44 protein-coding genes (1 of these 44 running past the window's edge) are annotated in these 57671 nt (G+C 58.1%); 22 read left to right on the top strand and 22 right to left on the bottom strand.

Going from position 1 to position 57671, the window contains the following annotated elements; all coding sequences use genetic code 11:
- From IC235_RS02690 to IC235_RS02660, 7 genes are all read left to right on the top strand, one after another.
- Positions 1 to 972 carry the 3' portion of a 5-(carboxyamino)imidazole ribonucleotide synthase gene (locus IC235_RS02690; RefSeq protein ID WP_223847040.1) on the top strand. Its footprint begins 279 nt before the window's first position, so 972 of the gene's 1251 nt are visible here — the last part of the coding sequence; the start codon falls outside the window, past its left edge; it ends in the stop codon at positions 970 to 972.
- Between the two features lie 159 nt (positions 973 to 1131).
- Positions 1132 to 1680 (top strand): CYTH domain-containing protein, encoded by a 549-nt coding sequence (locus IC235_RS02685; protein WP_191003620.1) that lies wholly within the window; start codon positions 1132 to 1134, stop codon positions 1678 to 1680.
- Between the two features lie 222 nt (positions 1681 to 1902).
- Positions 1903 to 2997 (top strand): glutamine-hydrolyzing carbamoyl-phosphate synthase small subunit, encoded by a 1095-nt coding sequence (gene carA, locus IC235_RS02680; protein ID WP_191003619.1) that lies wholly within the window; start codon positions 1903 to 1905, stop codon positions 2995 to 2997.
- A gap of 12 nt (positions 2998 to 3009) precedes the next feature.
- Positions 3010 to 3510: a hypothetical protein gene (locus IC235_RS02675; protein WP_191003618.1), complete on the top strand. Its 501-nt coding sequence runs from the start codon at positions 3010 to 3012 to the stop codon at positions 3508 to 3510.
- Between the two features lie 161 nt (positions 3511 to 3671).
- Positions 3672 to 6902 carry a carbamoyl-phosphate synthase (glutamine-hydrolyzing) large subunit gene (gene carB / locus IC235_RS02670; RefSeq protein WP_191003617.1) on the top strand — a complete coding sequence of 1077 codons (3231 nt, stop codon included), beginning with the start codon at positions 3672 to 3674 and terminating at the stop codon, positions 6900 to 6902.
- Positions 6903 to 7295: 393 nt separating this feature from the next.
- A complete protein-coding gene (locus IC235_RS02665; RefSeq protein WP_191003616.1) occupies positions 7296 to 8255 on the top strand; it encodes an L-threonylcarbamoyladenylate synthase in 960 nt (319 codons plus the stop codon).
- Between the two features lie 26 nt (positions 8256 to 8281).
- Positions 8282 to 9124, top strand: a complete 843-nt coding sequence (locus IC235_RS02660; protein WP_191003615.1) for a DUF6671 family protein — start codon at positions 8282 to 8284, stop codon at positions 9122 to 9124.
- Between the two features lie 341 nt (positions 9125 to 9465).
- Here IC235_RS02660 and IC235_RS02650 read toward each other — a convergent pair whose 3' ends face one another.
- Positions 9466 to 11217 (bottom strand): SBBP repeat-containing protein, encoded by a 1752-nt coding sequence (locus IC235_RS02650; protein WP_191003613.1) that lies wholly within the window; start codon positions 11215 to 11217, stop codon positions 9466 to 9468.
- A 684-nt stretch (positions 11218 to 11901) separates the two neighbouring features.
- Here IC235_RS02650 and IC235_RS02645 point away from each other — a divergent pair.
- The gene (locus IC235_RS02645) at positions 11902 to 12345 is read left to right on the top strand and encodes a carboxypeptidase regulatory-like domain-containing protein (RefSeq protein ID WP_191003612.1); all 444 of its coding nucleotides are present in this window, start codon (positions 11902 to 11904) and stop codon (positions 12343 to 12345) included.
- Positions 12346 to 13234: 889 nt separating this feature from the next.
- Positions 13235 to 14896, top strand: a complete 1662-nt coding sequence (locus IC235_RS02640; protein WP_191003611.1) for a zinc-dependent metalloprotease — start codon at positions 13235 to 13237, stop codon at positions 14894 to 14896.
- Positions 14897 to 15320: 424 nt separating this feature from the next.
- Here the strand turns inward: IC235_RS02640 and IC235_RS02635 are convergent, their stop codons facing one another.
- The 4 genes from IC235_RS02635 to IC235_RS02620 all read right to left on the bottom strand — a co-directional run bounded on the left by IC235_RS02635 (position 15321) and on the right by IC235_RS02620 (position 19075).
- A complete protein-coding gene (locus IC235_RS02635) occupies positions 15321 to 16055 on the bottom strand; it encodes a class I SAM-dependent methyltransferase (protein WP_191003610.1) in 735 nt (244 codons plus the stop codon).
- Entirely contained in the window at positions 16048 to 17139 is a 1092-nt protein-coding gene (locus IC235_RS02630) for an SRPBCC family protein (protein ID WP_191003609.1), read from the bottom strand. Before IC235_RS02630 ends, IC235_RS02635 begins: the two co-directional genes overlap by 8 nt.
- 469 nt (positions 17140 to 17608) lie before the next feature.
- On the bottom strand, positions 17609 to 18145 hold the full coding sequence (locus IC235_RS02625) for a GbsR/MarR family transcriptional regulator (RefSeq protein ID WP_317173518.1): 537 nt from the start codon (positions 18143 to 18145) through the stop codon (positions 17609 to 17611).
- Between the two features lie 12 nt (positions 18146 to 18157).
- On the bottom strand, positions 18158 to 19075 hold the full coding sequence (locus IC235_RS02620) for a TIGR01777 family oxidoreductase (protein ID WP_191003608.1): 918 nt from the start codon (positions 19073 to 19075) through the stop codon (positions 18158 to 18160).
- Between the two features lie 436 nt (positions 19076 to 19511).
- Between IC235_RS02620 and IC235_RS02615 the strand changes: the two genes are divergently transcribed.
- Positions 19512 to 20975 carry a leucine-rich repeat domain-containing protein gene (locus IC235_RS02615; RefSeq protein ID WP_191003607.1) on the top strand — a complete coding sequence of 488 codons (1464 nt, stop codon included), beginning with the start codon at positions 19512 to 19514 and terminating at the stop codon, positions 20973 to 20975.
- A 111-nt stretch (positions 20976 to 21086) separates the two neighbouring features.
- A complete protein-coding gene (locus IC235_RS02610; protein WP_191003606.1) occupies positions 21087 to 22199 on the top strand; it encodes a leucine-rich repeat domain-containing protein in 1113 nt (370 codons plus the stop codon).
- 157 nt (positions 22200 to 22356) lie between these two features.
- On the opposite strand, the gene IC235_RS02605 is transcribed toward IC235_RS02610, so the two are convergent.
- The 6 genes from IC235_RS02605 to IC235_RS02580 form a co-directional block, all read right to left on the bottom strand.
- Positions 22357 to 23439 carry a DNA polymerase beta superfamily protein gene (locus IC235_RS02605; protein ID WP_191003605.1) on the bottom strand — a complete coding sequence of 361 codons (1083 nt, stop codon included), beginning with the start codon at positions 23437 to 23439 and terminating at the stop codon, positions 22357 to 22359.
- Positions 23440 to 23629: 190 nt separating this feature from the next.
- The gene (locus IC235_RS02600; protein ID WP_191003604.1) at positions 23630 to 24409 is read right to left on the bottom strand and encodes a nucleotidyltransferase domain-containing protein; all 780 of its coding nucleotides are present in this window, start codon (positions 24407 to 24409) and stop codon (positions 23630 to 23632) included.
- Between the two features lie 362 nt (positions 24410 to 24771).
- Positions 24772 to 25743 (bottom strand): gluconolaconase, encoded by a 972-nt coding sequence (locus IC235_RS02595; protein WP_191003603.1) that lies wholly within the window; start codon positions 25741 to 25743, stop codon positions 24772 to 24774.
- A gap of 68 nt (positions 25744 to 25811) precedes the next feature.
- Positions 25812 to 26723 carry a type 1 glutamine amidotransferase domain-containing protein gene (locus IC235_RS02590; protein ID WP_191003602.1) on the bottom strand — a complete coding sequence of 304 codons (912 nt, stop codon included), beginning with the start codon at positions 26721 to 26723 and terminating at the stop codon, positions 25812 to 25814.
- A gap of 110 nt (positions 26724 to 26833) precedes the next feature.
- Positions 26834 to 27526 (bottom strand): type 1 glutamine amidotransferase domain-containing protein, encoded by a 693-nt coding sequence (locus IC235_RS02585; protein ID WP_191003601.1) that lies wholly within the window; start codon positions 27524 to 27526, stop codon positions 26834 to 26836.
- Between the two features lie 177 nt (positions 27527 to 27703).
- Complete coding sequence (locus tag IC235_RS02580; RefSeq protein ID WP_191003600.1) at positions 27704 to 28015, bottom strand: putative quinol monooxygenase; 312 nt, start codon at positions 28013 to 28015, stop codon at positions 27704 to 27706.
- 124 nt (positions 28016 to 28139) lie between these two features.
- Here IC235_RS02580 and IC235_RS02575 point away from each other — a divergent pair, with 124 nt between their 5' ends.
- Entirely contained in the window at positions 28140 to 29027 is an 888-nt protein-coding gene (locus tag IC235_RS02575; protein WP_191003599.1) for a LysR family transcriptional regulator, read from the top strand.
- 702 nt (positions 29028 to 29729) lie between these two features.
- Here the strand turns inward: IC235_RS02575 and IC235_RS02570 are convergent.
- Both IC235_RS02570 and IC235_RS02565 read right to left on the bottom strand, forming a co-directional pair.
- Positions 29730 to 32849, bottom strand: coding sequence for a T9SS type A sorting domain-containing protein (locus IC235_RS02570; protein ID WP_191003598.1), 3120 nt, complete (start codon positions 32847 to 32849; stop codon positions 29730 to 29732).
- A 1242-nt stretch (positions 32850 to 34091) separates the two neighbouring features.
- Entirely contained in the window at positions 34092 to 36854 is a 2763-nt protein-coding gene (locus tag IC235_RS02565) for a polynucleotide kinase-phosphatase (RefSeq protein WP_191003597.1), read from the bottom strand.
- Positions 36855 to 36921: 67 nt separating this feature from the next.
- On the opposite strand from IC235_RS02565, the gene IC235_RS02560 reads away from it, so the two are divergent.
- Both IC235_RS02560 and IC235_RS02555 read left to right on the top strand, forming a co-directional pair.
- The gene (locus tag IC235_RS02560; protein WP_191003596.1) at positions 36922 to 37470 is read left to right on the top strand and encodes a hypothetical protein; all 549 of its coding nucleotides are present in this window, start codon (positions 36922 to 36924) and stop codon (positions 37468 to 37470) included.
- A gap of 324 nt (positions 37471 to 37794) precedes the next feature.
- Positions 37795 to 38712: a hypothetical protein gene (locus IC235_RS02555; RefSeq protein ID WP_191003595.1), complete on the top strand. Its 918-nt coding sequence runs from the start codon at positions 37795 to 37797 to the stop codon at positions 38710 to 38712.
- Here IC235_RS02555 and IC235_RS02550 read toward each other — a convergent pair.
- On the bottom strand, positions 38660 to 38956 hold the full coding sequence (locus tag IC235_RS02550; RefSeq protein ID WP_191003594.1) for a hypothetical protein: 297 nt from the start codon (positions 38954 to 38956) through the stop codon (positions 38660 to 38662). The two genes, IC235_RS02555 and IC235_RS02550, sit on opposite strands and share 53 nt — an antisense overlap.
- A gap of 111 nt (positions 38957 to 39067) precedes the next feature.
- On the opposite strand from IC235_RS02550, the gene IC235_RS02545 reads away from it, so the two are divergent.
- Positions 39068 to 39673, top strand: a complete 606-nt coding sequence (locus IC235_RS02545; protein ID WP_191003593.1) for a hypothetical protein — start codon at positions 39068 to 39070, stop codon at positions 39671 to 39673.
- Here IC235_RS02545 and IC235_RS02540 read toward each other — a convergent pair.
- Positions 39651 to 41216 (bottom strand): 3' terminal RNA ribose 2'-O-methyltransferase Hen1, encoded by a 1566-nt coding sequence (locus IC235_RS02540; protein ID WP_191003592.1) that lies wholly within the window; start codon positions 41214 to 41216, stop codon positions 39651 to 39653. The genes IC235_RS02545 and IC235_RS02540 overlap by 23 nt on opposite strands.
- Before the next feature lie 856 nt (positions 41217 to 42072).
- On the opposite strand from IC235_RS02540, the gene IC235_RS02535 reads away from it, so the two are divergent.
- Positions 42073 to 43539, top strand: a complete 1467-nt coding sequence (locus tag IC235_RS02535) for a T9SS type A sorting domain-containing protein (RefSeq protein WP_191003591.1) — start codon at positions 42073 to 42075, stop codon at positions 43537 to 43539.
- A gap of 93 nt (positions 43540 to 43632) precedes the next feature.
- On the opposite strand, the gene IC235_RS02530 is transcribed toward IC235_RS02535, so the two are convergent.
- From IC235_RS02530 to IC235_RS02515, 4 genes are all read right to left on the bottom strand, one after another.
- Positions 43633 to 45075 (bottom strand): GH1 family beta-glucosidase, encoded by a 1443-nt coding sequence (locus tag IC235_RS02530; RefSeq protein ID WP_223847039.1) that lies wholly within the window; start codon positions 45073 to 45075, stop codon positions 43633 to 43635.
- A gap of 332 nt (positions 45076 to 45407) precedes the next feature.
- Positions 45408 to 46433: a glycosyltransferase family protein gene (locus IC235_RS02525; RefSeq protein WP_191003590.1), complete on the bottom strand. Its 1026-nt coding sequence runs from the start codon at positions 46431 to 46433 to the stop codon at positions 45408 to 45410.
- A 107-nt stretch (positions 46434 to 46540) separates the two neighbouring features.
- Positions 46541 to 47470: a UDP-2,3-diacylglucosamine diphosphatase gene (locus IC235_RS02520; RefSeq protein WP_191003589.1), complete on the bottom strand. Its 930-nt coding sequence runs from the start codon at positions 47468 to 47470 to the stop codon at positions 46541 to 46543.
- Positions 47467 to 47703: a hypothetical protein gene (locus IC235_RS02515; RefSeq protein ID WP_191003588.1), complete on the bottom strand. Its 237-nt coding sequence runs from the start codon at positions 47701 to 47703 to the stop codon at positions 47467 to 47469. The genes IC235_RS02520 and IC235_RS02515 overlap by 4 nt, the downstream gene beginning before the upstream one ends.
- A 204-nt stretch (positions 47704 to 47907) precedes the next feature.
- Between IC235_RS02515 and IC235_RS02510 the strand changes: the two genes are divergently transcribed.
- Positions 47908 to 48501 (top strand): hypothetical protein, encoded by a 594-nt coding sequence (locus IC235_RS02510; protein WP_191003587.1) that lies wholly within the window; start codon positions 47908 to 47910, stop codon positions 48499 to 48501.
- Positions 48502 to 49155: 654 nt separating this feature from the next.
- On the top strand, positions 49156 to 50316 hold the full coding sequence (locus IC235_RS02505) for a hypothetical protein (RefSeq protein ID WP_191003586.1): 1161 nt from the start codon (positions 49156 to 49158) through the stop codon (positions 50314 to 50316).
- Positions 50317 to 50391: 75 nt separating this feature from the next.
- Here the strand turns inward: IC235_RS02505 and IC235_RS02500 are convergent, their stop codons facing one another.
- Positions 50392 to 50904, bottom strand: coding sequence for an NUDIX domain-containing protein (locus tag IC235_RS02500; RefSeq protein ID WP_191003585.1), 513 nt, complete (start codon positions 50902 to 50904; stop codon positions 50392 to 50394).
- On the opposite strand from IC235_RS02500, the gene IC235_RS02495 reads away from it, so the two are divergent.
- Positions 50903 to 51172 (top strand): hypothetical protein, encoded by a 270-nt coding sequence (locus IC235_RS02495; protein ID WP_191003584.1) that lies wholly within the window; start codon positions 50903 to 50905, stop codon positions 51170 to 51172. The genes IC235_RS02500 and IC235_RS02495 overlap by 2 nt on opposite strands.
- 357 nt (positions 51173 to 51529) lie before the next feature.
- On the top strand, positions 51530 to 52081 hold the full coding sequence (locus tag IC235_RS02490) for a hypothetical protein (RefSeq protein WP_191003583.1): 552 nt from the start codon (positions 51530 to 51532) through the stop codon (positions 52079 to 52081).
- A gap of 192 nt (positions 52082 to 52273) precedes the next feature.
- Here the strand turns inward: IC235_RS02490 and IC235_RS02485 are convergent, their stop codons facing one another.
- The gene (locus IC235_RS02485; RefSeq protein ID WP_191003582.1) at positions 52274 to 53020 is read right to left on the bottom strand and encodes an HAD family hydrolase; all 747 of its coding nucleotides are present in this window, start codon (positions 53018 to 53020) and stop codon (positions 52274 to 52276) included.
- Positions 53021 to 53588: 568 nt separating this feature from the next.
- On the opposite strand from IC235_RS02485, the gene IC235_RS02480 reads away from it, so the two are divergent.
- Together IC235_RS02480 and IC235_RS02475 are read left to right on the top strand one after the other, a co-directional pair.
- Entirely contained in the window at positions 53589 to 55064 is a 1476-nt protein-coding gene (locus IC235_RS02480; RefSeq protein WP_191003581.1) for a DEAD/DEAH box helicase, read from the top strand.
- A gap of 283 nt (positions 55065 to 55347) precedes the next feature.
- Positions 55348 to 55845 (top strand): hypothetical protein, encoded by a 498-nt coding sequence (locus IC235_RS02475; RefSeq protein WP_191003580.1) that lies wholly within the window; start codon positions 55348 to 55350, stop codon positions 55843 to 55845.
- A gap of 1411 nt (positions 55846 to 57256) precedes the next feature.
- Here the strand turns inward: IC235_RS02475 and IC235_RS22360 are convergent.
- Entirely contained in the window at positions 57257 to 57442 is a 186-nt protein-coding gene (locus tag IC235_RS22360) for a hypothetical protein (RefSeq protein ID WP_240540691.1), read from the bottom strand.
- Between the last annotated feature and the right edge of the window lie 229 nt (positions 57443 to 57671).

Below are 57671 nucleotides of genomic sequence, written 5' to 3'. Positions count from 1 at the left end.
GAAAACGTGCCCGCCCAGGCCCTGCAAACGCTGGCACTGACCCGACCCGTGGCGCCGGGCGCGGCCGTGGTGGGCATTGCCCAAAACCGCATCGAGGAAAAAGCTCTCTTCGCAGCCTGCGCTGACCTATCCGGGGTGAGCTGCGCGCCCTATGCGGTGATTGAAACGCCGGCCCAGCTGCAAGCCGTGCAGAACGACCGGCCTGACTTGCTGCCCGGCATCCTGAAAACCACGCGCCTGGGCTACGACGGCAAGGGCCAAGTCCGCGTCAAGACCGCCATTGAGTTGGCCGCCGCCTGGGCGGAGTTGGGCAGCGCCGCCTGCGTGCTGGAAAAGATGCTGCCGCTAACCGCCGAGTGCTCGGTGCTGGTGGCGCGCGGCTGGGACGGGCAAGTCGTCAGCTTCGCCCCGCAGCGCAACGTGCACGTCGATGGCATTTTGGCCGTGACCCACGCGTACGAAGGAAATATGCCGCCAGACCTGGCAAATAGGGCCCGCGAGGCCGCGGTTTCACTAGCGCAGCATATTGGCTATGTCGGGGTGCTGTGCGTCGAGTTTTTTGTGGTGGACGACGGCAGCGAGCACGGCGGCCTGGTGGTCAACGAGATGGCCCCGCGCCCGCACAACAGCGGCCACTACACCCTGGACGCCTGCGATGTGTCGCAGTTTGACCTGCAGGTCCGCGCCATGGCGGGCTTGCCCTTGCCGCCGCCGCGCCAGCATTCCCCGGCCATCATGCTTAACCTGCTGGGCGAGGTGTGGTTTGACGGCAGCGGGCAGCTGCGTGAGCCGGACTGGCCCAGCGTGCTGAGCCTGCCGGGAACGCACCTGCACCTGTACGGCAAGCTGCACGCCCGCGCCGGCCGCAAGATGGGCCACCTCACCATCACCGGCCCGGATGTCGCCAGGGTCAAAACCGTGGCGCGCCGCGCCGCTGATTTGCTCGGCTTGCCGGGGCTGGACGACATCTAGCTGCCTTTATCTGCTCTTGACCAAGCAGATAGCCGCTGCGCCTGGGCTGGCTGCTTGCTAACCCAAGCTGCGGACTATCAAGCCAGGAGTTAGTTCTAATCTTATTATACTCCGCAACTTAGATCAGGTAAGCGGGGCCTGAATTCATCAAATTGCATCGTGAAATACGGATACATCGAGCGGGAGCGGCGCTTCTTACTGTTGGTCTTGCCCAACGCGGTGAGCACAAGCACTCATTTCCGCTGCATCAATGATTGGTACCTGCCCCACGGTACGCTGCGGCTCCGTGAGGTGCGCGATGCGGCAGGCACAGTGCTGGTACGCAAGCTCACCCAAAAGGTGCGCCCCGCAGCTACGCCCCTCACGCATACTCAAACCACAACGCTCTACCTCTCAGCGGCCGAGTTTGAGTTGATGCGGCTACTCGGTGGAGCTTCCATTTGCAAGCGCCGCTACAATCTGCTCATGGCCGCCGGGGAGTTGGGCATCGACGTTTTTGAAGGCAACCTACGGGGCTTAGTACTGGCCGAAATGGAGTTTGCCGACGATGCTGCCATGCAGGCTTATTCAGGCCCCGACTTTCTGCATCAGGAAGTGACGCACAACCCGGATTTTCAGGGCGGCCGGCTAGCCCAGCTTGATGCCCAAGACCTAAAGGATCTGATGAGCCAGTACACCCAGTCTAGCCACCCCAAGCGAAGCAGTTGACAGAAATTAAAAAAGCGCTATTTCGCACATTCACGCGCCCGACCATTCAGCTGATAGTCCGCAACTTAGGCCAGATACCCCAGCTATCGCCCAGGACTTGACAACACCGGTACCACTTTTAACATTTATCATTCCCAGCCGTGCCGCCGCGGCTCCCCCTCTCCACCATGTCGCGCATCAAGCGAGGGAAGGGGGCCGGGGGGTGAGGCAAACCACCAGAACATGACCCAAGCAGTAAAAACCGTAAAACTCATTCTCGAAGACGGCACCTCCATCGAAGGCGAATCCTTCGGGGCCTTTACCTCTGCTGCGGGCGAGGTGGTGTTCAGCACGGCCATGACGGGCTACCCCGAAAACCTCACCGACCCGTCCTTTGCGGGCCAGATTCTGGTGCTCACCACCCCCATGGTGGGCAACTACGGCGTGCCCGGCGAGGAGCTCTACGAGTCGATTTCGAAGATTTTCGAGTCCGACAAGATTCACATTGCCGGGCTGGTGGTGAACTACTACTCCGAGGAGCACAGCCACTGGAACGCCGCCAAAAGCCTGGGCGACTGGCTGAAGGAATACAACATCCCCGGCATCTGCGGCGTCGACACCCGCATGCTCACCAAGAAGCTGCGCGAGAACGGCGCCCTGCTGGGCAAAATCGTGGCCGAGGACGACGTGCCCTTCCACGACCCCAACCTCGACAACCTGGTGGCCCAGGTGAGCCCGGCCGGCATCCGGCACTACGGTAGCGGCCAGCACAAAATCGTGCTGGTGGACTGCGGCACCAAAACCAACATCATCCGCTGCTTCCTGGAACGCGACGTGGAGCTGATTCGCGTGCCCTGGGACTACGATTTCACGGCCCTCGACTACGACGGCCTGTTCCTGAGCAACGGCCCCGGCGACCCCAAAATGTGCGCGGCTACCATCCGGCACCTGCAAAAGGCCCTGGCCCAGGACAAGCCCATCTTCGGCATCTGCCTGGGCAGCCAGCTCATGGGCCTGGCGGCGGGCGGCGACACCTTCAAGCTGAAATACGGCCACCGCAGCCACAACCAGCCCGTGAAGCTCACCGGCACCCAGCGCTGCTACATCACCAGCCAGAACCACGGCTTCGCGGTGGATACCGCGACGCTCCCCGCCGAGTGGAGCATGCTGTTCGAGAACCTGAACGACGGCACCTGCGAAGGCATCAAGCACCAGACGAAGCCGTTTTTCTCCACCCAGTTTCACCCCGAAGCCGCCGGTGGGCCGGAGGACACGGAGTATCTGTTTGACGACTTTTTGAAAGCGGTGGCGGAGTATAAGGCTACAAAAGTCAAATAGGCTTTACCAACCATGATAACGGATAAAAGCGAGATACTTAAAGTACTGAAAGCTGCGCTTTCCGGCACCTATTATGCAAAGTTCACTTATTACATCACTGCCTTTGAGTGTGAATTATTTAATGACCATCTTGATATCAGCGCCTATCTTATTCTTAGCGAAATTGAATTAGCGGACAAGACTGAATGGAATAAATGGGTGCAGTCAGCCCCGTTCAATATAGAAAACAATAACGGACCGGAAGAGCCCGCCAGAGTCTTTTTGATGGGCTTATTAACTCAGGCCATAGTTCAGGATATAGAAGAAGAGAACGAGGGCACTCTAATAATCACTTTCCAAAATGGGCTAAGAGCGAGGTTGGTAGGCGAAGTTGAAACCGTAGACATTTCTTGGACAATTCAATTTAGAAATTCTGATGGCCAGAAAATTGGCGACTGTACTTCCTCGTTCAATAAGCTGTTCCTGAATATCAGCGAAGAGTTTGCAAATAAGTTGCATTTGACTGACCATTGATTTAGAAACCTGGGAAGCCTGACTCCAACGAAGCGGTAGAGGCGCTTCGACTTCACTGCGCTCCGCTCAGCATGACATTCTAAAATCCACATAAAACACAAACCCACAAATCGTCTGGCTCCCCCTCTCCCGGAGGGGGCCGGGGGGTGGGGTAACACGAAATGAACAAACCCAACAAAGTACTCATCCTTGGTTCCGGCGCCCTCAAAATTGGCGAGGCCGGGGAGTTCGATTATTCCGGCTCGCAGGCCCTCAAGGCGCTGAAGGAGGAAGGCATCCGCACCATCCTCATCAACCCCAATATTGCCACCGTGCAGACCTCCGAAGGCATGGCCGACGACGTGTACTTCCTGCCCGTGACGCCCTACTTCGTGGAGGAGGTCATCAAAAAGGAGCGGCCCGATGGCATCCTGGTGGCGTTTGGCGGCCAAACAGCCCTGAACTGCGCCGTGGCCCTGTACCGCGCCGGCGTGTTCGAGCAGTATAACGTGCAGGTGCTGGGCACGCCCGTGCAGAGCATCATCGACACCGAGGACCGGGATATTTTCAAGGACAAGCTCGACCAGATTGGCGTGCTCACGGCCCGCAGCGTGGCCGTGACGACCATGGAGGGCGCGCTGGCCGCCGGCGAAACCATCGGCTTCCCCATCATCGTGCGGGCCGCCTTTGCCCTGGGCGGACTGGGCAGCGGCTTCGCCAATAACATGGACGAGCTGCGCGCCCTGGCCCGGCAGGCGTTCACGACTTCGGACCAGATTCTGGTGGAAGAATCGCTGAAGGGCTGGAAGGAAGTAGAGTACGAAGTGGTGCGCGACCAGTTTGATAACTGCATCACGGTCTGCAACATGGAAAACTTCGACCCCATCGGCATCCACACCGGCGAGAGCATCGTGGTGGCCCCGTCGCAGACGCTGAGCAACCGCGAGTACCACAAGCTGCGCAGCATCGGCATTAAAACCATCCGGCACCTGGGCATCGTGGGCGAGTGCAACATTCAGTACGCCCTCGACCCCGTTTCCGAAGATTATCGCGTGATTGAGGTGAACGCCCGCCTCTCGCGCTCGTCGGCGCTGGCCTCGAAGGCGACGGGCTACCCGCTGGCCTTCGTGGCCGCCAAGCTGAGCCTGGGCTACTCGCTGGCCGAGCTGAAAAACAGCGTGACGCAGACCACTTCGGCCTTTTTCGAGCCCGCTCTGGACTACGTGGTGGTGAAGCTGCCGCGCTGGGACCTGGGCAAATTCTCGGGCGTGAACCGCCAGATTGGCTCGGCCATGAAGAGCGTGGGCGAGGTGATGGCCATCGGAAAATCGTTCGAAGAAGCCATCCAGAAGGGCCTGCGGATGCTCGACACCGGCAAGCGCGGCTTCGTGGCCAACCGGCCCGAGAACGTGGACCAAGACACGATTGACCAACTGCTAAGCGAGCCCAACGAGGAGCGCATCTTCGCCATCAACAACGCCTTCGAGGCCGGCTACACGCTGGAGCAGGTCCACCAGCTGACGAAAATTGACCACTGGTTTTTGCAACGCCTGTTCACCATTTTCGAGCTGGGCCAGCAGCTGGCCGCCGGCCGCGCCACCGGCCTGGACGCTCTGGAAACCAATCTGCTGCGCGAGGTCAAGAAAGCCGGCTTCTCGGACCAGCAGATTGCCGTGCTGCTGCTGGGCGAGGGCGACGTGAAGGCCGATGAGCTGCTGGTGCGCGCTCGCCGCAAGGCCCTGGGCGTGCGGCCCGTGGTGAAGCAGATTGATACGCTGGCCGCCGAATTTCCGGCCAAAACCAACTACCTCTACACCACCTACCACGGCACGGAAAACGACCTGGCCCGCGAAACGGCCAAGTCCATCGCCGTGCTGGGCTCGGGCGTGTACCGCATCGGCTCGTCGGTCGAGTTCGACTGGTGCGGCGTGCAGGCCGTGCAAACGGCGGCTGAGCAGGGCTACAAAACCATCCTCATCAACTACAACCCCGAAACCGTTTCGACCGATTACGACGTGAGCGACCGGCTCTACTTCGAGGAGCTGAGCTTTGAGCGGGTGATGGACATTCTGGATTTCGAGCAGCCCGGCGGCGTGATTCTGAGCACCGGCGGCCAGATCCCCAACAACTTAGCCACCCGCCTGGAGCAAGCCCACGCGCCCATTCTCGGTACCACCGCGGCCAGCATCGACGAAGCCGAGAACCGCCACAAGTTTTCCCGCATCATGGACGAGCTGGGCATCGCGCAGCCCCGCTGGAAAGAGCTGACTTCGCTCGAGGCCATGATTGCGTTTGTGCAGGAAGTCGGTTTCCCGGTGCTCATCCGGCCCAGCTACGTGCTGTCGGGCGCCGCGATGAACGTGGTCTCTAACAACTTCGAGCTGGAGCAATTCCTGAAAGCCGCCAAGGCCGTGAGCGCCGAATACCCGGTCGTAGTGTCGGAGTTTATCCAGGAAGCCAAGGAAATTGAGTTGGACGCGGTGGCCGATAAGGGCGCGATTGTGAGCTACGCCATTTCCGAGCACGTGGAGTTTGCCGGCGTGCACTCCGGCGACGCCACCATGTACTACCCGCCCCAACGGGTGTACGTGGGCACCATCCGCAAGCTGAAAATCATCGCCGAAAAAATAGCCAAGCGCTACCAGATCAGCGGCCCGTTCAACATCCAGTTTCTGGAAAAGAACGGCGAAATCCGGGTGATCGAGTGCAACCTGCGCGCCTCCCGCAGCTACCCCTTCGTGTCGAAAATATCCGGCAACAACCTCATCAAAAAGGCCACCCAGGTGCTGCTGGGCCAGCAAGTCGCCCGCGACGAAAGCGAGCGGGTCTACGACCTGCCCTTCGTGGGCGTGAAGGCCCCGCAGTTCTCCTTCACCCGCCTGCCCGGCGCCGACCCCGTGATGCGCGTCGACATGGTATCCACCGGCGAAGTAGGCTGCCTGGGCGACACCGCCGAGGAGGCCCTGCTGAAATCCATGCTGAGCGTGGGCTACAAAATCCCGCAGAAATCGGTGCTGATTTCCGGCGGCCCCATCACCTCGAAAGTGGCCTTGCTCGCGGCCTCCCAGCAGTTGGCGAAACGGGGCTACACCCTCTACGCCACCCAGGGTACCCACCGCTTCTTCGCCGAAAACCGCGTGCCCAGCAGCCTGCTCTACTGGCCCGACGAACTACAGGAGCCCAACGTGCTGACGTATTTAAAGGAAAAGAAAATCGACCTGGTAATTAATATCCCGAAGAACCTCTCCAAAGGCGAGTTGGATAATGACTACAAAATCCGTCGTACCGCCGTGGATTCCGGCGTCCCGCTGCTCACCAACGCACGGCTAGCCAAGGCGTTTATTCAAGCCTTCTGCACGCTGGAAATGAAGGACTTGAAAATCAAGAGCTGGAACGAGTACAAGGCAATGTAGCGCGGACTTTGCAGTCCGCGCCTGGCTCGACATTACGCAAAGCCCAGACTTACCAGAGCGTTGGGAACTGAAGCTCCAACCGTACCCGATTGCAACAAAAAGCCCTAAGAGCGTGTAGGGAAAGTCCCCGAACGATCCTGCTGAGCTTGTCGAAGCCAGCTAGAGCAGGTCGTTTAAGAGGCAGCTCTACTACTTCCCCTACACGCTCTAAGAGCCTGCTAGATTTAGAGCTTCTGAATGCTTGCCCTGCTTGAATAGGCCAGAAACGGCTATTCTTCACAGTCAGCTAAGTAAGCCTGCAGCGGCAAAAGGCCCTTTCAAAGCCGCGTAAGGTATTTCAAAACATTAGGGTTCGCTGATTTTTAACAGGCTCTGAATTAGAAAAACAAATTAATGAACATCATCTCCAAAGACATTCAAAAGGCGGTTGAAATTCTAAATAAGGAAGAGCTAGTTGCTATACCGACGGAAACTGTTTACGGCCTGGCGGGCAATATCTACAGTGAAAAAGCTGTTCGCAAGATTTTTGCAATGAAAAATCGCCCCTTATTCAACCCGCTAATCGTTCATATTCACAGCATCCATCAGCTCGACGAATTTGTTAGTCACGTTCCCAGCAAAGCCCGGTTGTTGGCGAATACTTTTTGGCCAGGTTCTTTGACAATGGTGTTAAAGAAAAAACCCCAGGTACCTGATTTAATCACCGCTGGCAAAGACTCGGTGGCGGTAAGAATCCCGAATCATCCCGTAACCTTGGCTTTATTAGAACAATTAAATTTCCCCCTGGCTGCGCCCAGCGCAAATCCTTTTGGCTGCATCAGCCCAACCACGGCAAGGCATGTGGAAGAATATTTTGGCAATAAGCTCCAGATGGTTCTTGATGGAGGGAGTTGCCAGAATGGCATCGAGTCAACCATTATCGGATTTGAACACGATGAACCGGTTGTGTATAGGTTGGGCGCAATTTCGCTTGACGAGATAGAAAAAGTAGTGGGACCTATTGCCATTAAAAACAAGAGTGAGGCTGCTCCTGAGGCACCAGGCATGCTTGCGAGGCATTATGCGCCTACGACCACTACTTATCTGGCAGCGAATGTAGAAGAGGCTATCAAATCGTTTTCAGATAAAAAAATCGGCCTACTGCTTTTTTGCGATAAAGTAGATGCTCCCCAAGTAGTGCATCAGGAAGTATTATCGCAGAATGCTGACTTAAAAGAAGCCGCCGCTAATTTATACGCTGCTTTGCATCTCTTAGACAAACTAAATCTGGATATAATTATTGCTGAGCGCTTGCCCGATGTTGGCTTGGGAAAATCAATAAACGACCGCTTAGAACGGGCAACCAAAAAATGAATCACTGCTAATATCACCAGATACCAATGCATTTTTTCAGCAACCGGAAACTTGTCATCGCCACGAAGCACCGCAAGGAAAAGGTGATTGCGCCGCTGTTAGAAGCAGCATTAGGAGTGAGCTGCTTTGCAGCGGAAGACTTAGACACTGATGTCTTGGGCACTTTTACGGGGGAGATAGCGCGCGCGCTTGACCCGGTGGCAACCGCCAGGCGCAAATGCCTGATGGCAATGGAACTAGCTGATTGCGATTTGGGCGTAGCAAGCGAAGGCTCTTTTGGGCCTCACCCCTCCATGTTTTTCGTAAGTGCCGATGACGAGCTGCTAATTTTCATTGACAAAAAGAATAATTTCGAAATTATAGTGAGGGAATTGAGTACCGAAACGAACTTTAACGGCCGAGAGGTTAAAACGGAAGAAGAGCTTTTGGATTTTGCTCTTTCCGCTCAATTCCCATCTCACGGCCTAATCCTTCGCAGAAAAAAAGATGATAACCACGATGTTATTAAAGGCATTACGGATGTAAAACAATTAAAAAAAGCATTTTATAGCCTGATAAATATCTCTAATTCCGTCTACGCTGAAACGGATATGAGGGCATTGTACAACCCCTCCCGGATGAAGGTAATTGAAGCGGCAACCCATAAATTAATAAGCAAAATAAATTCTACCTGCCCCCAATGCAGCAAGCCGGGCTTCGGACCCACAGATGCTAAAAGAGGATTAGCATGCAGTTTGTGTGGTTTACCGACCAATTCGATCGTAAGCTACATTTACGTTTGCCGGTATTGTCAGTACACAACCGAAGAATTGTATCCGCATAAAAAAACCGTCGAAGACCCGATGTATTGCAACTATTGCAACCCTTGACGGGAACGAAATTTCTCAGCTTAAGATGAGAAGGGAGAAATCATAGCTGCTAATACAGTTTAGCGTATGTGGTGGGTAACCTCAACAACCACATTGACGTGCCGTTGACTTTATTCCGCCTGCGAGCGAACAAGCACGACTTTGCCGTGCTTGAGATGGGCCAACCACCGGGGCGAGATTGCGGAGGATTGCGCCTACACTTAACCGACCCACTTCCTTTGGGGGGAGTGCTACAAACTACAGTGCGGAGAAGTAAGAGCAGGTGTCCACGAACCCAAAAACTGCACTAGTCGCCAAACTCGGCACAATGGCCCGTCCCGACCGACGTTAGCAAATCCAGGCTACTGCTTGGTTACGCGCACCGTGGCGGAGGCACCTTCGCTGTCGATGCGCACCAGGTAAAGTCCCGGCGGCTGAGTAGCTAGGGGCACTTCCGCGCGTTGGCCAGAGCCGTCGGGGATGAGCGAAACGGTACGCAGCGGGCGGCCCAGCGCGTCGAGCAGCGTGGCGGTGGCGGGGCGGCGCGAGGCCAGGCGCAGGTGGAGCCCATCGGTGGTAGGATTGGGCCAGGCACGCAGGTTGGCAGCCAGCTCGGCGCGGCGGGTGCTGGTGATGGTGTTCTGGAGCCGGGCCACGAAAATATCGCGGACGTTGCTGGGCTGCGTGAACAGCGGCAGACTGCCGTCGGCGGTGAAGGGCCCACCGGTGAAGTAGCCCGTCAGTAGCACGTTGCCAGCATTATCGGGCGCCACGCCGTAGCACAGGTCGTCAGCGGGGCCGCCGAGGCGGCGGATCCAACGCAGGGCGCCAGCCGCCGAGTACGAGGCGATGATGGCATCGGAGGAGCCGGCCGAAGTCGCGCTCTGCGCCGGGCCGGTGGGCGTGCCGGCCGGGAAGCTGATGGTTGCCTGGAAGTAGCTAAGCGCGTAGATGTTGTTCTGGTTGTCGGCCGCGATGTTGATGCCCGTGTCAAGGCCCGGCCCACCAGCCGGGCGCGTCCACTGAATGGTGCCCTGGGGCGAATATTTTACTACTACGACGTCGCGGTTGCCGGCCGTAGTTGTCAATTGCACCGAGTCGGTGGGCGTGCTGCGGAGGGTCAACGCGTCGTTGAAGTACGTCATTAGGTAGATGTCCTTGCGCCGGTCGGTGCAGATGCCACGGCCGATTTTTATGCCCGGCCCGTAGCCCACACGGCCCCAGAGCGGCGTGCCCTCGGCATCGTACTTCACCACGAACACGTCGGCCGAGGTGGAGCCGGCCCGCACGATGAGCGGGGGGCGGCCAGCCGCGCCGTCAAACGTGGCCCGGCCCCGAAACGACCCCGTGACCAGGCAGGCTCCGGCGCGGTCCACGGCAATGGCGCGCCCGACGTCCGCCTCCGTCGCGCCGCCGCGTCGGGCCCAGAGCAGCGAGCCGGCCGGGCTATACTTGGCAATGAGCACGTCGGTGTTGCCCGCACTGGTGAGGGTCGCGCTGCCGCCCCCCAGGGTGGGCGTATCCCGAAACTCACCGGTGATGTAGGCGTTACCCACCGAATCGGTGGCCACGGCGTAGCCACTTTCGGCCGAGGTGCTGGCACTACCAATGCTTACGCCCCAAAGCAGGGTGCCCGCCGCATCGTACTTCACCAGAAAAATGTCGTCGGCGCCGGCGCTGGTCAGCACGGGCACGGTACTCGGCCCCGTCGACCCAAAGCTGGCCGCGCCGGAGAAGGAGCCGATGACGTAAGCCCCGCCCTGGGGGTCGAGGGCGACGCCGCCGGCCTCTTCGTTGCCGGGCCCTCCACCGCGGTGCGCCCACAGCAGCGCGCCGGAGGGCGCATACTTAGCCAGGAATACGTCGGCGGTGGGGGCGGTGCCCGAGGCGGGAGCCGTGCTTGTGAGCGTAACCTGCCCCATATCGGTGGGCCCGAACGTGGCCGTGCCCCGGAACAGACCGGCTACGTAAGCATTTCCCGCGCCATCAACGGCCACGCTGCGGCCTTCGTCGGCCGCCGGGCCGCCCGCCGGCTGGTTCCATTGAAACGTCTGGGCCTGGGCTGGCCGTAGCGCCGCGCTGGTGAGGAGACCAGCGAGTAAGCATGTTTTCATGAAGGTAGAAATAGCGTGGAAGATTGCCCTAGCATGGCTGGCTTTTCAGGATACGCGGCCACCCGCAGCTCAGGCTGGTAGCAAATATCAGCATCGCGGGCCGGTATGCGCAGCCGAAAGGGTAAACGGTGGTTGAACGCTCCCCGGTCCAAGTGGCTTTTGCCGGCTACTACCGCAGCCGAGCGCCGGTCTGACCTACGCATTCGGCAGATGGTAGCCGCATCCTGGGGAAAGCCCAAGGCCGAGAACCGATATTCCGCTTGGCATATCAGCCCTCCAGCGGGATTATAGCCTTACTTGGTTCGTCGTTGCTCACGGGGGCAGGGCTGGCAAGGTTAGGGAAATGGTCGAAAGACTAAAACAAACCGCCGAGCTGCTTTTTAAGCAATTTCAATTCGAGGTTGGCCAACCGCCGCGAAGGAAAACAGCAGCGAAAACGGCTAGCTTCGGAAGCTCCAGGATTGGACGCTTCAGCCGGTTATTGGAGTCCTCGCAGCGGCAAAATCAGCCGCTCACCCAGCGCCAAGCCTTGTTCGCAATTGTTAGTAGAATAATTAAGCTAGGGAGTAGAATTTCAGAGATATAGTATGTACATTCGCCCTGTTAAACAAGACAAATCTAATACCGACAATAGTTATGCGTTTCTTCTCCTCCCCCGCTTGTACATTATTTTTGGTTTTCTTATTGTCATTTCTTGCGGGCAAGGTTCCGGCCCAGGCTGCCTATACCAAAGCATTGGCCGATCAATCCGACAAAAGCAGTCGGGGCCCTTCGCCCCGGGGGGAAGGACGCATGGTGTTGTCGGGCAAAATCACCAATCCGTCCGGCCCCTTACCCGGGGCGGTGGTCATCCTGACCAGCACGAAGCAGATGGCGGTGACCAACGCCGCCGGCGAGTTTGAGTTTGTGGTACCCGCTCACTCGGGGCCGTTGCGAGCCCGGGTGACCTACGCCGGCTACGCCGATGAAACGCTAATCCTAAACTCCTCCATCACAAAATCGACTACTAATCTCAGCAATGCCAAGGTAATTGTAGTGGCCCGCAAGCAGCGGCTCAAGGCCTACCGCAAAACCGCTCAGAAACAAATCAAGCACGACCTTAAGGCGGTGCACCGCAAGTTCAAATAGCGTTTTTTTCTTTGACCACACAATGCCCCGGCGCCTTGATGGCCCGGGGCTTTTTTGTGAGCAAGCTTATTGGACGAAGGTATGGGTAGCCTACGGCTGGCAGCGGGCCTTGGGGCGTGGCTCAGCTCGGTTTCCAATTCAGGGCCGCTGCTAGTGGGGCCACGACCGGGGTTTGGGCTTCCTACTGCCCGCGGTAGAACCGCTTCGGGTTGAGGTTTAGGGCACGAGCGGCCGCCAGCGCCGCAGTGCTTTGCGGAGCCTGGCGTAGTGCTTCCGCACGAAGGGGGCTTGGTCGTGGCGCTGGTTGTCGGGTTGATGAAGTGAGCTTCATGACAAGAGCAAGGCGCCTACTCCGTTCGGCCCAGACTGGCAGTTCCCTCCAGGATACTCTGTTCGCTACTGCCCTGCTCAATGGCTTAGTTCGTGGGAAAGTTTATCACCTGAAAGAAGAACTTTAAGGTAGGTAAATAGTAGTAGGATATGATGGTACGCACTCTATACTGCTCACCTTATGTCCATACTGGCTCCCTATGGTATACGGTCTACCCGTTCCCCTGTCGCCGCCTCCGGTTGCGTGGAGGTCAGGATTCATCTGCGCATCCTGCCCGGGGCCGCGCGGTTCCCACCTGACAGGGTACCTGGCCTCGATACCCCTCTTTGCATTATTCCGGGGCAGCTGATTCGAGCCGTCAATGGCCCTTTTTGTTTTCTGCCAGGGAGGCGCGCTGGTCCTGGCGGCTAGTTCGCGTCCGTATGCAGCTCATTTTCACCCTCTTTTCCCTCTTTCCCATGCAACAGCGCTAACCCGAACACCCTAGTAACCCAGCAAACGAACTTCTTACCCAAATTTTTCTACCAGATGTCTCCTTTCCTTTGTAGGACAGCCCTTTTGTCTACCAAACAACTGTTCTATTCGCTCGCCCTGACGGCCCTTTCATGGGGCGGTTGCTCGCCGGTCCGGGCCCAGTCCCAACCCGCTCTTCCGTACGAGTGCATTGGGGCTCTAGCGCCCACCCCCGGGGCCCACTGGAAGAACCCCGCCCCATCGCGCCCCGCGCCGGACCTCGTCTTACCGGCGTGCGCCCCACCGTACTTCATTAAAATTAACATTCACTACCTGCTCAACGGCTCCGGGACGGGCAACTTCAACGAAGAAAATGACGGTGGCAGTGCCACCGCGGCCGACTGGCAAAGCGGCAGCCAATGGCTGGAAACCACTGGCAATGGTCCGGTTGGGCAGCCCCTGCCCTATCTGGCGCCCGAGGCCCGCTACAACGGCTACCAGTTTGCCGAGGACATCGTCGCGGCAGCCATTGCGCAAATGGGGATTAACCCCCCAATGCAGCTGCCGGTGGGCAATACCACGCCCAATCTGCCCAAGCCACTGAACTACGTGCTGGGCGGGGTGTACTTCCACCGCGACGACAGCCTGTATAGATATAACCCGGAAGACTGGTACCAATACCCGGACGGGGTGCTAAATCCGGCCCAGTTTAACCAGTTTGGCATAAACAAAACCAATGAGATTAACGTCTTTCTGATGGGTCAGGTAACCAAGCCGTCCATTACCCCGGATTCCCCCCGTTGGATTTACAACACAGGCGGGGCCGCCGCCCTCGGCTTTAGAATCAACAACAACTGGATCAAGCTAGGCAATATCTGGCGGGTGCACCTCATCAGCCGGGCGCGCAACAACGGGGTTGACCCGGATGTAGCGTGGAGCTTTGGCGCGGCGCTAAACCACGAGCTTGGACACCTGCTCAACCTGGCCCACCCGTTCTCGGGCGACAACTGTGCCGATACGCCCGGGGGGATCAGGCCCGACGAAGGTAATAACTTGATGGACTACGGGCAGCACCTCGCCATGACCCCGTGCCAAATCAGCACGGCCCTGGAGAATTTGATTGGCGACTACTACGACTACTATAGCTGCGGGGGCTGTCAGCCGCCCAACGCCTTCTTTACCATGCCGGAATACGTGCCCATCGGCCCAAAGGCCCAGTTGTTTTGCCCCGTGGTGCTGGACGGCCGCGGCAGCTTTGCCGAAACCAGCTACCAGTATTCGCTTACGCCGGTCGACAGCCTTAACGAGCCCGTGGGCCCAGGGGTACTTGGGTCGGGCAGCGGAATGGTAGGCAAAGTGTGCCTCAATGGCTTGTTCCTCCAGCCCAATAGCCGGTACGCCGTCACCCTCACCGTAACGAATAGCTGCGGCAGCAACGCGATGACCAAGTATTTCAGTACCGAACTCCGGGAGGCGGCGGAGGTAGGCCCGGCCCCGGCCACCACCGGGCTGCAGATCTACCCCAACCCGGCCCCGGCCACCGGGTTTACCCTCCTCTCCCCGGCTCTGCCCGCCGAGCCGCCCACCGTGCGCAATAGCCAAGGGCAAGCAGTGGCTTTGGAGCAGCTTGGGCAACGACGCGACGCCGCCGGTTGGCACACCACCTACCGGCTGCAGCAGCAACTGTCGAAGCCGGGCCTGTACGTAGTGGAAACCACCAACGCCGGACAACACTTCGTGCAACGCCTGGCCATCCAAACCGAGTAAGGAACACCCGGGATTGTTACGGGTTGGCCCAAACGAAAAGGCTCCTGCGAAACCGGGAGCTTTTTCATGCGGTCTAGAGCTGCCTAACGAAAGCACGCGCAGAGCCGGAAAAACGCTGGCCCTGCTTTTATGCTTTTAATCAAGTATTCGTTTGATGAACTGTACGTGGCCTAACCTCAAACCCCAAGTCGGTTGCGGGATGGTCGGAGCCCTCACTTCGGAGCCTTCACTCTGGCCCTGCCCCCTAACGAGACCGGTTGCGAGGCCCCCGCAACCGCCTGACCTCGGCCGGGAACGGCACCTCGCTCGGGTCGGGCGAGATGGCAACTCAACGCCCCAGACATCGCCTACGACCAGTCCCACAGGGCCGCCGGAACCAGTAGGAAAGTACCTCGCGTGGTGTAATCATCGGTTAATTAATTCATTATCCGGGTTTGACAGCCGTTATCAGCACCGCGTAGCCGGGCCACAGGCGCCGCTGCCGCACTTGCCGGAAGCCCATCTGCCGCAACGCCCGCCCTAGTGCCGGCCAATCAGGGCCCGCGCTGGCGTAGAGGGGCAGTTCGGCGTGGACGCGGGCCGCGGGCTGCAGCCAGCCCAGCAGGGGCATCAGCAGGGCCATGTACTGCTGAGCAAGCCGGCGCCGCCAACCGGAGTCGGGCAGCACGAACTCTACCAGGGCGACTTCGCCGCCGGGCCGCAGCAGACGGGCCGCCTCGGCGGTCAGGGCCGGGTATTGGGCCGGCAACAGGGTTTTCAGGCCAAACGCGCAGGTAACCACCGTGGCCTGGCCGGCCGGGAGCGGCGTAGCCAGCGCATCGGCGTGGTACAGGTCCAGTTGCCCACCGGCGCCGTGGGCGGCGGCCCGGGCCAGCATGGGCGCCGAAAAATCGACGGCGGCCAAGCGCAGGCGGGGACCGAACCGCTGGTGTAGCGCGGGCCAGAGGTCGGCCCCGCCGGCCATCAGGTCCACTACCCAAACGGGGCCGGTGGCGGGCCCGCGCAGGGCCTGGGCCAGCCGGCGGCGCCAGCGTTTGAGCAAGCCCCCCGAGAGCCACCCACCCCAGCCGTAGGTGAGGGCCATCGCATCAAACAACGCCCGTACTTGCGCCGGCTGGTAGCGGGGCGGCGCCGGGGCCGCGGTTACCGGGCTAGTCATGCGCGTTTTCGGCTTTAGCTTTCAGGGTAGCCAGCACCCGGGTGTGCATGGCATCGAGCAGGTAATCCGACCATAGCTCCCAGTAAGCGCGGGGCCCAATGGCGTGGCGATACACCGTGCGGGCCTCCAACAGCGTGCGGCCACCCGGCAGGGGCCGCAGCCGGAACGTGCCGCTGTCGACCTGAAAGTACCCGTGCAAGTGCGGCGCGTGAATCTGTGGGTACGGGCTCAGCTCGCGCATGGGCGCCGGCATGTCGGGCGCGGGTACGGCAAACGTGAGCGAGCGGCCCGGCTGCCAGTCCACCACCGGCAGGCGGGCCCTGCCCTGCGAGTAATTACACACCAGCGTGGGCCGACCCGTGGCGGTATCCAGGGCAAAGGCGGTGCGGGTCGGGTATACCACCCCCGCCCGAAACCAGCCCGTGGCGGCCGGATAGTCCACCGGCTGCAGCAGGGCGGCCCACACAGCGGCGGGCGGGGCATTTACGGTGAGCTGGGTGGTTACCCGCCGGGGCGCGGCCGGCTCGGGGTGGCGCACCTCGTATTCCTGGGCCGCCGGGTAGAGCAGCACGATCATGAGCATGGGCAGCGGACGTGTGGGGCCGGCCGCGCTCACCAGTACTTCACCAAGCATCGCCCCGAGCAGGGCGATAACAATAGCAAAGGGCAACGCCATCAGCACGCAGATTACGCCCTCGCCCCCGGAGGCGAGCAGCAGGAGCAGCGACACTGCGACGGCCATCACCCCCACTACAGCCCCTGCCACGGACCAGAGGCGCCGGCTAGCCGTCGGCCGGGCCCAATGGTTCAGCATGACCGCCAAGCAACTGCTGATGCCCGGCGACAGGCAAAACACTACCCAGCTGTACGATTCGTAAAGGCCCACCGACAGCCACATCAGGCCGCAGCCTAACAAACCGGTGGCGAGAACGGCCAGGACGGCGCAGGCCCAGGGGTTAGCGCGTAGCTCTGCCCAAGAGGCAAATGATTTTACGGCATGAGGGTCAGCGTCGCCGGGGGGCGGTGGGGTTGTGGGCCGGGGATCTGAGGGATCGGGGTCGGGGTGTTGCGCGAAAGGCTCCATAATTCAGCAGAATAACTACTTGGACTGAAAAAATAGCGGCCGAGCCGACCGCCGGGCATGTTCCTCTAATTCACATCCCTCTACTAAGTCCTACCAGAATTACCTCACCCAACGCGAAGCCCATTACCAGCATCGGGAATGGAAATCCGTCAGGGAAAAGCACGATGGCCACGGATAGCCCGGGTATTCCGACACTAAAACAATACCGTGCCGGCCCCGCCAGGGTCTTTGGTCAGTTGGTAAAAAGTAGTAAAAGGGATATCTGCGAAGCTGGTCACAGCATCTTTCCTGCTTCGATGGGGTTTCAATCGGTCGGGAGCGAGGCGTCGACCAACTCCGACGGACCGTTTGTTTAGCAACTGTCTACCCAGCCTAAGCCCCTGTTCCACCAGGGCATTGCTGACCTGAGCGGGTCTTTTTCGCTGGTTTATCGCGTAAGCTCATGGCCGGGGCCGGGCAGTGCGTTTTATCACGTGAAGAGCTTGATAAACTTGTCCCAGAACCAGCTGCGCTCGGCCTGCATGAGTCGGGTGAGCAGCTTGTCCGACACCGTGGCGAGCTGCTGAATATCCGTGAGCGTGGCGTGGAAGGCACGGTACTCCGCATCGGCCGGGTCGCCGGGGAGGTTAGCCAGCTGGTCGAGCGAACGTTTCATCTGGTCGAGCTCGCGGCGCTTACGAACCCGGATGATGCAGCGCGTAACCTGCAGCATGTCTTTTTCGGCGATGAAGTACTCCCGGCGCTCGCCAGGGCGTAGCTCCTTATAAACCAACCCCATATCGAGCAGCTCGCGCACCGTCATGCTCGCGTTGCCGCGCGAGATTTTCAGCTGCTCCATGAGGTCTTCGGTGCTCAGGGCGCCGGGGCTCACCAGCAGCAGGGCGTGCACCTGGGCCAGGGTCTTGCTCACCCCCCAGTTCGCCCCGGATACGCCCCAGGTGTGCACAAACTGCGCTTTGGCCTCGGCCAGGGTGAGTACGGGCGGAATGTGGTCGGTCGGATTCACGAGGCAGGTAGGTTAGGCGCCGAGCAGGCTTTCCAGGGCCGACGCGCAGGTGGGGTGTTGGAACTCAAAGCCCAGGGCCAGCAGCCGTTGCGGATACACCTTGCGGCTTTTGAGGATTAATTCAGTTTCGGTCCGCAGCAAGAAGGCCCCGATCTCCAGCAGCCATTCCGGCTGGGGCAGGCGAACGAGCGGGCGCAGCCGACGGCCCAGCAGCGCGTTGAACTCCCGGTTCGGCAGCGGGTGCGGCGCGCACAGGTTGAAGGCGCCCGCTTCGTCGGTTTGGGTGGCCAGAAACTCCACGGCGCGGCAAAAATCCGCTACGTGCAGCCAGCTCACCCACTGCTGACCACTGCCCTGGGGCGTGCACAGGCCCCACTTGGCCAGCTTGGCCATCACCGGAAAAGCCCCGCCGTCGCGCCCCAGCACGATGGCCGTGCGCAAGGCTACCTGGCGGGTGCCGGGCGTGGCACCGGCCGCGAACGCGGCTTCCCAGGCCGTGGCCACTCCTTCCGAAAATTCTGTTCCGATAACGCCCGTCGCTTCGGTATTGGCGGGCTGGTCGCCCCGGGTGTCGGCGTAAATGGTGGCTGTGGAGGAGTTGACCCAGACTTGCGGCGGCGTAGCGCAGGTGGCCACGGCCTGGCCCAGCACGCGGGTACTCTCCACGCGGCTGGCGATGATTTCGCGCTTGTTGGCCGCGCTGTAGCGGCAGTCGACGCTGCGGCCGGCCATGTTGACGAGGATGGCCGCTCCTTCCAGCTCAGCGGCCCAGGGGCCCAGGGTGCGGGCATCCCAGTGGAAGTTAGCGGGCCCCGCCGCCCCACCCCGACTGATGACGACCACCCGGTACCCCAGGCGGGTGAAGTGAGCGCGGAGGTGAGCACCCAGGAACCCATTGCCACCAGCGATAACCATTTTGGGCTTGTTCATACGCTCCTGCTCGCTTAGGGTGATAACCAGTCGGCCGGTTCCGGCTTGTTCCCGCTAGACGGGTCAAATGTATCACAAGTTTCAATAATTATTGAAACTTGTGATACATTTTTTTTAGCCGACCGGAGTTGCAGCGATTCCTGAGAGTTGTTACGCAGGGCTTATCTTTTATCCATTGTCGTTTTCCAATCGGTACTTGAGGTCGTTCCGGCTGGGGCCTCAACCTACTATACTAGTCGATGGGCAGGGAGTTGGGAGGGGAAAAGCAAAAGCCTGGATACCTGTTAAGAATCCCCTTACGCAGATTCCCCCAGCTTACCCGCCGCAAGCCAAGAGTGGAATTACCGCTGGATTGATCAAAGTGGTAAGTTGCTTGTAGACGAGTATCTTGGTGGTAGCTTGTAGCCGTCTCACGGTTCGCCCGCTCTTTCTCCCTATGGCTCCCGATCAAGAAGCTCCTTCAGCGCAAGATTCCCCTTTTGGCTCAACCGCCTTCGCCGGGCAAGTAGCCGAGTTGATCCAATTAGTACGCTCGGGGAAGGAGGCTCACATCCAACGAGCGCTGCGCTTAGCCAAGGAATTAGCCAATCCTGCCCCTTTCCAGCAATACTTGGACAGCTTGCTGCCCCTTTACCACCTCGCTTTTGGGCGCCGGCGAAAGAAGTGGGATGCCCCGGCCCTGACTCAGCTATTCCAACTTACCCAACTAAAGGTTCCGGAAAAGAAACTTACTGCCTTGCCCGAAAACCTGGGGGAGTTATATAACTTACAAGAGCTCAGTTGCTATAATAACCAACTACGAGCCCTGCCCGAGAGCATAGCTGGATTGTACAATCTGAAAAGGCTCGATTGCGTTCGTAATCAATTACAAGCCCTGCCCGAAAGCCTGGGACAGCTTCAAAACTTGGAATGGCTCCATTGCTCTCGTAACCAACTACAAGCCTTACCGGAAAGCATAAGGCAGCTACAGAACCTGCAATTGCTTTATTGCGATCACAACCAGCTACCGGCCCTCCCCGAGTGGCTGGGCGAGCTATCCCACTTGAAATGGCTTCATTGCGCTGATAACCAACTACAAGCATTACCGGACAGCATCGGGCAGCTACCCAACCTAGAAGCGCTCTATTGCGAGAATAATCAACTACAAGCTTTACCCGAAAACCTGGGCGAGCTACCCCAACTGCAATGGCTCAATTGCGATTCTAACCAGCTACAAGTCCTGCCCGAAGGGCTAGGCAAGCTCCCCAACTTGCAATCGCTCAAGTGCGCTTCCAACCGGTTACAAGCCTTACCCGAGAGCCTGGGCGGGCTACCCCAATTGCAATGGCTCAATTGCGCTGGTAACCAGCTCCAAGCTTTACCCGAAAGCCTGGGAGCGTTACGAAATTTGAAAGAACTTGATTGCGTATTTAACCAATTGACCTCCTTACCGGAAAGCCTGGGAGCGTTACACAACCTAGAATGGCTCAATTGCAGTAATAACCCACTACAAGCCTTGCCGGAAAGCTTGGGACAGCTCCATCAATTGAAAAAGCTCATTTGCGAGAATACCCAACTGAAAGCCTTGCCGGAAAGCTTAGGCCAGCTACACCAGTTGCAATTGCTCTTCTGCCCTTCTAACCAGCTACAATCCTTACCCGAAAGCATCGGGTTACTACAAAACTTGGGATGGCTCTATTGCGCTGCTAATCAGCTACAAGCTTTACCGGAGAGCTTGGGAGAATTACACAATTTGAAGGAGTTCAGGTGTCACAACAACAACCTACAAGTCCTGCCCGAAAGCTTAGCCGCATTGCCTCAACTCAAACGGCTGGACGCCCGTGCCAATCCCCTCACCCATATCCCCCCGGCCTTACGTCAAAAGCCAGGATTGAAATTACTGGTAGATCAACGAAAGTGATAAGCGACTAAAGCCCCCTCACCGAAACGTCGGACCACCCCGCAGGGAGAAAATGAAGGATTGAAGGCAGGGGCGATCAACTCATCCGTATATGAACTCATCAGCCTAGCTATGATTCCTGACAAAACGTCTCCTTCCGATCAGGATTCCCTTTCCGGCTCAGACACCCTTGCCGGTCAGGTAGCCGAACTGATCCAGTTGGTGCGCTCAGGAGAAGAGGATAATATTCAGTACGCCTTGCTTTTAGCCGAGGAGTTAGGCAATCCAGCCGCTTTCCAACAGTATTTGGGCAGCTTGCTACCCCTTTACCAACTCGCTTTTAGGAGCACTAGCATTATGCTGGATGCCTTTGGCCTTACTGAGCTATTCCAACTTACCCAACTGGAGATAGAAACCGAACTTACCACATTGCCCGAAAGTCTGGGAGAGTTGCAGAACTTGCGAAGGATTCATTCCTATAAGAACTACCTCCAGGCCCTGCCCAAAAACCTGGGAAAGCTGCGGCATTTGCAAGAACTCTTTTGCGCTAAGAATCAACTGCAAGCCCTGCCCGAAAGCCTGGGAGAACTGCACAGCTTGCAAAGGCTTATTTGCTTTCGGAACCGCCTACAAGCCCTGCCCGAAGGTCTAGGCGCGTTACACAGGTTGCAAGAGCTTAATTGCGCTCGTAACCAACTACAAGCCCTACCGGAAAGCCTGGCAGTCTTATACAATTTGCACTCGCTCATTTGCTACTCCAATCAATTAAGAGCCCTGCCCGAAAGGCTGGGTGGGTTACATAACTTGCTACTACTCGATTGCGCTCGTAACCAACTACAAGCCCTACCCGAAAACTTAGCCGGATTACACAATCTGAAAAGGTTCATTTGTTCTTCTAACCAACTGAAAACCCTGCCTAAAAGCCTGGGTGGATTAGCTAAATTGCGAGAACTCATTTGCGCGGATAACCAACTGCAAGCCCTGCCGGAAAGCGTGGGAAAGTTACACAACCTGCAAACGCTCTCGTGCTTTTCTAACCACCTGCAATCCCTGCCGGAAGGCTTGGGCCAGCTACACCAGTTAGAAAAAATCGATTGCGCTGATAACCAGTTGCAAACCTTACCCGAGAGCTTAGCGGCCTTGCCCCAACTCAAACGGCTGGATGCTCGTCGCAACCCTTTGAGCCATATTCCCCCGGCCTTACGCCGCAAGCAAGGGCTGGAGTTACTCGTGGATTTGGATTAACCAAAGTTGTACTACTTGCAGACCAACAATCTCAGTGGTGGCTTATGGTCGTTATTTACGAGTAAAGGATTGTAATGAATCTTTTATTCTATCAGGGGCTGCTGAGTAAAGGAGTTTTCGAACCCATAAAAAACGCCCCTGCCGGGTTCGGATTGGGCTAGCCCGGCGCTGAGCGGCGGTAAAACTCGCGGCGCACCCGGCGCAGGAGCTCTTCCGCCGCAGCTCGGTTCGGCGCTTCGGGCAGGGCTGAGGCCGCAAAGGCGGCTTCGACCCGCTCGACCAGTTGCTCGGCTTCGGCCACCAGGTCGGCGTAGTCAAATTCGCCGCGCCGGATTTGCAGCAGAAATTCCCGGTTCGGGCGGCGCACGTGCAGCTGGCCGGTAGTGGCAATCTCTTCGGCCATTTGTAGCAGGCGGAACACGTGCAGCATGTTTTTAGCGTCGTAGTTTTTGCCGTGCTGTACGGTATTCTGGTAGCGCTCGGCATTGCGCTTTTCCACCCACTCCCAATACTCGCGAAACACGCGGCAATAGGTGCTGTAGCCATTGCGGTTGAACGACAAGTATGCCACTGGCACCTCGCCTTTGGGCACGGCAGAAAGCAGCACGTCCTGCGAGGTCTCGGGGTCGCGCACGAGGCCCCGGTAGCCGTGGCCGCGCTCGGGCGTAGCATCGACGAACAGGGCGTACAAGTCGGTTAGGTGCGGCACTTTAGCCAGGCCACAGCGCGCGGCTTCGTAGCCCTGCCGGGCCAGCCAGGTGGCTACCGGCTGGGCCCCCGCTCCCACTGTCACGTAGCAAAAGTCCAGCACCGATTTGCGGGCCGGCGGCTCGGGATGGTTGATTTTCTTGTTCAGCCCCTTGGCTTTACGAATTTGCGCCACGGCGTACTCGGCAAAGCTCTGGCGGCAGAGCCGGGACAGGAAAGCCGGGCCTTGAAACAGCGCGAACAGCGGGTGCTGGTAAACGATGCAGTCGGCGGGCGTGCCCAACAGCTCGAGCACGGTAGGGTTGTTTTTCAGCAACAGCTCCACGAAGCGGCGCAGCTCATAAAACACCTCGTCGTTGGTGTCGTTGGCTACCTGCGGCACGTAATCAAGCCCGAAAAACTGGTCTTCGGGCAGCACGAACACGCCCTTGAGGTCGGTATCGGAATGCGGCAAGTTGGTCCCGTACGCCCGGCTGCCACTGATGGCTTCGAAGAGAATAAGGTTCTGGCGGCGCAGGTCGGCAATGGTCATACGAAATGCCCGGGCAGCAGTAAACGTTGTAAAATGCCCCGGTAGCCGTAAATGTATAAAGCGCGGTTCTGCCGAGCCGATGCTGCAGCAAGCCAGCCCAAATGAACCCGCTCGGGTGTGCTGGCAATCAACGGCCTTCCCAACGATGCCCGCCAAACGCTCCGAACGGCATAATGAGCTGTGGGAAGAGCTAGGGCTGCGACGAACTGAATGCCTCACTCAATAAACCCCGGAACTCCTGGTCCAACGCCGGTGCCACGTGGCCGGCGCGGGGCACCGGCAGCGTGTCGCGCGCCGCCGTCCCGGCCGCAAATTCCGCCCGCAGAAACTCGGCCAGCGCCAACGGCACGGGCACCAGCGTTTTCTCGTCGGCCGTGGCTTTGGCGGCTAGCAACTGGTCGACCTCAGCCCCTAAGGCGGCCGGCAGCACCGCCCGCAGCGGCGCCAGCGCCATGGGGGGTAGGGTGCCGCGCTCCCGAATCCAGCGGGCGGCCAGGGCCGAGCGCAGGGCGTAGAACAGCCGTTTCAGCCGTACTTCTTCCCCGGCCAGGTCCTCTGCTACCCCGCGCCGGAGCTGGCCCAGGTAGTGGTGCAGGCCGGCTCTGGGGCTGAAGGCCGCCGGCAAGAGGGGCGCCAGCCGGGCCCGAAAATCCAGCGCCTCGTGGTACACCACCGGCGACTGCAGCCACTCAAACAGGGCGGCGTTGCTGCCTCGCAGCAGGCGCAGGGCCTTGCGCAGCTCCCAGCCGGCCAGGTCCAGGTCATCGTTCACGGCAAAGTCGAGGGTGTCGGGGCTTTCGTCCAGCGTCAGGTACCAGTCGGCCGGGTGGCAATAAACGAAGCGCACGTCGTAGTCGGAATCGGTCGACGGAAAGCCCCAGGCCCGGCTGCCCGACTCACAGGCGTACAGGATGCGGAGGCTGCGGGTGGTTTCAAGTTCGGCCAAAGCCGTCTGGATTCGGGGGAGCATAAGCAGTGTAGGTTGCGGCGGACTCCACAAAAGTACCCCGAGCCGCTGCCCCACCCTGTTGGCCCTGGCTAAGTACCCGCAAAAAATAACCGCATCACCAAGCAGTCTGGCTCCACTGGCTTTTAGAGCTTAGAACTTGGAAACTGTTTGAGTTAATAAAAAATCACTTTTGAACGTCCTGCTTCGACCAGCGGACGCCAGATCGAGCATGACCGTTTTTAGGTACTCAAATAGCCTCTTAGACCGAAAAAAGAGCCAGCTTGGGGCTAAAAAGGCGAGGTTCTCAGTTCTAGGTTCTAAGTTCTAGGGCAGCAACTGTTGCAGCAGCTAAGGCAAACCGCCGCTTAGAAAATGTTGGATTATTAATTGGTGCGGCCGGAAGCATTACCACCAAACTGCACTTGCTGAATTAGAAAATCCGACGTGCGGACTGCCTTAGGGTCAAATAGCTCGTTCGCCTTGGCATTGAGGACGTAATAGCGGCCCTGCACCAAGCTGCCGGTGGTCGGAAAGGTCTTTTCGCTGCGCGCCGTGCCCTGCGCGGTAGCCGTAGCCCAATTGTCGGCCGTAGTAAGCTGGCTAATTTGGCCGCTGTCGCTGCCGTTCTGAATCGCCAGCAATTCATTGCGGTCGTTAAGGACGAGCCCATCAACGCCCGGCAAGGCCGCGGTAGCCACGGGTTCGGGGCGTTCGGGGTGGCGCAGGTCAATTTTAAACAGCTTGCCATCGCTCGACTTAGCCACCAGCAGGAAGCCCGCCGGGTGGTACACAATGCCATTGAGGTTGAAGCCCTCGCCCGCAAACGCGTCGTTGCGCACCAGCACCGACGCTTTACCCGCGGGAGTGACCTGCCAGATCTGGGGCGAGAAGCTGTCGGTGACGTAGGCCGTTCCGTCGGGCGCAACGGCCACGTCGTTGGCGAAGTGGCCGCCCGCGCCCAGGCTGCCTAAGTCAATCAGGGCGGTACGCCGGCCGGTTTTCAGGCTATAGATGGCCAGCTTCGCCAGCTTGCCCTGCGTGGCCTGGTCCGTTCGGGTCGAGACGCCGGGGTCGGCCACGCATACTAGAAGCCGGTTACGCTTGGCATCCACGGCCAGCCCAGTGGTCGATACCAACGCTTCATCCTGGATAATGGGTTTATAGGTGCCGCGGCGGTCTACCTGGCCGATGGTGCCATAGTGCAATGAGCTGACGAAAAAGGCGTTGGCAGCGGGGTTGTACGCAATGCCTTCCGGGTAAAGCTCTTTAGACGAAAACGGGATGGACTGGCCGTGGGCGGCGCTGCTGAACAGCAAGGCGAAGCCTGCCAGCCACTGACGGGAGTGAAATTTCATGGTTCTGAGGGTACTGAAGTTTTTGAGAAGCGACGCTGCCAGTCAGCCGGCAGCTGAATTCTTACTTTTTATAGGCCCGCCGAAGCAGGTTCGGCGCGGAGTGCCTCCACGAAGAGCTGGCTCAAGCGGTCGTCGCTGAACGGGTTCTGACCGGTAATCAGCTCCCGGTCCTGCACCACGTTGGCCGACCACTCCTGGGCAATCTGGACCTGGCCGCCCGCGGCCCGTAAGGCAGCTTCCGGGTAAAACAGCATCCGCCCACCGAGCTGCCCGCCCTCGGCTACTTGCTCCTCGTTGGTGGAAAAGATCGTCATCCGATAGCCCCGGTAAGGCCAGCCCTCGGCCAAGCGTTGCGTCGGCTTGTTAGCCACCAAAGCCGCCCGGAACGCCGGGGCTTTCGGATTGGCCGCCAGCAGCGCGATGGGCGCGTGGCAGATTAGAGCAGTCGGCCGGTGCTGGGCGTGAAAGTACCGCAGCACCTGGCCCACCGCTGGGTCGCTGAGCAAGTCAGCCATGGGGGCGTGGCCGCCGGGGAAAAACACCCCCCGGTAGGTGCTTAGCCCATCTTGCACTACCTCGGCTAGCCGCCGGGGGCGTTGCAGCTGCGGCAGGCTTGCCCGCAGCTGCAGCATGCGGCGGTAGCGGCTGGTGTCTTTGCCAAAGTAGTCCGCCGACAAGGAATGCTCGTCGGCCGGAACCGCGTTGCCCTGGGGGTTGGCAAACACCGGCTCATAGCCGGCCTTGATGATGGCCTCGACGGGCGTCATTAGCTCATTGAGGTAATAGCCGGTGGGGTACGTTTTGCCATCGCGCAAGGCAATTTCCCGCGCACTCGACAACACCACCAACACTTGGCCTTTAGCGCTGGCACTCACAGGAGTAGCCGTCGTTTTAGCCGCCCCACCCCTGTCGGACACCCCGGAACCGGAACAACCCACCAGCAACAGCAGCAGGCCCGGCAAATACAATAGCTTTTTCATGAAAGGAATAGGTGGTAGTGGGCCGGTTGTCGGAACAACCGGCCCGGCAATCATAACTAAACCGTACCAGGCGGCCTGCTTATCCGGCGTTCGCGCCCGATGGAGGGTACTTAAGCCGGTACCGACACTTGGGCCAGCAGCTTCGCCAGGGCTTCCCCCACCCCCGGCGCGGAAGCCGGGTTCTGGCCGGTCACCAGCCGTTCCGCCACCTCTACGTGCGCCTGGAAGTTGGGCGACTTGCGGTGGATGGCTCCCAACTCCTTGAGGCGGGTTTCGAGCAGGAAAGGCACTACGTGGTCGAGTTTCACCGCTGCCTCTTCCTCGTCGGTAAACGACGATACCACTTTGCCCTTAACCAGGAGCTCGCCGTTAGCGAGGCGGATGTTGACCAGCCCGGCCGGGCCGTGGCAAACCGCGCCTACGATGCCGCCCCGGTCATAGATGTGGCCGGCAATGCGGGCCAGCTCCTCGTTTTCGGCGAAGTCCCACATGGTGCCGTGGCCGCCGGCGTAGTAAATGGCCGCGTACCGGCTGGGCACCACGCGGGCTGGGGTGAGGGAGTTGTTGATTTTCTGCTGAGCCACGGCATCGGCCACGAAACGGGCATTCACCGGGTCGGTGAGGTTGACCCCATCGGCCGGCGGCTGGCCGCCCTGGGGGCTGACAAAATCAATGTCATATCCCAGATCAGTAAGAATGGCCCAGGGATGCGCCACTTCGGGCAGGTAATAGCCGGTGGGCTGGCCGGTGTCGCCTTTCTGGCCGTGGCTGGTGACGACAAACAATACGCGGGCGGAACTCATAGCGAAGAGTTGTAAAGGTGTGAAAGGAAAAACTGCAAGGGCACTGGGGAGCTGCTGCCACGTCGGGCGTCCCCAACGCAGCTAATCAATTGCCCAACCGGTGCTTTGACGGAACAAACCTACGAGCCGCCTGCACGACCCTAAAATCATGTGTTTTATGGGTTGCTATAAGGAATTTTATGGCTGGTAAAAGGCCGGTCGGTAAGCCTCTACCGTTCGCTCGCGCAGCAGCGGGAAGACCCCACCGCGCACGTAAGTATCGTAGTGGTCGCTGGCCCGGTGCGCATCGAGCCCGGCCTGATCGACAAAGACCTCGTAGACGAGAATGCGGTGCGGGTCGCATTCGGCTTGGTATACCTGAAAATCCAGCATGCCAGGCTCCTGGGCGTTGCCAAGCGCGACCATACGCAGGAACGCTATTACTTCGGCACTGCGGCCGCTCTGCGCCCAGTAGTGCACGGTCAAGCAGATGCGAGGGTCTTCTTTCATGATCTTTGACCAACCCTGAGGGGCGGGCATACTCAAAGTTCCGGCCCTATTTTGCCAAAGAAAAATAAGGCGTTTTATCACGTCGGATAAATAAATTTATGGATTATCCGTCTATTTGCGGGGTATGTTGAATCTGGAATGGTATCGTACGTTCAAGGCGATCTATCGCCAAGGCTCCCTGACGGCCGCGGCGCAGGAGCTGTTCATCAGCCAACCCAATGTCAGCCAGCACCTGGCGTCGCTGGAGAGCTACATGGGCACGCGCCTCTTCGAGCGGGCCGGCCGCCGAATCGCGGCCACCGAGGCCGGCAAGCTGCTGTATACTCAACTGGTCGAACCGCTCGAGCAGCTGGAAAAGGTGGAGCGCGACTTTAAAAAAAGCGCCCTCCGCCTTAAGCCGACCCTCCATATCGGGGTACCGCACGAATTCTTTTCGCAGGTGTTGGCGCCGCGCCTGCACGGCCTGGATTTCCCGATCAACGTAACCTTCGGGCTAACCGAAAATCTGCTGGCCGCCCTCGAGAAAGGCGAGCTGCACTGGGTAGTGGCCACTCAAAAGCCCAACAAATACGACGTGGTATTTGAAGAGCTCCTCACGGAAACGCTGGTGCTGGTAGCCGGCCCGGCCCTGGATGCGGCCCCCCTACAAGCGGCCGTGGCCACGCACGACCTTATGGCCGCCGAGGCCTGGCTCCTGGCTCAGAATTGGTACGCCTACGGGAGCGATCTGGCGCTGATTCGCCGGTTCTGGCGGGAAAATTTCGGCAAACGTCCGACGCTGGTACCGCAGCTGGTCATACCCGATTTGAATGCCATTGTCGCCGCGCTATCCCTGGGCCGGGGCGTGAGCGTGGTGTCGGACTTCTTGTGTGCTGACGCGCTCCATCAAAAGCGCCTGCAGCAGTTGTGGCCCGAGGCGGCGCCGGCCGTCAATAAGCTGTACGTGGCGACGAGCCGGGTAAAGGCGTATCCGCAGGAGATAGCCCGACTAACTTCTTTGCTGAAGGATTGAGCTTAATGGCCTGAATTACGTCCCGACTGCGAAAGCAAGTTGCTTCTGCCAGGAGCGGCGCGACAATAGCCAGCACCTAACACCGCAAGCTAAGTCCAGCAGAGCTGAACAAATTTGTAGAATCCATTTTGGCCGGACAGCCAAATAGCGATGAAAACAGCGGATGAAATTCTATTCGCTGGATGAAGCCAATGAAGCTATTGATGAGCACATCGGCCCCATCGGCACGCCCAAGCGTGATGCCTTTTAAGATGAGCTACGCCTTGACCTCCTTGGTAAAGCCATCAAAAAAGCTGGCCTGCAACGCAACCTGACGTAGCCACCGCTTGGGGCACTAGCGGGCGTGCAAGAAGCCCAAATCTCCAGGTTAGAAAACAGCCTGACTGACGCACGTTTTGGGAACGGTAATGTACGGCGCCGAATGCGAAGGTGAGCTTCAGCGTAGAGAGATGACTCAACTAAGCATAGGTGGTCCTTTCATGGGGCCCGCCACCAACCGGCGGGCCCATGAAAGGACCACGAGTTGCCGCCTCACGCTACGCCCGGGCCAGTTGCTCTTGTGAAGCGTCTGGAAGCGTCCTTGCAGCAAGCCGTCGACCGAATTACCAGCGCGGCTGCCCAGAACTAGGTGGACCACTGCCGCTAGCTACTATGAGCTACCCGTTGGGAGAGGGTAAACGGCTCGCGAAAATGCTATAAGGGTCATCTTACCTCCAGCAGCTTGCCTTTTGAGGTTACATTGTCTATGGTTACATTCACCATGTAAATACCTACTGCAAGTTTAGATAGGTCAAGCTGCTTATTGAAAGACTGTCTGTGGAATTCACTAAACTCCATTATGGTTCTTCCGACCATGTCGGTAATTGCAATTTTAACTGCTGACGGCTTCGTTAGCTTTACACCGAGCCTAACTTCGCTGGAGGCTGGATTAGGATATAAAAATAGATTATCCTCCCGGTTCGCAGACACACTGCTAAGTACGGTAGGGCTACAAGAATTCCACACTTGCACTTCAATCAGTTCCAACGGGTCCGAGTAATTCAATTGAAGCCTCAGGTACCTTCCCCGTCTGTTGATGGAGGTGTTCTGCTTTATGCCCGCAAATCCATTAGTAACGACCGTTGTTGTGCTTACTCCCGCTTGATTCCTGGTAGTCGTGAGGTCGTTCGATAAGAAAGGGGTCTCGGACAGAAAGATGCTGTACTCGCCAGGCCTACAGCAATTCGTTCTGTACCAAACGGTAATGCTGTCGATAGGAAAACTCCTGCCTAAGTCGGTCTGCCACCATGCATGTAGCGCGTAGGGGCTATAGGTATGAGTGGGAGAAAAGAACACGCTGTCGAAGGTGATGCTATTGGTTGTTATGCCATCGGTAGCCAGTTCCGCGTTGCGTCCCTCATCCGGGGTGCTTGATTGACGGGCTGGTTTATAGAGCGCCACGTTTCCGGCCACCGCTTTTAGCGCCTCCGAGATTAGCCCTTCGGCACCTCTGGTAACCGGCACGATTTTATAAAAATATTCCTTCCCGTTTTCCAGGGAATTGTCGGTAAAGCTAGCCCCAGTTATCAAGCTATTATTAATTTTCTGATAGCTGCCGGCCTGGGAGAAGGACCGGTAAATATTGTAGCCTTCCGGGTTGCCTTCAATGGGCGCACCCCACGACAGGGTGGTGCTTCGGCAACTAGACTCAGCCTTCCATCCGGCCGGTATGGTTGGGTTCCACACGTAAATAATCGTCTTGGCCGAGAAATACTCACCCCAGTATACCACATACTGGCCATTCCTCTTTTTATAGGCATGGATGCCGTAATAAGAGTCAATATCCTGACCATAGATACGCGTAGAGGGGTTTAGCCGGCCTAAAAAAACACCAGTAACCGCGCTGTACACTTCGATGTACGGAGCGGCAAAAACAGCAACGAATATGTAATCACCAGCAATGGTCATTGACTTTGAAACTTTATTATCCGCAGCACTGGCAGGTACAAATGTCAGGTTAGTTTGCCAAGCGGTAGGGGGAGTGCTTGACTGCCAATTGAGACTCCATTGGTTATACCTTTTGAGTACTCGACCGACCAAGCCCCAGTAGGGCTCTACATAAGGTAATGCTGCCGTGTAGCCCGATAAGTACATTACATCTTTCTCAGCATCATATTCTACCCTACACAGCTTCGTAAATCCTTGAATGTTATGGGTCTCAGCATGTTCAAAATCCCAAATAGGATTGCCGAAACTGTCCAGTCCCTGACATTTGAAATGGGATACGCTCGCATCTTTGCAAGTCCAAATGTCCCCTCTACGGTCTATTGAAATACCTTCCCACGGCCAGGAGACATTATTCGCTATTTTCACGTATTCATTGGCATCGAACTTTCCATTACCATTCGAATCTCTCCAGATCCACCCGGCCAGGTTATACCCGGGAAACGTTTGCCAGTCGGGACGGAAGGGTTGGAAATTTGGCCACCTGCTATTTATATAGCTACCGGCGAAGAAACCGGACGGGATGGCAATTTCCCCGTCAGTTTCTTTATTAAAACGGTAGATAGCAAACATGCCACCGCCCTGGTCGGTCACAAACAGAATCTTCTTGCCCGCGATATACCTCACCATACCGCTGCCCACATTGTAGCCGGTATTATCCCTGGCATCCTCCGGGTATTTAAAACTGTTTTTGGTAAACCCTTTGTAGGTGACGCTTTGACCGGCAGGTTTGGAAAAATCCATTTCCATATGTTCCTCTTGGGTATAGTAATCGGCCGCATCACTCATTTCATCGGCATCCGCCCCGTGCTCAAACACCAGTCCTTCCACTTTCCAGTTCCGCCGGGTGCCATCCGGCTTATAGCTTTCGATGACCGTACCGGCGCCGTTGCATCCCACATAAATATTGCCTTCCCTATCGACCCCTATACCAATCGGGTTATGAAACCTTAGCGGACCCGTCTCGCCCGGGTTTGGCAAAGCGAGAATGCCACCTCTCACGCCAAATGTGCCCATAAGCACGGGATTCGTATTTACATTAGCGTATATTTTGATATCCTGGTCGGGTCCTCGGTCCCCGATAAGCATCCTGCCGGATCGGTCAAAGGCCATGCATGAAGGCTTCGCTACACTGTTGATCTCCTGGCCCAGAAAGTTGCCGTTAATATCATAGTGCTGAATTTTTGAGGTAGAATCTTGCAAAAACCACAGGGTGTTGTCCGGGGCCGCAACAATCCGATAAGGGTTTTGATAAGCAAATGAGCGTAGAAACGACAGGGTATTCGTATCGTATACTTTTATCAATCCCGCCTCCGGATCGCCAGCGAATAGCTCACTGCCCACAATGGCAAGGCCATGAACCCCTTTCTGGTTCACGGCCAGAAAGCTGCCGTCATCGGCATAGGTGGGGGTGGCCACCGTTCGAAAGGGCGCGGTCTCTCCATTTAAATTATACCGTCTTATTCCCGCTGGTCTAACGCTTAGGTCTCCATTAAAGAAGTTTATAAAGATATGGGTGGCATTTCCCACGGCATCGGACTGATAGTGGCCGTACGATGGATGCTCCAGTTGGGAAACGAACTTGCCGTCCTTATATATGCTGGCCTGATGGGCCGACTCATCCCAATTGGAATTGGTGTATACCCGACCATCCGGGGCTACATACATTCCATCAAGAGTGATCTGTACATGGTTGTCCCAGTTCTCCCCGGTATTGCCTCCCCAATGGATGAAATAGGTTCCCGGTAAGGTCTGCGCTAAGGAAATATCAACTATTAAAAAGAGAGAGGTGATTACGATGGTTTTTAGACACCACTTGAAGAGAGATATTGTTTTCATAACTATTGTTTGTGTTAGTTTACGGGTTGTATTGAATCAGAAAGAATAAGATGTTTTTTTAAGGTGAGTAATTAATTTGTCCGCTACCATACCTTCTGCCCGCCCACAATAGGCGGTACCATTAGGTGTAACTTAAATCGAGCATGAGTACTGTAATGGCTTGATATTCAATCTCCCCACCAAACCATCATTAGCAACTCATGCTATTTTAAAATGCAGTAGTTTTATTAGATCATATGATCTATTTAACTATACCAAAAAATGATTTTGTCTACAAAATTGGCAATCGTGCAACAAATACTTATTTTAGGAATATTTATAACACCTTGATTTGAGGCCCTATTGTTACTGATAGTGAAAAGATACTCAAAATTTTTAGCCTCTAGTATCTTCTTGCAGATTAATTATTCTTAAAGCACTACATTCAAAGTACGGATTAACGAATGATCAAACCAGAAGATCGGCCATTTAACTCGTACTTTCATCCTTTCCCAATCAGAAACTGCCTTAAGTGAACACCTTTCTAATTTAGGTTTAAAACCTTCCACGTAGGTAGTCCTACTGAATGAGGTGGGCCGGATGGTGTCATGGACCTAATGAGCGGAGTTAGTGGGTATGGAAGCTACCCGCCGCGCTTATCCGAGTGACCCTACTGATGACTACTGGGCCTTTTTCCCCGTATTTACGGCTCGTTCGCGAGGACTCAGGCTCAGAGGGCCCTATCCGCTGCGGGCGTTGTTTAACGGCTTGCCCTACGTGGTGCGCGCGGACGACACTTGGCGCTAATTGCCCACGATTTGCCGTTCTGAGCCACCTGCTACCAGCAGTGGACCCGCTGGCGCGACGTCGGTGTTCGAAGCCCTGACCGACGACCTGCGCCAAGTACTGCGCTTCAACCAGACGCGCCCAATTTGCTCGCAGGGACATAGCCCCGCCTGGCAAACGGCACTTCCAAATCAATCTTTTTCTTCAATCCAGTTAACCTTAGTTAAGCTTGGTATTAGCAGTAGTAATACATACTATTTCTCTTTTTCCCCCAATACCATAGAAATCCAGATTCATTAAAACCAAGCTAGGCAAATAATTGGTTGTGACTAGAAATTTCTACGAGTAAGATGTATTTATTCATCCTGTTATCAGGCTAACTACACTCCCGTATGGCTAGAAAAAGTAAAAAGAAAAATACAAGCTTACTTTTCATGGGTTTGCTTCTCTTTCAGGGTTACTTTTAACCTTATTTGGTTACAGCCGCGGGTCCACTGCCTCACTTTCCAGGGCGAGCACGCCGAACACGCACTGGTGCACCCGGCGCAGGGGCTGCCCGGCCACGAAGCGCTCCAGGCCCTCCACCCCGAGGGCGAACTCGCGCAGGGCGAGGGTGCGCTTGGCTTTCACGTTGCGCTGGCGCAGGCGGTCGAGGTTGCCAGGCAGCAGGTAATCGGGTCCGTAGATAATGCGCAGGTACTCGCGGCCCCGGCACTTGAGCGCGGGCTGGAGGAGGCCCCCTTTGCCCTGGGGCACGAAATCGTAGGGCTTCACCACCATGCCCTCGCCCCCGGCGGCGGTCAGGTCGGTCCACCACTGAATGGCGGCTTCTACTTCGGCCGGGTCGGCCAAGGGCACCACCCGGTAGGGCGTGGCGCGGAGTAGGCCAGGGTCGGCCAGGGCGAGGGTGCGCAGGGTTTCCATGTGCCAGGCGTGGTCGCGGTCGAAATAAGTGCGGCCTTCCGTGGCCAGCAGGTGGAAGGGCGCCAGGCGCAGGTCGTCCAGGCCGTGCACGGGCCAGCAGTAGCGGCGGTACGCGTCGGCGTAGTGGGTGGCGGCCTGGCGGCGGGCAGTCGTGCGCGCCAGCAGGGCGTCGGCACCGTCGAGGTCGCGGGCGGCGGCTGCGGCCAGCACGGCTTCGACCTGGGGCAGCGCCGCGTTGGCCGCGGCGGCCACGGCGGCGTACTGGCTTTTAATCAGCTCCTGCGCCTTGGCCGACCAGGGTAGCAGCTCGGCATCGAGGCACACCCAGTCGGTATCGAATCGCTCCCAGAAGTTGGCCGTGCTCAGGGCATCGCGCAGGCGCACCAGGAAGGCCGTTTCCAGGGCCGCATCGGTGAAGAAGTTGCGCCCGGTGCGGGTGTAGCACTTGCCCTGGCCCTCGCCCACTAGCCCGAGGCGGCGCTGAATGGCCGCTTCGTCGCGGCCCAACACCACGACTACCCGGCTGCCCATGTGTTTTTCCTCGCACACCACGCGCTCCACGCCCAGCTTGTGGTAATAGGCAAAGGCCTCGGTGGGGTGTTCGAGCAAATCGGGCAGCGCCGAAGTTTCGGTGGGCGCCATGGTGGGCGGCAGGTACAGCAGCCACTTGGGGGGCAGAGCAAACCGGCTCATCACCTCCAGGGCTGCCACCGCATTTTCCTCCCGGACGGTGACCCCGCGCATCAGGCGCGTTTCAATAAACTGCTTGCCCGTCACGTCGCGGATGTCGAGCAGGTCGTCGTGCTCCTGCTGGGCGTTGGTGCCTGGTGCCTGGTGCTCGGTGCCTGGGGGGCTCTGGCTTTGGGCTTGCAGCTGGAAGGCGCGGTAGTTGAGGGGGCGGACGGGCTCGCAGTAGACCTGCGCGGCGGGCACGGCCACGAGCTCGCGTTCGGGGTAGCGCAGGGCCGTGAGGCGCCCCCCGAACACGCAGCCGGTGTCGATGTCGATGGTGTGATTCAGCCATTCGGGATCGGGCACCGGCGTGTGGCCGTACACCACCATGGCCCGGCCCCGGTATTCGCGGGCCCACTCGTAGCGCACGGGCAGGCCGAACTCGTCGATTTCGCCGGTGGTCTCGCCAAACAGCGCGAAGGCCCGCACGGCACCCGAGCCCCGGCCCTGCATGGCTTCGGTGAGGCCGGCGTGGGCCACCACCAGCTTGCCCCCGTCGAGCACGTAGTGGCTCACCAGGCCATCGAGGAACTCCTGCACCGACCCGGCAAATGCGGCCGGCTCGGCAGCCAGCTGGGCCAACGTTTCGGCGAAACCATGCTTCACGGCCACGTTCTTGCCTTTGAGGTGGCGCAAAAGCTTGATGTCGTGGTTGCCCGGCACACACAGGGCGTCCCCCGATTTTACCATGCTCATCACCAGGCGCAGAACCTTGGGCGAGGCCGGCCCGCGGTCGACCAAGTCGCCGAGGAAGATGGCCTTGCGGCGGGCCTCACCCCCCGGCCCCCTCTCCTTCAGAGATGGGGAGCCAGCCGATTCTGTCGGCAGCATGGCCGGTGCCCCCTCGCCCCCGGACTCTGCGCATAAAGCAGATGCGGGGTCAGGGGGTGAAGCCAGTGGCGCCACCACCCGCACGCCCAAGTCCCGCGCGTCATTGATCGGCTCCTCTATCACTTTATAGCCCAGTTTCTCCAGTAGCAGCACCAGCTCCTCGTAGCAGCCGTGCACGTCACCGATGATGTCGAAGGGACCGGTTTCCTCCTGGCGGTTGTTGTAGAGGCGCTCGCGCACAATGCCTTGCACGGCTTCCACCTCCGCTACCCCGCGCAGGAGGTGGATGTGCCGAAAGCCCTCCTGCTTGAGATGGCGCAGGCTCTTGCGCAGCTGCTGGCGGTGGCGGGCCACCACGTGCGGGCCCATGTGCCGCCGCTCGGGGCGCAGGGCGTTGCGCTCGTGGGCTACGGCGTCGGGCACGTCGAGCACTATCGCCACGGGCAGCACGTGGTGCTGCCGGGCCAGGGCCACCAGGGGCTTGCGGGCCTCTTCCTGCACGTTGGTGGCATCCACCACGGTGAGCAGTCCACGCTTCAAGCGCTTGGCCACGAGATAGTACAGTAGCTCAAAGGCGTCGCCACTGGCCGATTGGTCGTTTTCATCGTTGGCCACCAGGCCCCGGCAGGAATCCGACGACACGATTTCCGGGAGCTGGAACAGGCGCCGGGCAAACGTGGACTTGCCCGCCCCCGTACTGCCAATGAGGAGGATAAGGGAGAGTTCCGGGACTTTGAGGGTATCTTGGGGCATAAATCAGGCCCGATATACGACGGGCGAGTACAAGATTAGGCACAAATAGCTACTAGTAAAAACTATTATGAAAGTCGGCAAGCCATTCAGCACGCTCAGCTACGGCGAATATTTGCACCTGATTGAGAACCATAAGAAGTTCACCGATTTCAACACCCTCGGGCTATTTCGCTCCATCGTAGAAACCACCAAGCTGAGCCTGGAACAGAAAGTGGCGTTGCGGCAGGTCGCCATTGCGGCGTTTCCGAAAACGTTTGACTTCCTGCAATTGAAAGACCCTCAAACGTATTTTGCGGTAAATACGCTGGGCCAGCAACTAACCAAGGCGGATGAAGACCAGGCCTGGGAAAACATCCGAACCAACCAGCAGAAAATCTGGAAAAGCAAAAGATTGAACCATCGAAATTTTGGCATCTACTCAAAGCACCTTTGCGGCTATGACACGTGCCATCTCAATGGAGTGATGATCAGGCAAGGCTCTCCCCTAGCTGAAATAGGGGACCTATGGTTCTTTACTGATAGTAATAGCTATGCGAAGCAATTAAAGGCTGAAAGGCACAAACGGGAAAGCAGGTCTCAACGTCAATTAATAGCCCAGAGAATTAACGAGGAGTAAGTTATCCGTATGGATAAATACCACGCTTTAACTCCCGAAAGCCGGACTTGACCAGTCTTGACGGACGCGACGGCTACCGACCTGGCCGAATTTGAAGACTTCCCACGGGTGGATGAAGGTATGCTTCTGCTTAGAGATTGTTAGCTAATCCATTAACTTCGGAGCATGGCCGATGAGTTTATCCGCAGCGTATTCTACCGCTTCTACCTGGAGTTCTTCACCACCCTGAAACCGGAGGTGCAAAAGAAATTCAACTGGACGTTGAATAGGCATAAACAGTGATAACAACCCCGACAAAACACATCCATAGGAACCCAGCGCAAGATGAGCTACGACCTCTATTTCTTTAAGCATAAAACCCAACAAACTTCCGAAAAGGACATTAGTATTTATTTAACAGCTAACCTGTGCCCGGCCAACGAGCAGGAAAACCAGTGGTTCTATGAGAATGACGACACGGAAGTTTATTTCTCATTTGATTTAAACAAACCTGAAACTGACCCAGAGACAACTAATTCAGAGATTTACCCTGATTTTGATGACACTAGATTCAGCTTTAACCTAAATTTTATACGTCCTGATTTCTTTGGTCAAGAGGCCTTCTTGTTCGTTGATCAAATGATTGGCGACCTTGGCCTTTATGTTTTGAATCCTCAAACTGAAGAGTATCTAATGCAACCAGCAAAAGGCGAACTCTACAAAAACTGGTCGGAGATTAACGCTCGAATTTCTGCCCAATATTACGGGAAATCAGAGTTCAATTATTACCCACTCCCTGCATCAAACGCGGTATGGAAACACAATTTCAATAGAAGGCGAATCCAAGCGCAATTGGGCAGTGAATACTTTGTCCCGAAGGTCATGGTTTTTCAGGCTATTGCCGACAGGCGCATTATTACTATAGCAGTATGGCCTGAAAGTTTACCTATTCAGGTACCGCAGGTAGATTATTACTTCCTCGTCAAAAGATACCAGAAGTTGTTTGAGAAGGTTGAAGAGTCAGGGCTCATTTCAACAAAGACGTTTCAAGCGCATTTTGAAAATTTCATTCGTGATTCTGACGCAGGAAAAATAATTCATCCAGCCGATGTAAATCGACTGCATGACATCTTTAACTCAATTAAATTTGATGAGGCTCTATCTGGATTCGCGGAGAAATTACCATATAATAAAATGGTTAACTTTCGTCCTAAAGACGATGAAGAAGAGTTTTCTCAGGAGAGTATGACTGTTTTAGATTAAACACCGCCAGCTGCGAAGGGGCCCCCACGCCTTCTACCTCCTCGCCCATCCCCACCATCCGCACCCGATACCCGTGGCGCTCCGCCACCCCCGCCGCCCAGGCGGCGAACTCGGCGCGCGACCACTCGAAGCGGTGGTCGGCGTGACGGAATTCACCGGCATCCAGCTTCTCGAAGAGCTGGTTATACTCCGCGTTGGGCGTGGTGACGAATACGTGCCCCGGCCGGGCGTACCCGAACACCACGGCTTCGAGTGCGGCGAGGCGGTCGTCGCGTCTTCAGCTTCTTTGATACAAAGCTCATTATCTTCATCATAGATTTCCGGATAAAGACTCCTGGAACGCCAACGCCCAAAGATGATTTTTTATTCCGCACCCAAGCAGGTATTATTTGGTTTGATAATCGCGTTGAGACTTACAAGTTGTACTGCACAGCCCGATACCAAGCTGCCTACAAGGTGTACTGCACAGCCCGATACCAAGCTGCCTACAAGGTGTACTACACAGCCTGATACCAAGCTGCCTATTACGGCCCGGTTAGTAGCTAAATATCAAGTGCTAGACGAAGACCTAAGTCCAAATAATGCCAAGTGCGATAATATCGTTGAAGAATTTCTACAAGCTGGCCCTTATGCGTGCTCCTTCAAAGTACAGGACCTCGAATTCGACATTGAGGATAAGTACATCGTTGACAGCACGGGGCATATACAGAAATATTATAGTTATCTGGCAGAAGGGCCGGTTATATACGGTCCTAAAGAGTTTGCCGCAGAACCAAACCTTATGCACTCCAATGGTCTGGACAATTTTTATATTGCCCTCGTAGCTAATTTGGGAAGCATAATTGATAGTAGCGACACGATTGCTATTGAGCAGGTTTTTCCGGCAGAAAAATTAATTCTGGCCCGCAGAAGCGCGCACCTGATGCGGGGCCGTCGCTTCATTTATCAGTATCAGGAGTAACCTCCGACCCTAACCTAAACACCGCCATCTGCGAAGGGGACCCCACGCCTTCTACCTCCTCGCCCATGCCCACCATCCGCACCTGATACCCGTGGCGCTCCGCCACCCCCGCCGCCCAGGCGGCGAACTCGGCGCGCGACCACTCGAAGCGGTGGTCGGCGTGACGGAACTCGCCGGCATCCAGCTTCTCGAAGAGCTGGTTATACTCCGCGTTGGGCGTGGTGACGAATACGTGCCCCGGTCGGGCGTGGCCAAACACCACGACTTCGAGTGCAGCGAGGCGGTTTTCATCGAGGTGCTCGATGACTTCGACCAGGGCCGCCGCGTCGAAACCGGCGAGGCGGTCGTCGCGGTAGAGCAGCGAGCCCTGAATAAGGTCGAGCCGGGCGCGCTGGCGCGGGGGCATCTCGTCAAGGTGCAGGCGGGCCGCGGCGCGGGCCAGGGCCTGGTGGGCCACGTCCATGCCCAGGATGTACTCGATTTTCGGCTGGCGCAGGAGCAGCCGCAGCAGCTTGCCTTCGCCGCAGCCCAGGTCGAGCACCCGCTTGGGGGCCAGCTGGTAGATTTCGTGGGCCACTTGTTGGAGGCGCTGGTCGTGGAGGCTGAGCTTGCGGTCGTGCTCCACGGGCCCCTCGCTCCCTGGCCCCGCAGCTGCTTTATGCGCAAAGTCCGATGGAGAGGAAGAGTCTGGCGATTGTGCCAGGAGCATTTCCGGTGCCCCCTCTCGTGCGGACTCCGCGGGTAAAGCAGTTGCCGGGTCAGGGGGTGAGGTTTCGGTGGGCACCTCGGTGGGTGCGTCCAGCTCTTCGCCCTCCATTAGCCGGGCCAGCGTGGGGTTTACGATGCCCGCCAGGTACCGCAAGTAGCGGCGCGTAATAAAGCCGCGCTCGGGGTGCTGAGGCAGCCAGGCGCCGCCGCGGTGCAGCAGCTTGTCGGCTTCCTGCTGGTCGATGTAGTAGTGCTTGTCGTCGTCGAGCACCGGCAGCAGCACGTAGAGGTGGGTAAGCAAGTCGCTCAGGCGAACGGCTTCGTGGCGCAGCGTGAGGGTGTAATAAGAGCTGTCGCCCCATTCGGGCCGGGTGGGGTCGAGCAAGGTGGAGTCGACTTCCACCGCGTACCCTAAGGGCTCGAACAGACGCCGTGGCCAGTCGGGGCCGGGGGCCGACACCACGGCCACCTTCGCCGCCAGCGGCAGGGGCTGCGCGGCCAGGGTTGGCCGGTCTTTGCAGGTGCCGTTCATAGCCGTCCCAAAGGCTTTGCTCAGCGCCACGCTCAGGAACGACGAGGCCACGTAGGGCCGGTCGTTGACGTACTGCTCCAGCGCGAAGCCATCGGGGCCGCCGGGGCCCCGGCCGCGCACTAGGCCCACCGGGTCGAGGTCGAGCAGCAGGGCGGCGGTGCAGCGCGCGGCGGTGGCCTCGGGGTAAAACACGTGGGCCTGGCCACCGGTGATTTCCACGCTTTGCAGGCGAGCCGGGTTTTTATGGAGCAGGTAGCCGAGGTCGGTGGCCGGCTGGTGGGTGGTGGAGATGGTGAGAAGCATACGGCAACGAGGAAACGGAGCCCGAATGTAGCACCCCAGCCGTCAGGGCTGCCGTAGCGAAGTAGGTTTGTGCACTGTTTAAAACAGCTAAGCCACCGTATTTCTCCATTTTTAGCGCCGCGCCCAATTTTTCTATTACGCCGACTCAAGGGGCCACCATAAACGATTTGGCCAGCCGCTACCTCTACGTCCTCACCAGCAAGACCCACCAGCAATTTGATTTGCTGACTTCGCGCCCTTTAGTGGATTCTCCGACCTCTTTATTGGTTCTTTATCGGTGCCCGCGGCGGGTGGAGCCCCACCAGTTCGTTTCAGCCTCACCAGCCAGCTAGTTCATTCGGCACATCCTAAAGTGTTAATCTTTTTTGCCTAAAATAGTAAGGCAGGGGTGAGTGAATAAATCGAAATAGATATCGGGCATATCATATCCGAAATCTTAATTAATGGTTATCCCACGAGTTTGTATGCTAAAAGATTTTTTCCAAAAAGTCAGATCATTCTAAAAATTTATTTGTATCTTTTGGACATCTACCTAACACGGGGCTATCTATAAGAAAACCTCAAAGAGGTACAGACAATAGAAATCAGGCGCAAAATTCATGAATATATCAATACATATAACAATAAATATTTTATCATTACTCCAACATCATCACTCATTTTCAACCATTTGTCAGTCAACAGGATAAGTATAAACAAACCAACTCCAATGAAGCCGATGTATGTCACCATTGTGGAATGTTTCAGCGGGCATCTTGGTCACAGACCCAGACGCTTCGGAACCAGCGCTTGATCAGGGCACATTCACCATTAGCCGCACGACCAATTGTTTTATTTATTTTTTTTAATTAAAGCTATGAAAAGATTGTTTCCATTACTCGTTTTTAGTATTGCGGTTACTACGATGGCTTTGGGCCAGTCCACCTCGAGCATACGCTCGGATGGAACAATCCTGGTTAACGGGCAGCCCTTCTTTCCTTTTGGTGCTTATTCCATCCCTTACACGGAGCCTAGAGCAAGCCAAATCCAGGCGTTAAGTGATATGATTGCCGCGGGATTTAATATTTCAACCGTGGCAGACGATGGCACCCCAGGCGCTCGGGAAGCGATAAATAACCTGCTGCGTATTGCTGATAGTGACCATTTCAAAATTCTGATCAGTGTTACTAATGGGAGCGTTTCCAATGATCCTACCATTCTTTATGCGCCACAGAAGTACAAAACTTATCCCGCTACATTTGGCTATATACTAACCGATGATAGCGATAATGGGACTTATCCCCTGGACTACCTTGCCCAACTCCAGGCAGGCGTTAAAAGCTATGACGATAGCCACCTTACCTTTTTAACCCTAACGGGCTGGAATACATCGTGTAGAAACCAAGCCAATGCCTATACCGCGATTGCCGATGCGTCGGGTTATCAGTGTTATCCAATAGGCTTTCACCGCTATTCCGACTGGACGGCCGGCACGGCCCTCACCCAAACCTACCTGCGTACGCTGGGTTACGTACAGAGCGCCGCCTTGGTGAACCGCCCAATGATTATGCATTTGCAAACGTTCAACTGGGGTGATCTGTCCAACACCCCCCGCTACCCGACCGTAAGCGAGTTACGAAACATGCTTTACTCCGGCCTGGCCGCGGGGATCAAAGGAGTCATCAGCTATGATTTCTCCTTTGATTTGAAGGATAACCAGCCCGCCTTGTGGAATGAGTTCAAAGCCCTCCGCACCGATGTTGCAACCCTGGAAGGAGCGCTGATGAATGGAGCTTTAACCAGGGTGAATACAGGCGATCAGCAACTGATTGCTTCTTACTGGACAGACAATACGGCTTGTTACGTGGTGGTGGTGAATACCTCCTACTCCAACGCTAAAACGGTTTCGCTGGCTATTCCTTCGGGGTATGGCGGGCCGATCACCTCCCTGTTTTCCAGGATGCCAGCTACGCTCTCGCTGTCGGGCAATACCCTTTCGGGTACTTTACTTCCGCAAGCGGTGCAGGTGTATCAGCTAACCGGCCCGGTAGTGCTGGGCACGATAGCAGCGAGGGAAAAACAGGCTAGCCAGGCGTTGCCGGTGCATCCCAATCCGGCCACCCAGGCCGTGAGCATTGACCTCGCCGGCTTTGAATCGGAAGCCGTCGTTCAGGTTCACATGAGGGATATGGCCGGCAAGCTTTTTACCAGCCAGTCAGTTCAACTCACTCCGAGAGTGAAGACCGTAACCTTACCGGTGCATGACTTGCCCCAGGGATTGTTCCTGGTGACCGTGCAAGGCCGCAAGACCGCGAAAACGGCCAAGCTGGTCATCACCAAGTAAGCGGCTGACCACTAATACTCAACAGCCTGCAGTAGCGCGGACTCTGGGAGTCCGCGTCCGCGCAAACCCAGGCGCGGACTCCCAGAGTCCGCGCTACAACGGCGCTTGCGGTGCTTCGGCCGGGGTTCCGTTTAGAAACGCCTGGTACCAGCGGCCCGAATCTTTTACTGTTCGCTGCTGGGTTTCGTAGTCAATGTGAATCAGCCCGAAGCGCGGGCCGTAGCCTTCGGCCCATTCGAAGTTGTCGGTCAGGCTCCAGGGAAAGTAGCCTGCCACGTCGACGCCCGCGCGGCGGGCGCGCAGCACCTGGCCAAGGGCGGCCTGCAGAAAGGCGCGGCGGGCCGGGTCGGCCACGCGCCGACCCTGGCACTGGTCGGGAAAGGCCGAGCCGCTTTCCGTCACGATAAGCCGGGGCGCGTTGGGATAGGCGGCGAACTGCTTCAGCATGTGGTAGAGCGACTCGGGGTATACCTCCCAGCCCATGTCGGTGTAGGGCACCTTGCGGAGCTTGGCGGGCACCAGGGTGGCCCATTGCAGGGGCAGCCAGGGCGAGAAGCGCACCACCTCCCGGGTATAGTTCTGCACGCCCCAAAAGTCAAAATCGAACTTCATGCGCTGCTCGTCGCCGGGCTTTTGGTAGCGGTCCAGCAGCCAGCGCAGGGCGGGCAGCTCGGCCACGGGGTAGCCCAGCCCCAGGGTCGGCTCCACGAAAAACCGGTTCAACAGGGCGTCGGCGCGGCGGGTGGCAGCTTCGTCGGAGGCGTGGCCGGGCCGGTACGGCGTGAGGTAGGAACACGAAAACGTCGTGCCGATTTGCGCGGGCTCGGGCAGCCCGGCCCGCAGGGCTCGGGCCCCCTCGGCCTGGGCCAGCGTAGCATGGTGGGCCGCCGCGAGAAAGGCGCCCAGGTGCCGCCGGCCCGGCGCGTGCACGCCGAGCAGGTGCCCGGCCCCCACAAACACCATCGGCTCGTTGAGCACCGCCCAGTGCGGCACCCGGTCGCCGAGGCGACGGGCCACGAGCTGGACGTAGTCCGAAAACCAGCCCACGATGCTGCGGTTGGCCCAGCCCCCGCGGGCCTGCAAAGCGCTCGGCAAGTCCCAGTGGTAGAGGGTGAGCATGGGGCGCAGGTCCCGCTCCAGGCAGGCATCCACCAGCCGGTCGTAAAAGTCGAGGCCCCGGCGGTTCACGGCACCCGTGCCCTCGGGCAGTACCCGCGGCCAGGCCACCGAGCAGCGGAAGTCAGTCAGCCCCAGGCCCTGGGCCAGGTCCAGGTCTTCTTCGTAGCGGTTGTAGAAGTCGGCCGCCACGCGCGCGTGCTCGTTGCGCCGGATGGCCCCCTTGCGGCGCGTAAAATCGTCCCAGATGCTGGGGCCTTTGCCCTGCTGTTGCCAGGCGCCTTCGGTCTGGTAGGCGGCCGCTGCGGCGCCCCAGTAGAAATCGGCCCCAAAATCGGCGCGGGAAAAGGGCAGTGGGGCCGAGGCCGGAAAAAAGGCCGCGGGCAGCGGCTCGTCGTAACGGGGCGGTAGTTGAAGCATGCGTAGAGCGCGGAAAACCGAATTAGTGGTAGATGTATTGGTAGTAGTTGTCCTTGATTAGTAGCACCTCCTGCGGCGGGCATTCGCGCAGCCGAAGCATCTTTATCTCCTCGCTAAATTTTCAGCAAGAGCAATAAACAATAGTAGCGCGGTTTCTGGGCCAGGGGACCGGCGGGGAGCCGAAACCTCACGGGCCCTGGCAGGCGTACCCAACAGGGCGGGCTCCCTCGGCGGGAGTGGGGAACCAGGAGATACGAACCGGAATCCGGCACCAGCGGCGCGGTGGAAGTCTCCAGGCTAACTCAACGTTGTTCTTATGGCAAGGCTTTCGTTTATAGTTCCCCTTTCCCAACGCGCTCGCCCGGCAGTTGTTCGCGCAGCAGCTGGTCGATGATGGCGGCCGTCTGGTCGGGGTAGTCCACGGGCACGGTTTCCTGCTGGCGCAGCCACTGGTCTACCCGGTCCAGGTTTTTGTCTTTGAAATTCTTGATGACCGGCACGCCCATTTTGGCCAGGGCCGCAGCGTTGCACTGCTGCTCGTACTGCTGCTTCATGGGCATCACCAGCAGCTTTTTACCCAGAAACAAGGCCTCGGCGGGGCTTTCGAACCCAGCCCCGCACAGCACCCCGGCCGAGCCGGCCAGGCTCCTGAGAAAGGCCGAGCCGCTCACCGGCCACACCCGCACGTTGCCGTACTCGGCGGGCGCCACGCTGTGCTTGCTGAATACTTCCCAGCGCACCACGCGGCTCAGGTACTGCAACCGCTCCACCAGAATTTTTTCTTCGTACGCCGGCAGATACACCGTGTAATGCCCCTCGTTCACGGGGTTCAGCTCGCGCACCTGCTGACGGATAACGGGCGTAAAAATTCCGGGTGCGTAAGCCCGAAAGTGAAAGCCGTACTGCGCCGTGCTGGGGGCGTAATGTTTGAGCACCGCCCGGCCCGCCGGGTCCTCCCGGTCGGGCCGCGGGGCGGCGGGGTGCAGCACGGCGCTTTGGTGGCTCAGGGCCACGCACGGTACCTGGCGCAGCTTGCAGGCCCAACTGCTCACCGGCTCGAAGTCACTGATTACTAAATCGTAGCTTTCCACCGGTAAGTGCCGGATTTCGTGCAGAAACTTGGCCGAGTTGAACTGCCAAAACGTTTTTACGAAGTTGATGCCGCCTTTTTTACCGAACAGAAACCCCATGCCCTGGGCGTGGTAGCGCACCTCAAAAGGCAACGGCAAGTCGGCCGGCGGGCCACTCACCAGCACGTCGAGCTGGGAGCAGCGCGCTTGCAGCAGCGGAACCAGGTCGAGGGCCCGGCTAAGGTGTCCATTGCCAGTGCCTTGAATGGCGTAAAGAATACGAGACATAAGTCGCGGGCGGATGAGCCCTAGGACGCAATCTTTGCTGCGCCGCGTTGAATAATACCTGAACAGTTTCCCAGTGGTCGGCCAGGGCGGCGCCGGGGCCGGGTTGGTTACTTAATATTAAACTCCACCAGCAGGCCTTCCAACAGCGCGGCCGGGTTGGCATCGGCTAACTCTTCGGCCATATCGAGTGCCTGGTCTTCAATGGGTTGCTGCATGTGGGGGTCGTCGTTATAGTAATAAAGCTGCCAGCCGGCTTCGGCCGTGTACTCCAGGGCCGTCAGGTTTTCCACCCAATCGCCGGAGTTAAGGTAGGTGACCTCCCCTTTCGCGGTGGGTACTGCTTTGATTTCGGGTTGATGAATGTGTCCGCAGGCCACGTAGCGGTAGCCTCTGTCGGCCGCGATGGCCGTGGCCGTTTCTTCGAAGTTGTTCACGGCTGCCACGGCCGATTTCACCCGCTCCTTAACTCGCTTCGACAAGGCTACCCGAGGCCGGCCCAGCTTCTCCAACCCATGGTTTACCAGCCGGTTTATTAGGATCAGCAAGTCGTAGCCGTGCCCGCCCAGCTTGGCCAGCCAGCGCGAGTGCCGCATGGTCACGTCAAACACGTCGCCGTGAAACAGCCAGGTGCGGCCGTGGGGCAGGTCAAGCACCAGCTTGTTGTCGAGCCGAAACTGGCCCAGCCGGAGGCCGGCAAACTTGCGCAGCAGCTCGTCGTGGTTGCCGGTGAGGTAATGAATTTTGGTGCCCTTAGCCGCTAAGCCCACCAGGTAGCGCACCACCCGCATGTGAGCCGGAGGCCAGTAGTTTTTGCTAAACTGCCAAATGTCGACAATGTCGCCGTTGAGCACCAGCACCTGCGGGCGGATGCTTTTGAGGTAGCGCAGCAGTTCCTTGGCGTGGCAGCCGTAGGTACCCAAGTGCACGTCGCTGATCACGGCTACCGCCACCCGGCGCTTGCGGCGAGCGGCGGGCTGGGCAATTCCGGCAGGCAAGGCGTTTGCTGATTCGGGCAATGGAAAAGTGGGGATGCTCATGCGGCGGCGGGCGGGTTGAAACGTTCCCCGCGGCCGGGCCCAGCCGCCCGGCGCGGTCGGACGGCCGGCCCCGGCCGCTCCCCAGCCACCCGCTCGCCCCCGCCACCAAAGGCCGAGCGCAGGCTGGCCAGGGTATGCAGGCCAAACGCGGCCCATAGCGCTAGCTGGAACAACTCATACACCAGCCAGCGCCCTAGACGGCGCAGCCCCGAAAACAAAGCTGGAAAGTACATGGCGAGCAGTAGTAAAGGGGGTAAAATCCTGCCCTCAAAGTTCCTCCGGCGCTGTGAAGCCGTGGTTACGGCCGCGTTACGCATAAATCAAGCCTCACGGCCTCCACGGCAATGGTTTTCGCCCGGCAAGCCGTTTATTTGTTGATTCAAGTAGCTGAAAGTCAGCAACTATTTTCATTTCTTTAGTTCTATTTGCACTCTCCTATGTCAACCTCGTCTCGTGTGCTTCGCCATTGGCTGGCTTTGACCCTCTTGAGCCTGTTTGCCGCCAGCACCGCCGTGGCCCAACCCACCGGCAAAGCCGCCAAAGGCCGCAAGCGCTACACCTTCGCGCAAAGAGATGCCCTGTCGCCCTACGTACAGAACGTAACCAAAAACACCGACGAAGAGCAGGACGTCGACGGCTCCTTTACTCGCCTTGGCTATCGCCCCTACACCGAACTGCTCACCGAAATCGAAGCCCTGCGCAAACTGCACAGCTGGGCCGATACCACCTACCAGCGGCGCCTGGCGGCCATTCCGCCCGGCGGCGTGTTGCTCGTCACCATCCACCGCCAGGGCCAGAAAAACGCCGAGCTAGGCAATCTCACCGTCACGGCCACCAGCAAAGACGGCAAGGAGGTTTTCGCCCAAACGCTGGCGCCTGGTAGTGGCCGCTTCTTCGGCCGCGACCTCTACCAGGCCCAGCGCGCCATTCCGTTTCCTAAAATGGAACCCCAGGAGCTCAACGTAAGCATCCGCGACGCGAAGCTCTACCAAACGTTCGATTACACCCTGACGCTGCCCGCCGCCCAATAGCCGCCCAACGCTCGGGTTAGGTAACGGGTCGGGCCTTTAAGCCAATTCGCCATTAGTACGAGCCCATTAATAAAAGCCCTCTGCCGATTGACCCGGCTAAATCATCGGCTATTTAAGCTTTTCGTGATTATTTTGTATTTGTGCCACCCAAAAGGGCCTAGCTAAAGAATCACGCATGTTAAGCTAATTATATTAGCAATTTTGTCGACGCAAGCTAGTATCTTTGGTATATCGCACGGTCGTCTCCCGCCAAAGCGTCGCCTGTAAAAAGGCGAAGCCCCGGCTGGTGGAACAACCGGGGCTTCAAGAAGTGGGTGAAATGTGCACCCTACCTTCTGTCCAAGATGAAACGGGAACGTGCGAAACAACTGCTGCAAGATTGGTGGAAACCAATTTTGCTGGGGTTTGTGAGCGGAGTAGCCAAGGATGTAATCCTGTTGCTGCTCGGTCACTACCTCAAGTAGTGGTAAGGGGTTGGGCCGAGTGCCCGGCCCCTTATTTTTTACACGTAGACAAATGTAGAGAACTTTTTACATTTTAACACCCGAACACCCCGCGTAGTTCGGCCTCCTAAAGACCTGAGCTAAGGGGGCAAGCGGCAAGCCACCGCCCGATTTCCACAATAATCGGGCACCCGCAACGCTTAAAGCAACCATGAAACGCAAAGTAACTTTTGGCTTGCTCATGGTGTCGGGGGCCATTTGGGCCATGCTGAGCTTCCCGGCCTACCACTACCCTACTCCCCCCGAGCTACGCTGGAAAGCCAATTACCTCGAGCGAATCATTCGCACGCCCCCAAGCGCATCCGCCGACCTCACGAAGCTGGGCGAGCTAAATCCGGAATGGGCACTATTCTCGCTGTCGTTCTCCGTGTACGCCCTCACCAATATGGCCGAGCGGGACTCCACTTTCCGGGCCGAAGCCGCGCACTACACTGGGCTGGCCATTCAGAGAGTGCTGACGGAGGAGATAAGTGCTTTTTCCCGCACCGCCGATTCTCACCCGTTCCGCCTCGATACCGCGGGCTCCGTGCTTTACCTGGGCCACCTCAACCTGATGCTGGGCTGCCACCGCCTGCTGCATCCCGCTTCCCGTTACGCCGGCCTGCACGACACCCTGTCCCGCATTTTGCACGGGCGCTTCCGGCGTGCTCCCTCCCATTGCCTGGCGTCTTACCCCGGCCAGATCTGGGTACCCGACAACACCGTGGCGCTGGCGTCGCTGAGCCTGCACAGCCAGCTCACCGGCAGCCCCTATGGCCAGTACTGCGCCCAGTGGGTAAGGTACGCCCGCCAGCACCTCACCAACCGGAGCTCGGGGCTGCTGGTCTCCCGGCCCCGCACCGGGCAGCACGATAGTGAAGCGCCCCGCGGCTCCATGCTTGGCTGGAGCATCTATTTCCTCTACCACTTCGATCCCGCGTACGCCGCCGAGCAATACCACCTGTATCAGCGCCAGTTCAGCACTAACCTGGGCCTGGTACAGCTATATAAAGAGTGGCCCGGCAACTTTGCCACCTCTGCCGGCGACGTCGACAGCGGCCCACTGATCTTGGGCTATGGCATCCCGGCTACCGCTTTTGCCTTCGGCAATGCGGTGGCCCTGCGCGACTGGCGCAATGCTCAGCGCCTGCGCCGGGTCATCAGCATCGGCAGCCGGGAAGTGAATACGGGCGATGAGCTGCGTTATAGTGTTCGGGTGGTGGACTTGCCGGTGAGCCCGCTGGCCGAAGCCCTACTGCTGCACGCGGAGACAATGACCCCGTGGCGGCCTTTCCATCCATCAAATAGCTTCCCAGGAACCAGCCAGCGCTGATTTTGAGTACCCTCCTGACTTGGTGCTCAGCACTGCGAACACCCTTTGCGCAACTGCTTAACCCGCACAAAATCCTTACTCTCGCAGCCGCGCCCACTGCACGGCAATCAACGTTTTGGCATCGCGTAAGGGCTCAGCCAACAGGGCTTCCCGGCTGAAGTCCAGCATTTCAATCTTCTCGTTCTCCTCGGCCAGCCCGCCGCCAGCGCCGGTTTTGCGGCTCACCTCGGCGTAGAAAACGGTGATGACCTCGGCGCTGGTACCCGGCGAGGGCCAGATCTGCACGATTTCCTCCAGCTTATCGATTTCGTAGCCCAGCTCCTCGTGAATCTCGCGGCGCACCGCCGTTTCGGGGGCTTCGTCGCCATCAATCATGCCGGCGGCTATTTCCAGAATTTCCGCTTCCGGACCGATGCGGAACTGCCGGGTGAGCACGTACACCTGCCGGATGGTGTCGTACACCAGCGCAGCCACTGCCTTGCCGGGCGCAAACTGCTCGCGCTTGAGCTGGGCGTCCCCATCCTGCACGATAAGCTGGTTAACTTTATAATGGCCGTCGAAAACGCGGCGGCGGTCAATAATCTGCATGACGGAGAAGAAGGAAAAAGAGCGCTATTCGCGGGAAGAAAAAACCGAGGGCGACTATCAGCCTTTTGGCTTTCGCTCCTTAGTTTACCGAGCCGACAAATATATTGTTGAGAAGTTAAGCTCGCCGGGGGGCTTTGCATTGGTAGTGAGCGGGGCGGCCGTGGGGCCCGTTGCGGCGAATTTGCTCACTGCCGCAGTTGACGCGGGTGAGTTGACTTGCACATCAGCCCAGTACGAATTCCACCCTGGCGTTAGACCACCACCATAAATTGGCCCGTATGGGCGGTATAATCAGGCCCTTGCTGCTAGCTTTGCCGGAGTGCAGGAATACATGGGTTTGCTCCGAAAGCCGTCGGTAAGGCTGGTCCGCTAATCTGGCTGTATACAGGAAGGTTGTTGACGAGCCAACGCAAGGGCGGCAGGGCGTGTGGAGAAGCTTCGCCGCAAGAAGCTATTGCGGAAGTAAACATCAGATGAAGCACCCGCGCCGACGGTCGAGGCAACACCAGCAGACTCTATCCGAATGTCAGATTTCTACCGCGCAGGATTCGACTATTGCGAGGGAAGAGCCCTAAGGCTCTAATCCCTCCACTTTAATATCCGTTCTTTTCGTTTTTCGAATCAGGTGTTTAATAGACTGAAGAAATTTTTAGGCTGGGCCGCTGTCGCGCTGATTCTGATAGTCATCGGATACTTCGTCACCGTGAACGGGCTGTCGTATGAAGTGAGCGGCTACCGCCCGTATAATGAGCAGTTGGACAAGGCGCACCTGCGTGAAATGAGCAATCGTTTTGACGACGCCTATGCGGCCAACGAGCAAGACCTGCGCCGCTTTGCTTTGCGTAATACAGCTTTAGAGCTCGACTTTGCCATGCGCAAAAACGCGATGAAAAACCCCAACAGCATCCTGGATAGCAAGATAGGGCATTGTATGATGTATTCTTACGTCATGGCGTCTACGTACAACCAGTTAGCCAAGCTGAAGAAGATCAAGGGTTCCTGCCGGGTCGCTTATGGTCACGTTTTCCTATACAACGTGAACTTGCACCAGTTTTTCAGTAGCACATTCTTTCGCGACCACGACTTCTGTGTCATCAGCGACGATAGTGGTGTTTACGTTGCCGATGCCATCCTCTTTGACTACTTGTTGATTGACGACATTCGATTAAGAAAATAGTTATTGCCCTAACTCCTGCATCCACCGGCGCTTTCGCCCTTGGTCAGGCCTATTTGGTATTGATGCAACGTGATGCCGTTCCGCGATTGGAGCAAGTCATTCCGTTTGCAGCGCTGCGCGCCACTCGCTATTTGCGGTAGAAAGGCACCTCGTCCTAACGCCGAAAGCCAGGATGATTATCGAGCCTTATGATCAAGCAGTAGGGATCTGTATCTTCCGCAGCACGTCGGCCAACGGTTCGAAACCAGCAATTTCCTGCACCTGTGCCAGCGGGCGCGCCGCCCCAAACCGGTTGAGCCACAGCGGCCGGATGCCCACTGCCCGGGCCCCCAGCACGTCGGCGGTCCAGTTGTCGCCCACTAGCACGGTTTCTTCGGGCCGCGCCCCCAAACGCTCCAGGGCCACGTGAAAAATGCGCGGGTCGGGCTTGGGCACCCCCACTTCTTCCGACGTAATGAGCGCATCCACCAGAGCTGTCATTTCCAGAAACTGCAGCTTCTCCACTTGCTCCTCCGTGCGGTTATTGGTCACCACCCCGATGCGGTAGTGCGGCTTCAGGGCCTGTAGCAGCGCCCGGGCTCCCGCCACTGGCCGACGCAGCAAGGGGTAATTTGCCTGGTTCACGCGAATAAATTCTTCGATTTCGGCCTCCGTAGCCGCGGCCCAGTACTGCGCCAGCAGCCGCTGAAACCGCCCGCGGCGGGCTTCCTCATACGAACAGCGCCCCGCTAAAATCTGGGCGTGATACTCTTCCAGCAGCTCACTGTACCGCTGGTAGAAAGGCTCGAAATCCACTTTTCGAAAAAATGGCAACGGTGTGGCCGTGCTTTGCAGCGCCAACCGCGCCGTAGCAGTATGGTCAAACAGCGTATCGTCTAAATCGAACAGAATGGTGGTCGGGCGACCGGTCAGCAGGGGTATTTCCGGTGGTAATGACATAGATAGTTACGTTACTTTCTGGCTCAGCACAACGGGGCATTGACGCAGCACTTTGCCTTTCATCGTTGACCAATTACCCATGAACAGTACCAACCGCAAGACGCCAAGCCCTGCGTGGCTGCCGGTTCCGGCTAGCTCGCACCGCTCCTTGAGGAAACTTCGAGCGGCGGCACAGAGGGGAAAGGTAGGCTGGATCGGGGCCCTTAACCGTAACGGCGCCCGGGTCGCCGTAGCCTTGGTAGTAAGGGATTAATCAAAGTGCACCTTTGAGCGCTCACATATGTTGTACCTTTGTAAAAACTAGGGCCGCCGTCGGAGCAGCCCGCTGCCCGGCCGCGTCGGGCAAAGCCCCGCGCCTCGGCTGCCTCCGCGAAGTAAGCGCACCTCACTCCAACTTCTCTTCAGCAAGGGAATCTGATGGCCTCCGACGAGCCGTCAACCCCGCCCACGCCCGGCCCCGTGCAGCGTGGCCATGCCAGCCTATGCCACCCCGTAGGCCCCCCAACTTACACCGGCAGGCAGCTGTCCGCCAATACCATACTTACGCACTGCGTACCCATTCCCATTTATGACGTTTGACGATTTAAACCTGATTGAGCCCATCCTCAAAGCCCTCAAAGAGGAAGGCTATACCACCCCCACCCCCATCCAGGAGCAGGCTATTCCCCACGTGATTGAGGGCAAAGACCTGCTCGGCGTGGCCCAGACCGGCACCGGCAAGACCGCTGCTTTCACCGTGCCCATCCTGCAAGTGCTGCACCGCACGGCCCAGTTGGAGCGCCACGCCCCACGCGCCATTCGCTGCCTTGTGCTCACGCCCACCCGCGAACTGGCCATTCAAATCAACGAAAGCTTCGGCGCCTACGGCCGCCACCTGAGCCAAATCCGCCACACGGTTATTTTCGGCGGCGTGGGCCAGAACCCGCAGGTCGCCGCTCTCAAGCGCGGCGTGGAGGTGCTCATTGCCACCCCCGGCCGCCTGCTCGACCTCATGAACCAGGGTTTCGTGGACTTGCGCCAAATCGAAGTGTTCGTGCTCGATGAGGCCGACCGCATGCTCGACATGGGCTTCATCAACGACATCAAGCGCATCCTGCCCAAGCTGCCCACCAAGCGCCAGACCCTGTTTTTCTCGGCCACCATGCCCGGCCAGATTCAGGAGCTCGCCAGCACCATCCTGCGGCCCAACCCCGTGCGCGTGGCCGTAACGCCCGTCAGCAGCACGGCTGATACGGTGACGCAATCGGTATTTCTGGTCGAAAACAACGACAAGCCGGCGCTGCTCCGCCACCTCTTACAGGACCGGGCCATCAAACGAGTCCTGGTTTTCACCCGCACCAAGCACGGGGCCGATAAAGTGGTGAAGACCTTGGCCGCCAACCAGATTCCGGCCGAAGCCATCCACGGCAACAAGTCGCAGAACCACCGCCAGCGCGCCCTTTCCAACTTCAAGGCCGGCACCACCCGCGTGCTAGTGGCCACCGACATCGCCGCCCGCGGCATCGATGTGGACGAGCTGACCCACGTCATCAACTACGAAATCCCCAACGAGCCCGAAACCTACGTGCACCGCATTGGCCGCACCGGCCGGGCCGGCGCCTTTGGCACCGCCTTTTCGTTCGTCGAAGACGAGGAGCGCGCCTACCTGCAAGACATTCAGAAGCTCATCAACCGCCAGATCGACCAGAACGACGAGCACCCCTTTATTTCGCCGCGCATCCGGCCGGTGTTGCTGCACGGCAACGAGCGCATCATCCGGCCCAAAGGGCCGGCTGGTCGCCCACCACGCTCCGGCCCCGGCCGCGAGGGTGGCCGTCCTGGCGGTAGTAAAGGCAGCGGGCACTCGGGCGGCGGTCAAGGACGCTCCGGCGGCAGTGGCACCAGCAGCCGCTCGACCACGCCGGCCGGCAACGGCCAGCCGGATACCAGCCGCCGCTTCGGCAGCGGCGGGGCCCGCGTACAAGTCGGCGGCAACAGCGGGGGCGACGGCCGCCGTCGCCCCTCCCGAGGCGAGACGGGCGGCTCACGCCGGGGCTCGTTCTAAAACGGTACTGCCCCCGTACCGGGCCGCGCCGAGGCATCCCAGCAGCACGTTCCCTCCATTGCGGAGATGCCAGGGATGCTTCGCCAGCGCCCCCTGACGGACGAGCGGGCTTTCAGCAGCCGAAACCCCTAAAAAGCAGCAGGCTCCGGAAAACTTTTTCCGGGGCCTGCTGCTTTTTAGGCTGATTACTTGCTCTTTCTTACACAGACCGGCCCCCGGCGTAGGCAAAGCGGTAATTTAGCTTGGCTACTGCATACTACATATCGACTACTGCTCAATTCCTATGGCTCAGCCCACGCTTCCTGTCATCCAAGCCCTGCGCGACACGGCGCAGCGCCTCGCCACCCAAGCGCCCTACCAATGGGGCCACATGGGCAGCTGCAACTGCGGCCACCTCGCCCAAACCGTCACGCGCCTCACCAAAGGCGAAATCCACACCCGCGCCATGCAGCGCTACGGCGACTGGGAACGGCAGCTCATCGACTACTGCCCCACCAGCGGCCTGCCCATCGACCAAACCATCGACGAGATGCTGGCCCTGGGTTTCTCCCGCGCCGACCTCACCCACCTCGAACGCCTCTCCGACCCCACCATCCGGGCGGCCATTCCCTTTGAGCGCCGCAATGCTCTCCGTCATAACCAGCGCGACGACGTCGTGCTCTACCTCCGCACCTGGGCCGATCTGCTGGAGCAGGACCTGCTCGCCGACATCAGCCTCCCCAGCTTCGCGGCCCCGCCTGTACCGACGCCGGTTCTTGCCGCAGCTGCCGTCGACGCCTAGGACGCCCCGGCGGCCCCCAACATCGGCCGCGGCTGCGAAGCAACTGGCGACCCTTGACTCTTTACCCACAAAAAGCCCCGGCCAAATTTTGGCCGGGGCTTTTTGTATTCCATTACGTAGGCTGGGCGGGAAGCAGTGGCCCCCGGCCCGCCGGTCTGGGGTTAGGTCCGCTATTGGCGGGTGACGTTCGAGCGTTGTGCCTCGCGGTACCCTTCACTGCGATGCGCGCGCTTATAAGCAGCATCAGCAGCGGGGTCTTTCTCAGCATCGGGGGCCTGGGAGCAAGAGGCCGTCAGGGACAATGCCGCGGCAGCGGCCAACCAAAGATTCGTGCGGGTCAGTTTCATGCTGCGAAGGTAACCCGTCGCACCCAAATGAACAACCTAGCTCCTCTGCCAACTCCCAGTTGGGGGCCGCCCGGGGCAGGCTGCTCGACCTATAGAAAAGACCGCTAGATGTCGGAACCAGAATTACCCGGGAACGGTGTTGGGATTCATTTACAATTGACAACAATCTTATGGACCATTTACCAGGTTGCGTCACCCGCCGATTTATTCGCCGGAGGGTGTCTGTCGCTCCTCTATTCGCCCTATTAGACTCCCCGGTCCAGTCCAAATCAATATTGACCTGGCGGACGCATTCGCCGCGATATCACCGCTCAATGGGTTAGCATTACCGGCTTAGTTATTTTCGGCTCTTAGAACTTCTGCGGGCTGCTGCTTTGTCAAAGCCATTAGCATCAGAGCACCGTTTTTCTAGCCAGCAAGGGAGTAAGTAGTCCCCCTAGAACCAGGGCCAACCCCCTAAAATCTTATACAAATTACCGGTTTAATTATCCGAAACCTAGTCAATCTATCACTTTGATTAGTTAAGGCAATCATGTTGAATAACATCACTTTATAAACAACTAAATTCTATTTTCGGCTTCTGGCTCAGAATAGCCACATACTTTAGCATCCGTTAAAGCTAAATATAAGGCTTGTTTGACGGTGAGCAGGGTGGTCTGAGCTAAAATATGACCTGAAAAATGAGGCCAAATCCGACCTGACAAATTGTGCTTTACAGGGTGGCATTGGAAGGCAGAGCCGGAGGGACTGAAGGATTCCATCGTACTACGGCCCCCTTTGGAGCGGTGTGGGGATTGGACAATTGGCTTACTCGATACAAGCTATGCAAATAGCTTCATAATAACTAATATGTCTTTGCGCATAGGTTACCCAAGCCCTAGTTGGATGGTAGAAATGTCGCTCCGAATACACAAGACAACCGAACTATAGGGCTAGCCTGGGCCACCACAGTGAGCCCGTACCGTTTGTTACCCGTGCCGGGCCACAACACCTTTATATAGCTAGCCTGGCCCCTACAGTAGAGCCCGCCCGTATTCTATCCAACCCAATGCGGATCCGATAAGCTACTCGGGGTGATAGTCCGCAAAGGACCCATCCTTATAGAAAATCACAATTCGCCGAATGGGCTTCTCAGCCCCCGCGAACAGAGCCGCGGCGGTTGAGTCAGTAGGGGCCACAACCGCCGGAGCAGCGGTCCCGGGCGCGTTGTCGGCCTGATTCCGGGGTGGAGACGGTATGTCAGAGCTCACCGGTGGGGCAGCAACGGGGGGTTGCGATAAGAGAATGGGTGCTTCTGCCCCCGGCCCCGGCTTATTTTCTGGTTTCGGAGTTGAGGGCGCGAAACGTTTAGGGCCAGGCCGGGCCGCTAAGGCATTTGTTGATACCACCTTAGGCAAAACCGGTGCATCTTTTCGTCCACGCGAGACAGGTGCGGGAGGAGCCGCCGGAATACTTGCCGCCGGAGTACTTATAGTAGGA

It is taken from the genome of Hymenobacter montanus, assembly GCF_014699115.1.
GTDB lineage: Bacteria > Bacteroidota > Bacteroidia > Cytophagales > Hymenobacteraceae > Hymenobacter > Hymenobacter montanus.
Note: the sequence above shows the minus strand (reverse complement) of the source record. Positions and strands in the feature narration are given on the sequence as shown.

Bases quoted from the DNA above. Each gene is read 5' to 3' on its own strand.
- carA (WP_191003619.1), top strand. From the start codon at position 1,903: ATGACCCAAGCAGTAAAAACCGTAAAACTCATTCTCGAAGACGGCACC.
- IC235_RS02675 (WP_191003618.1), top strand. From the start codon at position 3,010: ATGATAACGGATAAAAGCGAGATACTTAAAGTACTGAAAGCTGCGCTT.
- carB (WP_191003617.1), top strand. From the start codon at position 3,672: ATGAACAAACCCAACAAAGTACTCATCCTTGGTTCCGGCGCCCTCAAA.
- IC235_RS02665 (WP_191003616.1), top strand. From the start codon at position 7,296: ATGAACATCATCTCCAAAGACATTCAAAAGGCGGTTGAAATTCTAAAT.
- IC235_RS02660 (WP_191003615.1), top strand. From the start codon at position 8,282: ATGCATTTTTTCAGCAACCGGAAACTTGTCATCGCCACGAAGCACCGC.
- IC235_RS02650 (WP_191003613.1), bottom strand. From the start codon at position 11,217: ATGAAAACATGCTTACTCGCTGGTCTCCTCACCAGCGCGGCGCTACGG.
- IC235_RS02635 (WP_191003610.1), bottom strand. From the start codon at position 16,055: ATGACTAGCCCGGTAACCGCGGCCCCGGCGCCGCCCCGCTACCAGCCG.
- IC235_RS02630 (WP_191003609.1), bottom strand. From the start codon at position 17,139: ATGGAGCCTTTCGCGCAACACCCCGACCCCGATCCCTCAGATCCCCGG.
- IC235_RS02620 (WP_191003608.1), bottom strand. From the start codon at position 19,075: ATGAACAAGCCCAAAATGGTTATCGCTGGTGGCAATGGGTTCCTGGGT.
- IC235_RS02615 (WP_191003607.1), top strand. From the start codon at position 19,512: ATGGCTCCCGATCAAGAAGCTCCTTCAGCGCAAGATTCCCCTTTTGGC.
- IC235_RS02610 (WP_191003606.1), top strand. From the start codon at position 21,087: ATGATTCCTGACAAAACGTCTCCTTCCGATCAGGATTCCCTTTCCGGC.
- IC235_RS02605 (WP_191003605.1), bottom strand. From the start codon at position 23,439: ATGACCATTGCCGACCTGCGCCGCCAGAACCTTATTCTCTTCGAAGCC.
- IC235_RS02600 (WP_191003604.1), bottom strand. From the start codon at position 24,409: ATGCTCCCCCGAATCCAGACGGCTTTGGCCGAACTTGAAACCACCCGC.
- IC235_RS02595 (WP_191003603.1), bottom strand. From the start codon at position 25,743: ATGAAATTTCACTCCCGTCAGTGGCTGGCAGGCTTCGCCTTGCTGTTC.
- IC235_RS02590 (WP_191003602.1), bottom strand. From the start codon at position 26,723: ATGAAAAAGCTATTGTATTTGCCGGGCCTGCTGCTGTTGCTGGTGGGT.
- IC235_RS02585 (WP_191003601.1), bottom strand. From the start codon at position 27,526: ATGAGTTCCGCCCGCGTATTGTTTGTCGTCACCAGCCACGGCCAGAAA.
- IC235_RS02580 (WP_191003600.1), bottom strand. From the start codon at position 28,015: ATGAAAGAAGACCCTCGCATCTGCTTGACCGTGCACTACTGGGCGCAG.
- IC235_RS02575 (WP_191003599.1), top strand. From the start codon at position 28,140: ATGTTGAATCTGGAATGGTATCGTACGTTCAAGGCGATCTATCGCCAA.
- IC235_RS02570 (WP_191003598.1), bottom strand. From the start codon at position 32,849: ATGAAAACAATATCTCTCTTCAAGTGGTGTCTAAAAACCATCGTAATC.
- IC235_RS02565 (WP_191003597.1), bottom strand. From the start codon at position 36,854: ATGCCCCAAGATACCCTCAAAGTCCCGGAACTCTCCCTTATCCTCCTC.
- IC235_RS02560 (WP_191003596.1), top strand. From the start codon at position 36,922: ATGAAAGTCGGCAAGCCATTCAGCACGCTCAGCTACGGCGAATATTTG.
- IC235_RS02555 (WP_191003595.1), top strand. From the start codon at position 37,795: ATGAGCTACGACCTCTATTTCTTTAAGCATAAAACCCAACAAACTTCC.
- IC235_RS02545 (WP_191003593.1), top strand. From the start codon at position 39,068: ATGATTTTTTATTCCGCACCCAAGCAGGTATTATTTGGTTTGATAATC.
- IC235_RS02540 (WP_191003592.1), bottom strand. From the start codon at position 41,216: ATGCTTCTCACCATCTCCACCACCCACCAGCCGGCCACCGACCTCGGC.
- IC235_RS02535 (WP_191003591.1), top strand. From the start codon at position 42,073: ATGAAAAGATTGTTTCCATTACTCGTTTTTAGTATTGCGGTTACTACG.
- IC235_RS02530 (WP_223847039.1), bottom strand. From the start codon at position 45,075: ATGCTTCAACTACCGCCCCGTTACGACGAGCCGCTGCCCGCGGCCTTT.
- IC235_RS02525 (WP_191003590.1), bottom strand. From the start codon at position 46,433: ATGTCTCGTATTCTTTACGCCATTCAAGGCACTGGCAATGGACACCTT.
- IC235_RS02520 (WP_191003589.1), bottom strand. From the start codon at position 47,470: ATGAGCATCCCCACTTTTCCATTGCCCGAATCAGCAAACGCCTTGCCT.
- IC235_RS02515 (WP_191003588.1), bottom strand. From the start codon at position 47,703: ATGTACTTTCCAGCTTTGTTTTCGGGGCTGCGCCGTCTAGGGCGCTGG.
- IC235_RS02510 (WP_191003587.1), top strand. From the start codon at position 47,908: ATGTCAACCTCGTCTCGTGTGCTTCGCCATTGGCTGGCTTTGACCCTC.
- IC235_RS02505 (WP_191003586.1), top strand. From the start codon at position 49,156: ATGAAACGCAAAGTAACTTTTGGCTTGCTCATGGTGTCGGGGGCCATT.
- IC235_RS02495 (WP_191003584.1), top strand. From the start codon at position 50,903: ATGACGGAGAAGAAGGAAAAAGAGCGCTATTCGCGGGAAGAAAAAACC.
- IC235_RS02500 (WP_191003585.1), bottom strand. From the start codon at position 50,904: ATGCAGATTATTGACCGCCGCCGCGTTTTCGACGGCCATTATAAAGTT.
- IC235_RS02485 (WP_191003582.1), bottom strand. From the start codon at position 53,020: ATGTCATTACCACCGGAAATACCCCTGCTGACCGGTCGCCCGACCACC.
- IC235_RS02480 (WP_191003581.1), top strand. From the start codon at position 53,589: ATGACGTTTGACGATTTAAACCTGATTGAGCCCATCCTCAAAGCCCTC.
- IC235_RS02475 (WP_191003580.1), top strand. From the start codon at position 55,348: ATGGCTCAGCCCACGCTTCCTGTCATCCAAGCCCTGCGCGACACGGCG.